Genomic DNA, 57,671 nt, shown 5'->3' with positions numbered 1-57,671 from the left:
ATTCAAAGGCTTTGGTAAATTCTTTCTGATTGGTATAAATTTCCCCTAATGTAAGCATGGCATCAGGATCTTTTGTTGCACTGGTCTCAAATAATTTAATCGCTTGAGCGGTATCTTGTTTCACATAGTTGTTGCCGTTGAAATACATGACCGCCAAATTATTGATGGCTTTAATGCTGCCTCGCTCAGCAGCTTCGCTAAACCACCAATAAGCCAACTCTTTATTTTCATCCACTCCACGGCCTAAATTATAAAGCATTCCTAAATTGCTTTGTGCTTGTAAATTACCTTCCAAAGCTAAAGGATACATAATTTCAAAAACGGCTTTCCAATCTTGTTTCTCGGCCAGTTTTTGCGCCAGATCCATTTTTTGCTGTTCTGTCATTTGTGCTTTATCCACTAAATCAATGGTTTTCATCGCAAATGCTGAACTGCTGAAGGTAAGCGTGGTGAGGAGTAAAAGTTTGGCTAATGTCTTCATCTTATAATGTCGCTATCAATAAAATAATCAAAAAAATGGCGGATGTTCCGAATTCTATTAGACCGACTTGCTTAACCGAAAGTTTCTTGGTTGGTAAATAAATGGCACGAATTAACGCCGGCACAAAAGCAAGTGACAAGACATATTGCTGGGTAAACAAGCAGCCGAGCACACAAAGCACGTGGAAAATAATAGAGGCTTTGAGATAAAGCGGATTTTTACGTTCACGCATCATTGATTTGACGTAAAGCGTCGTACCAATAAAAAATAAGCTTGGATACAATGCTACCCACCAGATTTTTTCATCAAAAGTGCGGTCAGAAAAATAATAGGATCCCATGCCTGCAAGGGCAAAAATTGCAATACCCGCTAAATCATTGAGAAGATTGCGTTCATCTTTTTTCTTGGTGTAATAGATACTCACCAACACAAAAGGAAACATGGCCGCAATAAAGAAAAGAATTTGCCAGTTATAAAAAATGGCAGGAAGCGCAAATAAAAAAGCTGCGACACCATAGATGATTGTCCACTTTTTATATTCCGCCATATTTTTGCCTTTAAAGAGACTAAGCATTGGGTAACTCAGCAAATACATGGTGAACCAAGCTAACAGCAAAAAGAAATGCGCCCAAACAGGTGAAGCTAATAACATACCGTAAACAAAAGGCAATAATGCCATCACAATGGCGCCATATTGATTCGAAATCAGGAGTTTCATAGTTTCCTTTAGTTGATAAAAATTCTCAATTATTTTATCTCACAATTTCTTGATTTACAAAGTCTAAAACCACCTTTAGAATGGAATTATCTTCATCAAAAAGGAGCTATTATGTCGATTCAACGCATTCAACCAAGCAAACGCTTTTCTGAAGTCGTTATTCATAACAACACCGCCTATTTTGCTGGTCAAGTACCGGAAAAAACCGTTAAGCAAAATGCTTACGAACAAACCAAAGAAGTCCTTTCACTGATCGATAAATTATTGGCAGAAATTGGTTCTGAAAAAAGCAAAATTCTTACCACGCAAATCTTCCTTGCTGATATGGCAGATTATGCTCAACTCAACCAAGCATGGGATGAATGGGTCGATAGTCAAAATCCACCAAGCCGAGCAACAGTAGAAGCGAAACTTGCAGATCCTGATTGGAAAGTTGAAATCGTGATTATTGCAGCTGTGTAAACAATGCTTTTTCAAAATGTGATCAACCGCAAAGAAACCTTTTTGTTTTTCCTTTACACTAAACACTGAATTCAAAATAAGGAGTAATGTATGCAATCATGGATACCAGAAATATGGCAAGCCGCTGTGATTGGGCTTGTGGTTGGCGTAATCTTAGGCTATTTATTATTACGTTTAACGAAAGGCTCAGTTAAAAAACAAGTTCAGACAGAAACTGAGCTAAAAGAAGTGAAAACACAGTTAAGCGATCAACAAGCACAACTTGAAAAACATTTCGCGGAAAGTGCCGAATTATTTAAAACCTTAATTGGGGATTATCAAAAACTGTATCGTCATTACGCGGTTTCCTCTGAAGCTTTACTCGGTAACAAACCTGCCAATAAAGGTTTATTTACTCAACAGCTAGTGACAGCCTCATCAGAAAGTAAATCTGAAGAGCCTCCACGTGATTATTCCGAAGGTTCATCTGGCTTATTAAAAACAGATAAAGAAAACCAATAATGATTAATGGTTGAACAATAAAAAATCAGGGATTAAATACTTAATCCCTGATTTTTTTATTAATGATTACTCAATACTTGAGCCGGTTGTAACTTCGCGGCTCGACTGGCTGGATAAAGACTGGCGAGTAAACTCAATACCAATGCTGCCACGAGAACTAATACAACATCGAACCAATGTAATTCACTTGGTAAGAAATCAACGAAATAGATGCCATCTGATAACAGTTTTTTACCAAGTAATGTCTCGATGCCTTGAATAATCGGCGTGAGATTCAGTGCGAGTACGACACCTAACACGATACCAATCAAACACCCTTTCATTCCTGCAAGCAAGCCATACCAAATAAAGATTTGTTTAATAAATCCATTATTCGCCCCTAGGGTTCGCATAATCGCAATATCACCTTGCTTGTCCTTTACCGCCATAATTAAGGTTGAAACGATGTTAAAACACGCTACCCCAATTACAAGCACCATGGCGATATACATCACTGTACGAATAAGTTGAATATCACGATACATATAGCCAAATTTTGCCACCCAGTTTTGAATGTAAAGCAGTTGTGGATAATCATTTAGCATCGAATAATCCATTTCTTGTACCTTGAATGGATCATCAACTTTCAATTCAACACCGGTAATTTGATCTTCGCGATACCCCATTAATTCTTGTGCTTGAGGCAATGCCAGTAAGGCATAACTGTGGTCTAACTGACCATCTAAACGTAAAATAGCGGTCACTTGAACACGCTCACGATTAGGTTGAGCCATTTGATCTTCGCCATTCGGTTGAGAGATTAATAACGACACCCAATCGCCTGCTTTGACATCTAACGCTTTGGCAATACCAGAGCCCAGCACCAATCCTCCTTCTTCTGCGAATTTTTGCCAGCCATCGCCTTCCACAAACTTACTAAGAGAACTCACTTGATCTTCAGCTTGTTTATCGACCCCTTTCACTTGTACAACTTTAAGTTTATTGCCATTTTCAACTAAGGCAGTAAAACTCACAAAAGGTGAAAGTGCGGTAATTTTTTTGTTCGTTTTTAGACGTTCGGCTAACTTCTGCCAATGATTTAATGTGGGGTCATTACCCTGTGGATTTACTGTAATTTCTACATGCGGCACGACAGCCAAAATGCGCGAGTTTAATTCACGCTCAAACCCATTCATGGCACTTAACCCCACAATCAACACTGCTACACCAAGGGCGATACCAATTGCAGAGAATTTTGAAATTAACGCAACTAAAGGATTTTTCTGCTTACCACGTTGATAACGCCAGCTAATAAAAAATGGCGTATTCATTATACACCTTCCTTCAAAATACCATCTTGCATGACTAAACGACGTGATAATTTTTCAGCAAGCCCCATGTCGTGAGTGACTAATAAAAAAGCGATATTTTGCTCTTGGTTAAGTTGTTGAATGAGTTCAAAAATGCTTTCTGTAGTCTTGTGATCGAGATTCCCTGTGGGCTCATCCGCTAAAACTAACGATGGATTATTCACTAAAGCACGGGCAATCGCGACACGTTGACGTTCACCACCCGAAAGTGCTGATGGACGGTGAGTAATGCGATGACTTAATCCCACCGCACTTAGCATTTTTTCGGCACGATCTTTCGCTTCTGTTTTATTTTGATGACCAATCAACATCGGCATCATCACATTTTCAAGTGCGGTAAAATCCGCCATTAAATGATGGAATTGATACACAAATCCTAAATAACGATTACGCAAAGCAGATAATTCATTAGCCGATGTTTTTTGTAAGGATTGTCCATTAATAAACACTTCCCCGCTACTTGGCTGATCAAGTCCCCCTAAAGTATGCAATAAAGTACTTTTCCCTGAACCTGAGCTTCCTACAATCGCAACCAACTCTGCGGGTTCCATAGAAAAAGAAACACCTTTTAACACTTGCGTTTGATTTTCACCTTCTTGATAAAATTTATTGATGTTTTCGCATTTTAATAAATAGTTATTCATTTTTTACTCTTTTTAACCGCACTTTAGCAGCAAATCATCTCATTAAAAACTTGCGCGAGTCTATCACACTTTTTCCTGAGCTTAAATTTCAATACGCTCAAAGCATTCAAATCCCGTCTCAGGAAAATATTTTTTAAGATAACCCTTTAAATAACCTTGCGTCTCTTGACTAATGATAGAATCGTATTCTGGATAACCGTTATACATTACGCTTAGCACTGGCACACCATGAGAACGACAGGCCTCTAAACTTAATAATGTGTGGTTAATACTACCTAATTTTCCCGATGTCACTAAAATCAACGGGTAATTGTTTGACTGGATATAATGTAACGTCGTCGCCTCGTCACAATAAGGCACCATTAATCCACCAGCCCCCTCCAGCAGCACATAATCATATTTCTCTGCCAGAAGTGCGGTGGATTTTTCAATAATTTTTTCATTAATTTCTCGCCCCTCGAGCTTTGCAGCTAAATGAGGAGAACAAGGGTATTCAAAAAGATAAGGACAGGTGTCGCCTTGTAAATCTTCTGCTGTCAAATCAATCCCTTGAATCTTTCGATGTACAAGCAAATCATCAGCGATATTTTTACAGCCTGTTTGAATCATTTTTTGTGTAATAACGGAAAAGCCTTGTTCCATCAACTTTTTAGCATAAATGCCTGTTGCAACCGTTTTACCTACATCGGTATCAATGCCCGATACAAAAATAACCTTGCCCATAAATACGCCTTACTAATTTCCAGCATGAGAATAACGTGCGATAAAAAACAATGGATGATAAGTTAAGCCCACTTTACCCGATGGCAAACTAAAAGCCTGTAAGTAATCATCAACAAATTTGTTGAGATTTTTTCTTGTCCAATTTTTCTGGTTAGTCGCTGTTACACCTGTATATTTCAGATGTTTGAGTACATCCAATGGCGTATCAAAGTCTAGTATTACATTAAAATCGTCACACCATAAAAGCTCAAAATCATTGGCTAACCAATTTTGCCATTGAGATAAATTCGGATAACTTAACCCCACATTCGTCATTTGGCGAATCTCTTTTAAATTATCTTCACCAAAGCTCGTCATCGCCAATAAACCATTAGGTTTCAATCCTGTTTTACAATGGGAAATAAAATTGTCAGGATGATGGAACCACTGTACAGCTGATGCACTTGCAATCAAGTCAAATCGTCGTTGAAAAGGAAAGTTCTCTGCATCACTACAATAAAAATCAAAGGGTTGAATTAGTTTTTCAGCGAGTAGAGAATGCACATCGCACAAATCATTAAATAACCAATAATTGGCTGAAATCTGTTTTTGCAACAACGTACTCAACATACCAGAACCGCAACCGAGTTCCAAAACGCTATCTAGTGACCCATTTGGTAAATAGTCTTGCAAATGCATCATTAACTTAATATTCATTTTTTGTTGAATTAATGCATGTTCATCATAGCTATTTAAGGCTTTTTGGAAGGCGTGTTTAATGCGCGATTTATCTACGGAAGTTAATGATTCCATAATGCCGACCAGTGGGTAAATCTTGAAAACACATAATGCTCACCTTCTATTTCCTGAACCGCACAACGCGATGCCCAATATTGGTGCTGATTAGCTGGTATAAAAATTTTATCGCGAGAACTAATCCATGTATTTGTCCAGTGAATAAGATCTGTGCGTTTATCTTGCTGAATCATCGCAAAAAGTGCGGTGAGTTCTTGATGAATTTCGTTAAATGGTCGTGCAGAAAATTGTTGATAACGTTCAAAAGATACTTTATCACCACAGATTCTACGTTCAAACTTTGAACGAGTATTTTCTTCGAGATTCTCTAGCGTACCTTTAAAAATAGCGTAAGGAATACCGAAGCTATCATCACAAGGTAAACCTGTACCATTCACTGCTGTTGCAGATTGTAAGGTAATTCCTTGTAATACTCGCTCTGCCACCCAAACCCCCATTGACCATGCAACTACACGAATTTGCTGATAAGCAGAAAAATCAAAATCTAACGTCAAATCTTGATAATCGTAGCAAATTAATAAATTGTGATTTGTTGGCAAAATCAAATGAGCCACAGCATCAAGAGGTGTCCCCCAACCAGCAAAATAAACTATTAAATGCTCACCTTGATGATCATAAAATTTCGTTTTCACATTATTTCCTTATAAGCATGCCACAAACTGTTTTACTTCATCCATTGTCATATCTGCCGTCAAAGATAATCGTATTCTGGATGTACCTTTTGGTACTGTCGGTGGTCTAATCGGCAAGCAATAATAACCTTGCTCTTGCAGAGCTTTCGCCTTAGCGAGGGTTGCTTCGTTCTCACCTAAAATATAGGGAACGATGCAAGTTTGGCTTGGCATTATTTGCGTTCTATGCTCCACTTCTTGGCGTAAAAATGCACTTAACTGCTCAAGATGCGTTCTTTCTTTTGAAAGTTGTGGTAATCGTTCAAAAATAAAATGAGTCCAAGCCACGTTAAACGGCGGAAGTGCGGTTGAAAAAATCAATGGACGCATTTGATTAATCAAACATTCTTTTAATATTTGATCACAGACGACATAAGCGCCCATTGAAGCTAAGGCTTTACCAAAAGTGCCAACCAATAAATCTATATCAGCTATCACATTAGCTCGTTCGGCAATACCTAATCCGTTTTTACCGTAAACACCTATTGCATGGGCTTCATCCACATAAAGATAAGTATTTGGAAACTGTTTTTTTAATTGAACAAGATAGTTCAAATCAACTACATCGCCATCCATACTAAAAACCGATTCCGTTACAATAAAAGTGCGGTCAAATTTTCCGGCATTTTTTTCGAGCAGATTCTTTAGATGTTCATAATCATTATGACGATAACGAAAGAACTCACATTGGCTTAAACGAATACCATCAATCATACTGGCATGCACTAATTTATCTGCCAAAATTAAACTTTTTGTTGTCGTCAACGCCGGTAAAATACCAAGATTGGCGTGATAGCCACTGTTAAATAATAAAACGCTTTCTCGTTGGAAACGTTGAGCAATAAGCTGCTCAAGATCGGTATAAACAGGAAAATTTCCCGTTAATAAACGAGACGAAGAACTGGTAAAAGAAGGAAAATTATCGCCATATTGCTGTAAAAAAGACTGGCGCAAGTTTTCATTCGATGCCAAACCTAAATAATCATTCGATGACATATTCAACATTTTGCAATTTTCTCGCATAATATATCGTCCTTGATGAACTAAATCTGGAATTGAACGATATTGATTTTGTGCGCTAAGCTGTTCCAGTTGCTGTTTGAAAGCATCCATTTTTTATCCTAATGTTCATATTCCTGAGTTAAAGCCAGAATCATGCCTTCCGTTAATTTCTGAAGTTCATCATCTTTAATCACAAATGGAGGCATCACATAAACCAATTTTCCGAAAGGTCGAATCCAAACACCTTGTTCCACAAAACGTGGGACTAAAGTTTTCATATTTACCGCACTTTTCATTTCAACCACCCCAATCGCCCCTAATACGCGAACTTCTTTGACATAATCTTTTTTAGCTAAAGGCAAAAGTTGTTGTTTTAAGGAAGACTCAATTCGCTGAATATTTTGCTGCCAAGGGCTTTCCAATAATAAACGGATAGATTCTGCCGCAATTGCACAGGCCAACGGGTTTGCCATAAAAGTGGGTCCGTGCATAAAGCATTTAGCCTCACCGCCACAAATAGTTTTCGCGATTTCAGTGGTCGTAATGGTTGCAGATAAAGTTAAATAACCACCTGTTAAGGCTTTACCGATACACATAATATCTGGCGAAATTCCAGCATGCTCGGCAGCAAATAATTTCCCTGTACGGCCAAAACCCGTGGCAATTTCATCAAAAATTAGCAATACACCATATTGTTTACAAAGCGCTTGTGCTTTCACTAAATAAGTTGGCGAATAAAAATACATACCGCCCGCGCCTTGCACCACAGGCTCTAAAATAAGTGCGGCAATTTCGCTACCTTTTTTCTTAAGTAAATCAGCTAAAGGTTCAATCGCACTATCATTCCAAGATTCATTAAATGGAATATTGGGTTGAGGAAGAAAATATTGTATGGGCAGACTATGATGAAATAAATGATGCATCCCTGTGGTTGGATCACACACTGACATCGCATTCCAAGTATCACCATGATAACCAGAACGGATGGTAGCGAATTTTTGCCGTTGTACTTCCCCTTTAGCGTGCTGATATTGAATAGCCATTTTCATCGCCACTTCCACAGCAACAGAACCACTATCAGCAAAAAAGATCTTATCTAAGCTATTTGGCAAAATTTTTACCAATAATTGAGCTAATTCCACCGCAGGTTCGTGGGTAAATCCTCCAAACATAATATGGCTCATTTTTGCCAACTGATTCTGTGCAGCCGCATTTAAACGAGGGTGATTATAACCATGTAACGCCGCCCACCAAGAAGACATGCCATCAATCAAACGACGACCATCTTTTAAGGTTATCATCACGCCATCTGCACGTTCTACCGCATAAAGAGGCATATCAGAAGAAACTGAAGAATAAGGATGCCAAATATGTTGTGTATCAAGCGCTAAAAGTGATTGTTCATCCATCATTTATTTACCATTAAAACTTATTCGTATCTCAAGGCGGCGGCAGGTTCTACTTTTGCCGCACGATAAGCTGGATAAATGGTTGATAATAAAGATAACAATAAAGAAAAGGCAATCACAATAATGACTTGCACAGGCTCAATGGATGTTGGCAAGAAAACACCGTTCGGATTGACCGCACTTAAAATTGCCCCAAGATTTAAGGTAATTAATACGCCCAGTACAGCACCAATCAATGTGCCCACTAGTCCAACCAATAAACCTTGATAAATAAAGATAGAACGTACTTGTGATTTAGTAACACCTTGTGTTTGCAAAATAGCGATTTCTCCTTGTTTATCCACCACCATTAAACTTAATGAGGTGACGATATTGGAAATCGCCACAACAATAATTAAGCTAATCAACAAGCCCATCATATTTTTTTCCATACGAACTGCTTGGAAAAACTCCCCTTTTTGGACACGCCAATCGCTGATATGACTCTCTTTGAAATAGGTTGGCAATTCTGTGATTTGGAAAGGATCATCCAGGAATAAACGATAGCCTTGCGCCTCACCTGGCTGAATACGCATTAGGCGACCAATATCCGCTAAATTAGCAAAAACTTCATAACCTGATGCTTCGCCATAATCATAGTAAATTTCACTCACCGTAAATAAACGCTGCATCGGCACACGACCAAATGGCGTATATTGGCTATTTTCAGTAATCATTAAGCGAACTTTATCGCCCACTGCTAAACCTAATTTTTGAGCCAGATTATCACCAATGATCAACTTAAACTCACCTTGCGGTAAAAGTTGATTAAATTGGCTAGGATCGAAACCTTCCAGTAAAGGATCATCTGAAAAAGACTGAATACCAATTACTTGTCCTGCACTCACACCTTTTGCTGTTTGAAACACAACATTTGTCGTATTAATTGGCACGGCTTTTTGCACAAAGTGCGGTGTATTTTCAAGCGTTTTTTCTGCCGAAATAGGCGTATCTTGGCTCACAATCGCATGCGGAATTGTCGAAAGCACCTGTTGTTTTTGATAGCCTTCTAATCCATTCATGACAGAAAGCACAATAATCAATGCCATCACACCCAGTACGATGCCAAAGCTTGCCAAATTAGCAACAAGTCGCCCAAAACGATCGGCGCTTTTTGCACGCCAATATCGCAGGGCGACGTATAAAGAAATAGGTAAATTCATTATTTTTGATTTAATTGTTGAACGAAATCTTCGATATTTTGTGTCACTTTTTTCGTTAGCGTGGTTACCGCACTATCACTCGCCCAAGCAATATGAGGCGTGATAATTAAATTCGGCATCGTTTTCGCTAATTCAATCAGAGGATTGTTTTTCTCTGGTGGTTCTTTCACTAACACATCTAATGCGGCGCCACCTAATTGCCCTGATTTTAATGCGTCACAAACTGCTTGCTCGTCAATCAATGGACCACGACCAGTATTGATTAAATACGCACCTTTCTTACAAAGTGACAAGGTTTCTTGATTGATTAAATTTTTAGTTGTTTCAGTCAATGCACAATGCAATGTCAGAATATCTGCTTGTTTTAGCACCTCTTCAAAAGGTGTGTAACCTTCACGGCACGTTGTCGCATGTCGATGTTCAGCATAAAGCACTTTCATGCCTAAAAGCTCGGCTAAACGCCCTACTTCTGTACCTAAACAGCCTTTTCCAAACACACCTAACGTTGAACCTTTGACATCTGTAATGGGATAATCAAAGTAGCAGAACTGTTTACTCTCTGTCCATTTTCCCGTGATTTGATCGCGCTGCCAGCCAGCCAAGCTGTGTTTTAACACAAAAATCATGCCCAACACATGCTCTGGTACCGTCGTGGCAGAATAACCTGTCACATTTTTAACTGCCACACCCAATTCTTTTGCTGCGTCTAAATCCACGTTATTGGTGCCTGTTGCGGTGATAGCAATTAATTTTAATTTAGGTAATTGTTGCAACACCTCACGGCTTAAAATCACTTTACTGGTGATAATAATATCCGCGTCTTTGGCTCGCTCAATAGTTTGATCTGCGGAAGTATATTCATACTCTACCCAGTTATGCGGAAAGCTTGGACGAGGAATAGGAATATGTTTCGGAATTGCCGTGCTGTCTAAAAATACGATATTCATTGTTTTCTCCTTTTACAGAACAAAAGTGCGGTCAAAAACAACGCTATTTTCAACCGCACTTCTCTATTAGATAGATGTATCTAATTCAGGGAAAGACTTCACTAAATCATCAATGGCTTTCATCTGCGAGACAAAACCTTCTAATGCCGAAAGTGGCAATGCTGAAGGACCATCACATTTTGCTTGATTTGGATTTGGGTGCGCTTCTAAGAATAAGCCTGCAATGCCAATTGCTAAGCCAGAACGGGCTAATTCGGTCACTTGTTCACGACGACCACCTGAAGCGGCACCAAACGGATCACGGCATTGTAATGAATGGGTCACGTCAAAAATAACTGGGCTGCCTTTAGACACTTTTTTCATTACGCCGAAACCTAACATATCCACCACTAAATTATCGTAGCCAAAGTTTGAACCGCGATCACAAAGGATAATTTTATCGTTACCACATTCTTCAAACTTATCGACAATATTGCCCATTTGACCAGGGCTTAAGAATTGTGGTTTTTTCACGTTAATTACCGCACCCGTTTTTGCCATAGCTTCGACTAAATCAGTTTGACGAGCTAAAAATGCAGGTAACTGAATCACGTCCACCACATCAGCAACAGGCTGACATTGATAGATTTCGTGCACATCGGTAATCACTTTCACACCAAAGGTTTCTTTTATCTCTTGGAAAATTTTTAAACCTTCTTCCATACCTGGACCACGGTAAGAATGAATTGAAGAACGGTTAGCTTTATCGAAAGATGCCTTAAAAACATAAGGAACGCCCAACTTTTCAGTCACTTTCACGTAAGCTTCACAAACTTGCATTGCCATATCGCGACTTTCAAGCACGTTCATTCCGCCGAAAAGTACAAAAGGTTTGTCATTTGCGACATCAATATTGCCAATTTTTACAATTTTATTTTGCATAATATTTCCTTTTTAATGGATGGCATTGGCATCTTTCAATGCTTCGCCTTTCAGTTCTAAAAGTTGAGTTTTTAACAGAGAAGAAGTAGGATCATTCGGACATTGATCCACAAAATATTCCAAATCCTCAATGGCTGAAGGATAAGCGCCCATTTGCGCCAACACTAACCCACGATCGCGAATATCGTAAGGATCTTTTCTTCCCGCTAACAAGAATTGGATATAATTAAAAGCCAAATCGTTTTGTTCTTCACGAATTAAGGCATTTTTTGCGAGCTGACGGAAACGTGCGGTAAGCATCAGAATATCTGCTCGAGCTAAATCCTCAGGTTGAATTTGAGCCCCAAAACCAAAGGCGCCTTCATAGAGCTTTTTCAATTCATCCACAGAAATATATTTTCCGCTCCAAGGATCAATAAACGCTACTTCACCATCGACTTCTGCACGTAAAATCAGTTGGGTCGGGAAATTCACGGGATAAATCGGCAATTTTAAACTTGCTGCCAAATAAAGTATTAAGGCGCCAAGGCTCACTGGCATGCCTTCACGCTCTTCTAGAATATACGGAAGGTATAAATTTCGGGCATAGAAATAATTATCCGCATCGCAATGAAAGCTCCAATCGCCATAAAATAGCTGCAAGAATTGATGAATTTTAGCTTTATCATCCCATTCTTCTGGAATAGCTTGGCGAGCTTTACGCACCAAGCTTCCAACAAGCCCTCTTATACGAGGCTCATCAAGTTGCTCTTTCTCACAAATGCTCAAATAAAAATGAGTCAGTTCAGCATACAAGGCTTTTTGATCGTATTTCATTACCGCTTCCAATATCCCAACGTTACGCGCTCATTGTCGCCATAATCCCGTATAGTTGCAACCCCTTGCCAATGATTTTGCCAGAAAATTGACCGCACTTCTTCACCCTGCTTCCAGCCGTGCTCTAACAATAAATAGCCGTTATCTTTTAAATGTCCTGGTGCATACTCAATAAGATGACGTAAATCAGCTAAACCGTTTTCGCCCGCCACCAACGCCGAACGAGGCTCGAAACGCACATCACCTTGGAAAAGATGCTCATCGGCTTCATCGATATAAGGTGGATTACTGACGATAATATCAAACTGCCCTTCAACATTTTCGAACCAACGACTCTGTAAAAATTGTACCTTGAGCTGATTTTTTTCTGCATTGGATTGCGCTAATTTGACGACTTCTGGCATTAAATCAACACCAATAACATCCAATTGAATATGCTTTTTTTGACAAATAGGAGAAAGCTCAGAAGCCAACGCCAACGCAATAGCGCCAGTGCCGGTACCTAGATCGAGAATACGAAAGTGCGGTGGATTTTCTTCCAGTTTTTCTAACGCAATGTGCAATGCTTTTTCTACGAGAATTTCAGTATCGGGACGAGGAATTAATGTTCCTTCAGACACATTTAAAGGCAAGGACCAGAATTCTTTTTCGCCGAGGATATAAGCGATAGGTTCGCCTTTTAAACGACGATCTAAAAGTGCGGTCAATTTTAACCGCACTTTTTCATCAATTTCCGTTTCATCGAAAGCTAAAATTTGTGTTCTCGATTTACCCGTTGCGTGTTGCAATAGCACTAACGCATCAACTTTACCATCCTCTGTCGGATTTACCTGATTTAAGGCTTGCGCAGCATCGGCAAGCCATTGTTGATAGGTCATTAATTATTCTCAGATAACGCTGCTAATTGATCGGCTTGATATTCAGTAATAATCGGCTGAATAAGCTCATCAATTTTGCCGTTCATCACTTCATCTAAGCGATAGAGCGTTAAGTTGATACGGTGATCGGTTACACGACCTTGTGGGTAGTTATAAGTACGAATTTTATCAGAGCGATCGCCTGAACCGAGCAAGTTACGGCGAGTATCCGCTTGCTCTGCCGCTTGACGCTCTTGCTCGGCTTGAACAATACGTGAAGCCAATACAGACATTGCTTTGGCTTTGTTTTTATGTTGTGAACGCTCATCCTGACATTCCACCACAATACCTGTTGGAATGTGGGTAATACGTACCGCAGAGTCTGTTGTATTAACGTGCTGACCACCCGCACCAGATGAACGGTAGGTATCAATACGTAAATCTGCAGGATTGATTTCCGGCATTTCTGATTCTGGTAATTCTGGCATCACCGCAACAGTACAAGCAGAAGTATGAATACGACCTTGGCTTTCTGTTTTTGGTACGCGTTGTACACGGTGACCACCGGATTCAAATTTTAACTGGCCGTACACGCCATCACCGCTTACTTTAACGATCACTTCTTTATAACCGCCCTGCTCGCTTTCATTTGCGCTGAGCATTTCAACACGCCAGCGTTTACTTTCAGCATAACGGCTGTACATACGGAATAAATCGCCGGCAAAGATACCTGCTTCATCCCCTCCTGTACCTGCGCGAATTTCTAAATAGCAGTTATATTCATCATTTGGATCTTTCGGTAATAAAAGAATTTGAAGTTGTTGCTCCACTTCTTCAATTTCGGCTTTGGATTCTTCAATTTCCATTTCTGCCATTTCTTTCATTTCAGGATCATCTAACATCAATTCTGCTTCAGCAATGTTAGAATTAAGCTGATTCCAACGATTAAAACATTTCACCACATCTTCAAGTTGTGAATATTCTTTAGAATACGCGCGGAATTTATCCTGATCCGAAATCACCGATGCATCGCCTAGCAATGCCTCTAATTCTTCATAACGTTCTTTTAAACTTTCAAGTTTTGCAATAATAGAATCTTTCATATTTTTATAAAGTTAAAGCCAAAAATAAAATCGGCCTATTTTAGCCGATTTTAAGGAAAATTGACAGACGCAAAATCTGCCTAAAAATGACCGCACTTTAGATGCGAGTCACATCAAACTTCGTTAAATCAATTCGATCTTCTGTGCCATAAAATTGAGCCAACGCATGACGCAAGGTTTCTGCGCGTTTTGGTAAGCCTTTTTCTGCATAGGTTTTTACTTGTTCATATACCGCTTGCTTAAATGGTTGCGTATCTCCCGGATTGCCATTCAAATTATCCGCACTGGCAAAATAACGAAATCCCGCCGCAGTGGCTAAAATCCATTCCAATGCTTGAGGCTTCACTTCGACCTTTTCAAAATCACGCTGACGATCTTCTGAACGGCCATCCGGCTCATACCAATAGCCAAAATCTTCTAATTTACGGCGCTCTTTCCCCGCCACTAACCAATGGGCGATTTCATGTAATGCGCTACTGTAAAAGCCTCTCGCAAAATAAATCGCATTATAAGGCACCTCATCATTTGCAGGAATGTAAATCGGCTCATCCCCACCTTTAACTAATCGCGTATTATATTCTTCTTCAAAACATTGATTAAAAATCGCAATGATGTCCTCAAGTTTATGTTCCATGCTTTCTCCAAATATTTTTATAAATAAAGCCTTTTAAAGGTTTGAGAATTATCTCATTTTTAATGTCTTTCACAAACTCTTGGAGAAATAAAAACCGTCTGAATGATCGTTTCAGACGGTTTTTTATTGAGCCTAATCTCTTTGAGCAGACTAAAGTTCCTATAGATGCGATAAAGACCAGTTTTTGTAAATACTTTCCAATAATTCTTTTTGTCGATTTTTTACAATCTCTGGTGTCCACTCATTTTCTTTTAATACTTGGCTAGTCAGAGCATAGGAAGAAACGCTATCATTCCCTGAAAAATATTTTTCTTTCTTTGTTTTAAATTCCCAATTTGAAGCAGCAGAATTGCGTCTCTTATTCAATGGAACTAAATTTGCCAATCGGTGCAACCAAGTTTGGTGTAGGGTATCGTTCCCATCTTTGTCTACCCACCACTGTTTCCATTGACTGCCTTCATCTATTGTTTGTGGCAACACATGCTCAATTGTTAATAATCCAGACTCATTATTATAATTAGCTGCACCATCGGAAATCATAGCATCCAATCTTAAAATCAAATAATTTCTTCTAATTGATGTAAGCTTATTATAAATATTGCCATCCAATAGTTCTTTAAAAGATTGTTTTTCCTCGTCGTTTAAGAATAAGTTTGAGCTACATTGTCTCGGATTATTCTGCAAATCCTTTAAGATTAAGGCATAACGTTCAATGCGTTTATTTACATCTTTTGCAGATAGATGCAAATAAGAAGTTAATACCTCTAAATATTTAAAGAACTCAATCGATTGATTACTATCTGGTTTTTGATGTAAGAACAATATCGCTACGGGTAACCATTCAGAAAAGCCTACTCGATTTAACCAATAAATATATTGGTTTATTTCAAATTCATTGCTATCTGCTCGGTACTTACTATTTTTTAATGCGCTAAATGCTGAAGCATAACTAGAAAGTTCATTATCAATAAAGTCTGAAATAGAAGTAATTTTAGGTAAAACTAACTCTTGTAATTCTTCTAAAATACTTCTTTGTGCTTTATTTTTTAACTCTATCATACGGATATGGGTAAATAGTTCATTAAAACGGTTTCGTCCTAGCTCTTGCTCTAAATCTTCCCATTTTTGAGTATATTCATCTTGATTAGTCTGTATTTTTCCTATCAAGTCTGCTTTTAAAATATCAGTTGGCAATAAATCCAAACCACGATTATTCATAACGGAAAAAATACGAAATGCTGATTTTTGATTAGGTGTAGATACAACGACCAAGCAACATTTTTGAATTAGAAACTTGAAAAAATCAAAAACTTCTTCTTCGTTTTTTAGCTTTTCGGGGATTGCTTTTAATAATACCAAAGCATTTCTAACTATATTTTTCTGAGCATCATTTTTGCAATCATGTTCTATGGTCAATGCTTCGATTTTATTTACTTCCAAATCTTGAATGTATTTTTTAAAGAAATCTTTATCGCGTTTGCGCAGAATTAGTCTTGGTTGAGCAGGAATACTCTCTGCAAGATCTTCAGGTTGTTGGAGATACTTGGCAATACTTTCTTTATATTTTCCATTCAAAGAATTTGCTAATGTTGCAAATAAAATTGTCAAGCTAGTTAAACGTTGCTGACCATCAACCACATCGGCTTGTGGTTGATGGTCTTTTTTTATAACTACAATACTGCCTAAAAAATAGCTTTCGTCTGTTTTCCGTTGATAAAACTCATATAAGTCATCGAATAATTGTTTGATATGTTCTTCTTCCCAAGAATATGGACGTTGATAATCAGGAATGGAATACTGAAACATTGAACTGAATACATCTTTTAAATAAAATGCTTCGCCTTTGATAGCATAATCTTGAATACTCATAATTTATTCCCTAATAACAGTAAGTTAAGACATAAATATTGTACACTAATTATATGTAATAATCCTATACAACAGTATATTTATCATTCAATCCTATCCACGATAATCCACTATTGAAAACCACAATTTCTGTTCAGATGTAAACTGTTCTACGTAAACTTTTAAACTCTTCGTCTTCACTCTGGATGAGAGCTTATCTGCATTGTTAGATGAAATATTCATTCTCCCTTTCTATAAGGAAGTTTGATGTGCAAACTAACTTTTTTAGATAAAGTATTAGATACAATAATACGTTATTTAAGCCAACATATTCCTTTTTACTGCCCATGTTACTAAAAATTGGCTTTAAGATGTATTGAAAATCGAATAAAAAAGGTGAGCAAAAATGCTCACCTTCTAAACGAATATTTCTCAATTAACCGAACACTTTTTCTAAATGTGCTTGGTAGTCAGCTAAGTATTGTTCTACTTGTGGATTTTTAATCACATCGTTACATAAGAATGTCGGCAGACGGGTCAGGCCGATGAACTCGTTGAGTTTGTGGAAATGCATGTATAACACATCCACGCCTTTTCCTTCGAAGAAGTCGCCTTCGCGGGTAAACGCTTCAATCGGCGCATTCCAAGTAAGTGAAAGCATGTGTTTTTTGCCTTGTAACAAACCGCCTGTGCCGTAGCCTTCAGTCGAATTGACACGATGACGACCATCACTTTGATAAAGCTTGCCGTGTCCAGTGGTGAATACTTCGTCTATGTATTTTTTCACTGTCCAAGGCTCGTGCATCCACCAGCCTGGCATTTGCCAAATTACGGCATCCATCCACAAGAATTTTTCGATTTCTGCTTCAACATCATAGCCGGTATCAATCACGGTTTCTTTTACATTGTGTCCAAGTGCGGTCAACACTTCTTTCGCTTTTTTGTGAAGTGTATGATTTAACTCACCATGTGAATGTCCGAAATCTTTACCGCCGTCTAATAATAAAATATTCATTTTTTCTCCTTTAGCTGATAATTTACCGATTACTAAGCGCTTTAATAATGCAACAATCTAACCAATCAATAAGCTCCAACTATTAAATGTACTACTCAAATTCGAGAGTTTGATAAAAGTTAAAAGCGCAATAAAAAAGCCTTGAAGTCATTATTTTCAAGGCTTTAAAGTCTTTCATAGGACTTGATAGGTTTATTTTGTGGTGGAGCTGGCGGGAGTTGAACCCGCGTCCGAAATTACTCTACCTTCAGTACTACACGTTTAGTCTCGTCTTTAATTTCACTTAAGCATGCGGACAGACACGCTAAACTTAAGCTAGTTTGATTCAATTTAGTGCTTCGATCCTCAAACAGCGGCTTCCACACGATCTCGTTTTGATTTGACTCCGCTTTATCCCCGTCTTACGAGCGGAAGCTGGGGAGCGAAGGCTATGAGCAGGTTATTAAGCTGCTAAAGCGTATTGTTCGTCGTTTGCGACTATTTTTTTGCGGTTTATTTACGAGGCCTACCGCACCTCGACGTGCACCTTGGGCTTCGCTAATCCCGTCGAATCCAGAATCAGCCCCAAAATCGTTCGACAGTTTATCAAAAAATCTAAGAAAGCAAAAGAAGCTATTTATTAACCTGGGAAGTTAGGGTAAAATTTTGCCACTTTTTTATAAGGAATCGAATAATGAAAACATTAAAATCTCTGGCCGCACTTTCATTAGGTGCATTATGTTTAGCGTTTAACACGCAAGTTATTGCAAAAGAAGCAGCACCTGCAAAAACAGCACAAGCAACTCAACAAGTGGCAAAAGCGAGTGATAACATCGACAAATATCTTGCCATCAATATTGGTAATCGTGAAATGGTAGTTGATGAAAATGGCCAAGCATTAAGTGCATTCAAACATGAGATCACTAACATTGGTCAAAAACCAATCAAAAATATTCAATGGGTGGGCGTCTATGTGAATAACCGCAAAGTGATTTATAGCCAAGATATGCAAATCAATTTAGAAACCCCATTACAACCGGGCAAATCCATCAGTATTAATTTACAAATTCCGTTTGTTCAATTAGCTGAAGATGCACGTAAAGTCTTTATGAACCAACAAGAAAAAATTGATGTTTATCCTATTGAACGCGTTATACTGTTTGGTGATAAAACCGTTCTTTCTGATCGTTAATTCTCTTATCTAGCCCACGTAATGTGGGCTTTTTAATAACTGTATACTTGAACAGTTATTTTCTTTTCGATATACTAAAAACACGCCTAATTTTGACCGCACTTACCGCATGAGTTCCACCCGAAAAATCATTCACATTGACATGGATTGCTTTTATGCCTCTGTTGAAATCCGTGAAAATCCAACGCTACAGGGCAAACCTGTTGCTGTGGGGGGGAGTTCTCGACAACGTGGTGTACTCACTACCTGTAATTACGAAGCTCGAAAATTTGGTTTACACAGTGCTATGCCGACAGCACAAGCTATCAAAAAATGCCCAAATTTGATTTTAGTACCAGTTAATATGCCGCTTTATAAACAGGTATCTGCACAAATTCATCAGATCTTTCAGCGTTACACTTCTATCATTGAGCCACTTTCCTTAGATGAAGCTTATTTAGATGTCACGGATTGTACACAATGTTCAGGATCCGCCACTTGGATCGCACAAGAAATTCGCCAAGCGATTTTTGATGAGTTAAAACTGACAGCCTCTGCTGGCGTCGCACCGCTTAAATTTCTCGCCAAAATTGCTTCCGATATGAATAAACCGAATGGGCAATTTGTGATTCAACCTCATGAAGTTGAACAGTTTGTAAAAACACTGCCATTGAAAAAAATCCCTGGCGTGGGCAAAGTTACCTCTGAACGTTTATTGAAAATGGGATTAGAAACTTGCGAAGATGTGCAAAAACTCGATCAATCTATTTTGTTAAATATCTTCGGTAAAATGGGTAAGCGAATTTGGGATTTTAGCCATGGCATTGATGATCGTGAAATTCAAGCATATCGAGAACGAAAATCTATTGGGGTGGAACGCACTTTATCCAAAAATATTCGTCATCTTGAACAAGGTATAGCGCTGCTAGATAATCTCTATGCTGAGCTTATTCGCCGTATTGAACGAAGTGCGCCGAATGTCCCCTTAACGGTTTTTCGCAAAATTGGGGTGAAATTAAAATTTGAAGATTTTCAAGTGACAACCTTAGAAAAAACAGGTTTGCCTTTATCACTAAAAAGCTTTCAGCAATTACTGGAACAAATTTGGCAACGTAGCCAGGGGAAATCCATTCGTCTCGTGGGGTTACACGTGACGTTACCGGAAGAAAGCCATTTAGAACAAATGAGTTTATGGTAAAACACAAAAGAAAATGACCGCACTTTTATTCATTCTATCTCAATGAGAATTGAAAAAACAAAAGTGTGGTCATTTTTTGATGAATTTGTTGAGTTGGTCGATAAGCCGAGTTCTGTCGTGGACAATCATTCCTCTAGGCGACAAATTACTCTGCCGCTCAAGCAACCTACCCGAACTCTGGACGGGCCATCCATTGAGTTCCTATTTGGTCTTGCTACGAGTGGAGTTTACCTTGCTGCACGTTGTTACCAACGGCACGGTGTGCTCTTACCACACCCTTTCACCCTTACCGTTTTCACGGCGGTCTGCTCTCTGTTGCACTGGTCGTCGGCTCACGCCGCCCGGACGTTATCCGGCACTCTGCCCTTTGTAGCTCGGACTTTCCTCTCGTTTACTTGTCCCACTAGGTCGTGCGAACACGGTTAAGGGCTTCAATAAACCAGCGATTGTCTAACCAACTCGCGGCGTAGTATAGGGGGAATTCAAAGGGCGGTCAAATTTTCATTCTTATTTTTAATAACTTCCGTTAGAATAGCCCTGCAAAACACGGTTATTTTCAACCGCACTTTTATCATAAGGATTTCCTATGAATTATTTACAAATCGCACGAGAAACCCTTTCTGTCGAAAGCCAAGCGCTTGCACAACTAAGCCAACGCTTGGATGATGAGTTTTCTCAAGTTGTGGATCTTATCCTTGCTTGCGAAGGTCGTTTAGTCATTGGTGGTATTGGTAAATCAGGGCTAATTGGCAAAAAAATGGTGGCGACTTTTGCCTCAACAGGAACCCCAAGTTTCTTCCTGCACCCGACTGAAGCCTTTCATGGCGATTTAGGTATGTTAAAACCGATCGATATCGTGATGCTGATTTCTTATAGCGGTGAAACCGATGATGTAAATAAACTCATTCCAAGTTTGAAAAACTTTGGTAATAAAATTATTGCCCTAACCAGCAATAAAAACTCAACGCTTGCTCGCCATGCGGATTATGTTTTAGATATCACCGTAGAGCGTGAAGTCTGTCCAAACAACCTCGCACCAACCACTTCGGCATTAGTCACTTTAGCCTTAGGCGATGCCCTTGCGGTTTCATTGATTACTGCTCGCCATTTCCAACCAGCTGATTTTGCGAAATTCCATCCAGGCGGTAGCCTTGGTCGTCGATTGTTATGCAAAGTAAAAGATCAAATGCAAACTCGCCTACCAATTACGACACCAGATACCAGCTTCACTGATTGCTTAAGCATTATGAATGAAGGTCGCATGGGTGTGGCATTAGTGATGGAAAACCAACAACTTAAAGGCATTATTACCGATGGTGATGTGCGCCGAGCATTAACAGCTAATGGTGCTGATACCCTTAACAAGACCGCTAAAGAATTGATGACCTCTTCACCAAAAACCATTCATGAAAATGAATTCTTGGCGAAAGCGGAAGACTTGATGAAAGAGAAGAAAATTCACTCACTGGTTGTGGTCAATGACGAAAATAATGTTGTGGGCTTAGTGGAGTTCTCAAGCTAATGATTAACGAAAAATTAAAGAAAATTAAATTGGTCATCACCGATGTCGATGGTGTATTAACTGACGGACTACTCCATTACGATGCGAATGGTGAAGCCATTAAAAGTTTCCATGTACGCGATGGACTTGGTGTCAAAATGTTGATGGATGCAGGTATTCAAGTCGCCGTATTATCGGGCAGAGATTCTGCGATTCTACGTAAGCGAATTAGTGATCTCGGAATTAAATTGTTCTTTTTAGGCAAGCTTGAGAAAGAAAGTGCTTGTTTGGAACTCATGAAACAAGCAGGAGTTACCGCAGAACAAACTGCCTATATTGGTGATGACAGCGTCGATCTCCCTGCTTTTGCAACCTGTGGCCTTTCTTTTGCTGTGGCAGACTCTGCACCTTATGTGCAAAATGCCGTAGATTATGTGCTTGCACTTGGAGGCGGTAAAGGCGCTTTCCGAGAAATGTCCGATATGATTTTACATGCTCAGGGAAAAGATGAAGTCTATACTTCAGCCAAAGGCTTTTTAAAATCAGTCAAAAATATGGGACAATAACACCTATAACACTATTCAAAATACCTAAAAAATAACCGCACTTTGATGATTCAAAAGTGCGGTTATTTCTTTTTATGTTTTATTGATTTGCCGGTAAAGCACCAGAATTCCAAGTTGGTGCTTCAGCTGGTTTCTTCACTTGCAACATAAAGCGCTGATTTGCCGTTGCTTGCGGTTGAACGATCGTACCCGATGGAGTCGAGAACGAAATCCCCCCTTTCAACAATTGCTGTATACTACCGGTATTAAATTCAGCCCCTTTCCAACCAAGGTTGAAATCATAACCTGATGAAACCCAGAACTCTGAATTTTTACGTACTAAATGTTGATACTTCGGCGTAATCGCAATATGTACCAACACACGATCACCTAAAGAATTCAATTCAAACTTACGCACGGTTCCCACTTCAACGCCTCGATAAAGCACAGGTGATCCTTCTGTTAAATTCATCGCATCACTAGTTTCCAAAATAAATGGCACGCCATTGCTGTATTTATTTCGAGGCTGTGCGGTTTGCGCTAAATTAAACTGTGTTTTTGATGGACCTTTGCCTAACTCAATATCAATGTAAGGCTGTAAAAGGCTATCTAAGTTTTCAATTCCACCTGCTGAGATTTGTGGGGAAATCACTTTAAATACAGTCCCCTCTTTCGCAATCATGCCCATATAACTTGGGTTAATTAATGCTTTTGCTGTGATACGATTTGTTTTTTGATCAAGGGAAATCTGTTCGACTTCACCCACATTCATACCAAGATAACGCAAGCTCATTCCTTTACTTAAAGCGGTTGCATCATCTGTTATTAACGTAATCACTTGCCCCGCTGATTTAGCTCGAAGTTCACTTGGATAAAGCGTTTTATTTTTGCCTGACCCCGTATTATCAAAACTAATCGCACCTTTTAATGATCGCGCAACCGGTGAAGCCTGGATACTAATTCCTTTCGGCGTAATATCAATCTGTGCCGCACTTTCAACCCAGAATACACTTTTATCTGTCAGAAGATCTTGATAAGCCGGATAAATATACACATCAATATCAAAATTATTGGCTTTCGGTCTTACGTTAATAATTTTACCCACTTCAAACTGACGATAAAGCACGACAGAACCTTTGCTAATACTTGGCAAATTAGTGGAATGTAACACAATCGTTGGATTCACCAAGTTGCCTGTAACACCTGTTTCTGCACTGCTAATATCTTTATAAAGTGGATAGGTAGAATGCGGTTCTCCACTTCCTTTTTTCGCTAATACACGCACGCCACCTTGCAACCATTTTGATGGTGTCGCCGATTCAAAACGTAAGCCATCAATACCCAAACTCACATCAAAATTAGAGGCTGCGACAAACTGGGTGTTTTCATGAATAAGATTGCGATACTCTGACGCAATCGCCACTTCAAATTTTACCCCATCTACATTTAAGTGCTGCTTCACAATTTGACCGATAGCAATATTGTTATAAAACACGGATTGCCCTTCCGCGATACCGTAAGTCTCTGGCGCCGTTAAGGTCAAAACCAAGGTATTTGGTGCTTTGAGTAATAACTCATTTTCTCGAATGACTTCGAATTGCGTCTTGCTTTCTCCACTTCCTGGAATAATTTCGAAATAATCACCACGAAAGAATTTCTGTGGGTTGGCAATATCACCTAAATCTAACTTGCGACTTTTCAGCACAATGTGCGTATTGGTTTTTAAGAGATTAGCCTGGCTTGGCTCAATCAATAATGTCCCTTGTAAAATATCTTCATTGTTTTCGACGGTTCTTAAAGACGAAAGCAAACCAACTTGCTCATCACCATAATAAACTGAAGTTTGCCCTGCTTGTAAGCCTGCTGAAACTGGCAGTGTTACCTCAACTTCAATCCCTCGTTTAGCCGCTTGTAAATTAGAATAAAGAATATAGTTGCTGTTACTTGCAGCTTGCGGGCTATCAGATGGCGAATCGAATGATACGGCGCCTTGCACCACTGCATTTAAACTGTCTACTGCCACATTCACGCCTGATGCATTAATGCTGGCATTAATACCACTGATATTCCAGAAACGCGAATCTTTCTTCACAAAATGTGCAAAGGCTTTATCAATTACCACATCAATTTCAACTTTATTCTCTTTATTGAATCGATAATCATAAATTTTCCCGACTGGCATTTTTTTGAAATACACAGAAGCACCGATCGAAATTGAACCTAAATCATCTGAAATTAAATGAATTAATAAATCCCCAGGATTGACTTGTGCAATAGGGCCTTGCTCTTCAGCAATAAATTCATCTTCGGAGTCACCATCACCTGGCTGGAGCGTAATATAATTTCCTGAAACCAAAGAATCTAAGCCTGAAATACCTGCAAGAGACACACTCGGCTGAACAAGCCAGAACTTAGTATTTTCTTTTAACACCTCAGTCGCTTCAGAATAAATATTTGCCTCAACTTTCACTTTTTGCATATTGTCGGTAAAGTTAACCTTCTTCACGACACCAATTTGCAAACCTTGATAGCGAATAGGGGTTTTATCTGCAACGAGCCCTGCCCCATTAGAGAACGTGATCGTAATGGTCTTTCCTCGTTCTTGTACAATTTGGAAAAATAAAATGGCACCAATACATAATGCGATAAAAGGTAACAACCAAAACGGTGAGATGCGTTTATTCTTACGTAATAACGCTTCTACATTGTTAGATTGCTCATCAATAGATTGAGATTCTGGTTTATTGTTTTCTGTCATAAATTTTCCAAATTAATCGACTATCAAACTGAGAAGTTGAAATCATAGTTAAAAACACTGCTGCACCGAAATAAAATGCCGCAGGGCCTACGGTAAAATTAATAATCTGTCCACGTGTTACTAAAGACATCATTAAGGCGAGCACAAAAAGATCCAGCATTGACCAGCGTCCCACAAAGTGAACGATATGTAATAGCCGCATTTGCCATTTAATTGAATGTCTCCATTTAAAATGCACGCTTGCCAGTAAATACAACATAATCAGGATTTTGCTTACGGGCACAAAAATACTGGCGAAGAATACCACGAAAGCAACAAAATAGCTGCCCATGCTTATAAATGACATTACACCCGACATCAAGGTATCTTGTGACAAACTTCCTGTCAAATAAACGCCAGATATTGGGAGCAAGTTTGCAGGGAAAAGCATGATAATCCCCGCCACTAATGTCGCCCAAACTCGTTGTAATTTTACACTCTCTGGTATTTCAATAAGCGATGCACAACGTGGGCAAATGGCTCGATGACGGTGATCGTATTGTTGATCTTCTTTTAAAAAAGTGTAATCGCAAGCGGTACAAAGCTCTAACGGTTTATCACTTTTGGTAACCGGTTTCTGATCGGGATAAAAATCATGCCATAAATCATCTAAATTAATTTTAATGAATAATAAAGTGGTTAAAAGTGCAGTAAAAACAAAAGCAATTAAATACACATCCACTTCTAATGTGGCATATTCACGCACTTTAAACATGGTGACAGCCAGTGCAACTAAATAGACGTCGAACATCACCCAAGGCTTAATATAACCCACAAATAATAAGACATTACGAGGCTTAATTTTGAGTAATTTAGAAATCTGCAACATAATGACTAAAATTGCAAAAGAGACAGGCATTAAAACAGCACAGATGAAAATCATAAATGCAGTATAGGAATATCCCTCTACTGCCATTTTCCATATCCCTTTCCAAACAGAAGCATCAATTTTGGTACCTAGTAAATCTAAGCTCAATAAAGGATAGCCTAAAGCAAATGGCATTAAAATTAAGATAGAAAGGGCGATTAATGAACAACGTTTAAGTGACCAACGACTTCCCGATTGCAATTTATGATGGCAACGCGGACATTGCGCGTATTCCCCTTCTTGAGGACGACAAACAGACACCGTTGCATCGCATCCTATGCAACGCACTAGTTTATAAGTAGCATGAGTAAAATCAGGTGTTTTTGTCATTGTTTCATCAAAAATTTAAAAAGTGAACTATTTTAGCCTTAATTAAGGGGATTTGTGAAGTTATACATCTGTACTAAAAACGGAATTATTCCGCCCAACCATTGTCAATCCTTATAAAAGTGCGGTAAACTGTGCAAGTTTTTATTTTTATCCTAGGAAAACGCAGAAATGACAGATTCTCAAGTTGAAGCCCAAGCTGAAAATAATGCTGAAGGCGTTCAAAAATTAACTGATACAAAAGCGATTATTGCATATCTTGTGGAAAAATTCCCGCTTTGCTTTATTGCAGAAGGTGAAGCAAAACCATTAAAAATTGGTCTTTTCCAAGATCTTGCTGAAGCATTAAAAGATGATGAACGTGTCAGCAAAACTCAATTACGTCAGGCTTTACGTCAATACACTTCTAACTGGCGCTATTTACACGGCTGCCGTGAAGGAGCTGAGCGTGTAGATTTATACGGCAACCCTGCTGGTGTATTAGACGCAGAACACGTTTCTCATGCGGCGCAACAATTAGCTGAAGCAAAAGCTAAATTTGCAGAAAAACGCAAAGCAGAATTAGCAGCGAAAAAAGCACAACAAAAACGACCTGCTCGTAAACCAAATGCAAATCAAGCAACTCGCAAACCAAAAGCCCCACAAGTAAAACTAAGTGCGGTTGATTTCACAACACTTTCTGCAGGGAGCAAAGTGAAAGTAAAAGTGGCTGAACAAGCGAAAAATGCGACCGTATTAAATGTGGAAAAAGATGGCGCACGCGTAGAACTTGAAAATGGTTTAGTGATGACAGTCACCGCAGATCGTTTATTTGCCTAATAATTTATTTCTTATCGGGAAAGGTTAAATGAAATTACATACAACCAAAAGTCTTATTGCGACAGCAATTTTAGGTGCGTTATTTCTTCATTCGTCTGACACATTTGCCGTGCAGCCGAAATTAAAGCAAAGTGATATTACGATTCCTTCGGCAACTGATGCCAATCAGTTAGCAACGAAGCGTGCAACGACACGTTTAACCCAATCACATTATCGTAAATTTCAGCTTGATGACGCCTTTTCCGAAAAGATTTTTGATCGTTATATTAAAAGTTTAGATTATAGCCATAACACCTTTTTAAAATCAGATATTGATGATTTACGTGCTAAATATGGCTCAAAATTAGATGACCAACTTAATGAGGGCGATCTTTCAGCGGCATTTGCCATTTACGATCTGATGATGAAACGTCGTTATGAGCGTTATGCTTATGCTCTATCTCTATTGGATAAAGAACCTGATTTAAAAGGTAATGATCAAATTGAGATCGATCGTGAAAAAGCCGCTTTCCCAGCAACGGAAGAAGAAGCGAATAAGCTTTGGGAAGAACGCGTCAAAAATGATGTAATCAGCCTGAAATTAAAAGATAAAAAATGGCCTGAAATTAAGGAAAAACTCACTAAACGTTATAATTTAGCGATTCGTCGATTAACTCAAACCAAAGCAGATGATATTGTTCAAATTTATATTAATGCTTTTGCTCGAGAAATTGACCCACATACAAGCTACCTTGCGCCACGTACTGCAAAAAGCTTTAATGAAAGCATGAACCTTTCTTTAGAAGGGATTGGTGCAACATTACAATCTGAAGATGACGAAACCAGTATTAAATCTTTAGTACCAGGTGCGCCGGCTGAACGCAGTAAAAAATTACAAGCAGGTGATAAAATCATTGGTGTGGGCCAAGAAAAAGGCGAAATCGAAGATATTATCGGCTGGCGTTTAGAAGATATCGTTGACAAAATCAAAGGTAAAAAAGGAACAAAAGTTCGTCTTGAAATTGAACCTGCAAAAGGTGGAAAAAGCCGTATTGTTACCTTAGTTCGCGATAAAGTCCGTATTGAAGACCAAGCTGCAAAACTCACTGTTTCTAAAGTAGAGGGTGAAACCATTGGCGTCATTAAAATTCCAAGTTTCTATATTGGCTTAACTGATGATGTAAAAAAATTATTAGTAGATGCTGAGAAGAAAAAAATTGGCGCTTTAATTGTGGATCTTCGTGAAAATGGCGGTGGCGCATTAACAGAAGCCGTGGCATTAAGTGGTTTATTCATCACTGATGGTCCAGTGGTACAAGTACGAGATGCGTATCAACGTATTCGTGTACACGAAGATGATGATAATGCTCAGCAATATAAAGGACCATTGTTGGTAATGATTAATCGTTTCAGTGCATCAGCCTCTGAAATTTTTGCTGCGGCAATGCAAGATTACAATCGCGGTATCATCATTGGACAAAATACCTTTGGTAAAGGTACGGTACAACAAAGTCGTTCATTAAACTTTGTTTATGATTTAGACCAAACACCACTTGGTGTGTTGCAATATACTATCCAAAAATTCTATCGAATTAATGGTGGTTCAACCCAATTAAAAGGTGTCTCAGCAGATATTAATTTTCCTGAAATTATTGATGCCAAAGAAATTGGTGAAGAAAAAGAAGATAACGCATTACCTTGGGATAAAATTCCACCAGCGACTTATTCTGAAACCAATAAAGCACGTAAAGATGTTGAAGCATTAAATGAAAAACATCTTGAACGTATTGCAAAAGATCCTGAATTTATTGCTTTAAATGAAGATCTTAAGATTCGTGATGAACGTCGTGAGCGCAAATTCTTATCATTAAATTTCCAAGAACGCAAAGCGGAAAATGATAAGGATGATGCGAGACGTTTAAAAGATCTCAATGATCGTTTTAAACGTGAAGGTAAAAAAGCATTAAAAGACATTGATGATTTGCCAAAAGACTATGAAGCACCAGATTTCTTCTTAAAAGAAGCGGAAAAAATGGCTGCTGATTTAGTTAAACTTAATGCTAATCAACAAAAAGTGGATGCTGAAATAAAACAAGAAGCGGCAAAAGCAACAAAATAACGATTATTTTGACCGCACTTTAGCAGATAAAGAAACTGAGTGCGGTTATTTTTTATGAATATTTTTAAAGGTACAGCAATGTTAAAAGGAACAATGAAATTAAGCGCATTAGTCTTATCATTATCAATGATGACATCAGGTTGTGCGTTAGCTGAATGGGCAAAAACAGTTGGACAACCTCAACAAGCCGAAAATAAAGGTGTTGATATGTCTAAATTAAGCCCTGAAGAGCGAGCAAAACTTGAAGCAGAAATCAAAGAAGATCAAGCTCGTCTCGCAGCTGAAAAGCAAGCAATGCTAGAGATGTCATTAACTCATGAAATTGGCGAACAAAATCTACAGTTCAAACCAATTTTGGCCAAATTATATGCTGATAATAAATATGACTTAATGTGGAAAGACAAGGCGGCAGAGAAACAATTCCTACGTGAATATGCGGCTATGGTTGCATCAGGCATTTCTAAACGTTCTGCTCAATCATTAGTTAATTTACATAACGCTGAAAAAACGGGCGGGCTCACCTATGATGTATTGTTAAGTGATGCTTTCCTTGATTACTTGTATTACAGCAAAAATGTAAATCAACAAGCACAACGTTGGTTATACGCAACGAATGCTTATAAACCAGAATTACCAAATCAAGAAATTATTGACGAATGGCAAAGTGCGGTTAAAAACAATAATGTTTCGGGCTTTGTAAATGGATTATCTAACCATAATCGTTTATACCGTGAAACGGTACAATCACTACCGTCAATGATTTCAGCTTCAGGTATTTCTGAAATGGGTAAAAAACTTGCCCTTAATGCACAACGTTTACGTGTTATTCCTGATTTTGAAAATGGAATTTTTGTTAATATTCCCAGCTATCAATTGAAATATTATCGTGATGGCAAAGCAATTTTAGAATCGCGCGTTATCGTGGGGAAAAATGAACGCCGTACACCGGTAATGTACAGCCGTTTGAGCAATGTGGTTGTTAATCCACCTTGGAATGCCCCAACACGTTTAATCAATGAAGATATTTTACCGAAATTAAAACGTGACCCAGGCTACGCAGCAGCACACAACTACTCTATTTTGGATAGCAAAGGTAACACTATCGATCCTTACTCTATTAATTGGAGTAGTATTGGTGATAGATTCCCGTACCGTATCCGCCAAGCAGCTGGTGATAGTGCATTAGGTAACTATAAATTTAATATGCCAAGCTCTGATGCAATTTATCTTCATGATACCCCAAATCATAACTTATTTAGTAAGAAAGACCGCGCGTTAAGTTCTGGTTGCGTGCGTGTAGAAAAATCCGATCAACTTGCCTCTATCCTATTGCAAGAAGCTGGCTGGTCAGAAGATAGAAAACGTAATGTCCTAGCAAGCAAAAAAACTACTTCTGCGAACATTCGTACAAATGATCCTGTATTCTTATATTATGTGACTGCATGGGTTGAAAACGGTCAAACACAAGTTTTACCAGATATTTATAAATACGATGATGCAGCAAGTTTTAATGGTATCGACTGGGCTGTTGTGAAAAAATATCTTTAAAAAAATGTTCACACTAGAACTTTTTAAGGAAAAATGTGTCTAGAGTGAAGAATGAATAATAAAAGAGACTAAAAAATGGGTAACATTGACAAAAATCGTCGTAAATGGCTTTCATTAGGCGGCATCGTTTTGGGCGCAAGCATGATGCCGAGTACGGTGTTAGCGATGGTCTCTACCCCTAAACCTCGCATTCTTAGCTTCTATAATGTCAATACCAATGAACGATTAAGCGGTGAGTTCTCTGCAACGACTGGATTTAATCGTTCAATGCTTGGCAAGCTTGATTACTTTATGAGGGATCGCCGTACAGATCAAGTACATCGAATGGATCCTAGCCTTTTCATGAAATTTTATCAGTTACAAAGTGATTTAGGTTTACGCACTGCACAAATTGATGTGATTTGTGGCTATCGTAGTGCAGCAACAAATGCCATGCGCCGTAGACAAAGTCGTGATGTAGCAAGCAACAGTTATCATATTAAAGGCCAAGCGATTGATTTTAAAATCCCTGGTGTACCTTTAGCAAGATTACGCCAAGCGGCTGAAAATCTTGATAGCGGTGGTGTAGGATATTATCCGTATAGTAATTTTATTCACGTGGATACTGGCCCTGTAAGAACATGGCGTGGTGCATAAAAAACAGTTTTATTTTAGACCGCACTTTAGTGCGGTTTTTTGTTATCAACGATAAGGAAAAAAGATGAATATTGAAATTATTCCAGTTACAGCCTTTCAGCAAAATTGCTCACTTATTTGGGATGATGAAAAAAATGCGGCAATTATCGATCCTGGTGGTAATGCGGAAAAGCTTATTCAACGTATTGAGGAATTAGAATTAAACCTAAAAGCAGTCTTATTAACGCATGGTCATCTTGATCATGTAGGGGCAGCTGAAGTGATTCGCGATCATTTTAACATTGAAATCTGGGGCTCACAGGAAGAAGATCGTTTCCTATTTGAAAGTCTACCACAACAATCTCAGCAGTTTGGCTTACCTTATATTTCCGCGTTTACGCCCGATCGCTGGTTTAATCAAGAAGGGGAAAAAATTCAAATTGGCACATTTACCTTTGAAATTCTTCACCTTCCTGGTCATACACCTGGCCATGTTGGTTTTATTGAACACGAAAAAAATATCGCCTTTACCGGTGATGTCCTTTTCCAAAACAGTATTGGTCGTACAGACTTCCCTCGTGGGAATTTCGACACATTGATCTCATCAATAAAAAATAAATTATTTATATTAAATGATGATATGGTTGTCATTGCGGGACATGGCCCCTACACAACCATTGGACAAGAAAAACGAAGCAATCCGTTTTTGAAGTAAAAATCGGAATTTGGGGTAAAAAAAAGCTCCTAATTTCTTAGGAGCACCAAAAAGGAATTTATGAATAAAATCTCTAAAGTTTAGCTTTATCAAAGGAATCTCGATAAAACGCTAACGATTATATTGACATATTATGACAAATGCAAGCTTTTTCTTTACACTAATTTACAAATCTTTACAGTTTGCTATTTTTATAACCACTTCGACGGCTTTTTCCATCCCTTCAAGGGTCACTAATTCATGTTTGCTATGGAAATTATAGCCACCAGTAAAGATATTTGGACAAGCTAAGCCTTTTTCCGCTAAAAATGCCCCGTCGGTTCCACCCCGTATTGGTTTGTGATTTGGTGTTATACCACAAGCTTTCATTGCCGCATCCGCGAGCTTAATCGCCTGTGGGACATTTTTGACTGTGTCATACATATTTTTATAACTGTCTTCAATCACACATTCCACAGGGTCTTTTAGGCTTTTCTCTCTATTAAATTTTTCCACCAGTTGATAAATAAACGCCTTGCGTTGCTCAAAATTAGCTTGGTCAAAATCTCGAATCAGATAATGTAATTCAACTTTCTCAATATCCCCTTTAAAATCATCTAAATGGAAAAAACCTTCTTTTCCTGATGTTTTTTCGGGAACATCATCTTTTGGAAAGCCTTGTTGAAACTCACAAGCTAAGGTAAGCGCATTCACTAATTTGTTTTTCGCATAACCAGGGTGGATACTCTGACCTTTAAAGGTGATTTTTGCCGTTGCGGCATTAAAATTCTCATACTCGAGCTCACCCACTTCCCCACCATCAATGGTATATGCCCAATCACAAGGGAAATCATCCAATGGGAAATAATGCATTCCCAAACCAATTTCTTCGTCAGGCGTAAATGCCACTCGAATATTACAATGTGGTATATTTCCCCGTTGCAAGACAGAAAGTGCGGTCATAATTTCTGCGATTCCGGCCTTATTATCTGCACCAAGTAAAGTGGTTCCATCTGTCACAATCAAAGTTTTGCCAATAAGCTGATGTAAAAATGGATAATACACGGGGCTAATAAACTCTTCCCCTAAACCTAATGCGATATCTCCCCCCCGATAGTTTTCGATCACTTCTGGTTGAACATTTTTACCACTGCATTGTGGTGAGGTATCTAAGTGGGAAATAAAACCTATGGTTTGTGTTAAATTAGGATGATTTGAGGGTAAATAAGCCGTTACGACGGCATGCTTAGTCACATTGACATCTTGTAAACCAAGTTCAATTAATTCTTGCTGCAAATGCAAAGCTAATTTCATTTGTCCTGGCGAACTGGGTGAATGTTTTGCAGATGATTTAGATTGCGTATCAAATGCGACATAAGTTAAAAATCGCTGTAATAATTCATTGTTATTATGTTCTTCCATTTTAAAATTCTCCTTTATATCGGCACTAGTCTAATCCCAAAATTCGTTACAGTTCTTGATATATAACAATAAAGTAGAGAGTTATAAGATTTTCTGAAAAAAGTGCGGTCAAATTTTCGATAATTTTTTTCCTAAAAACACGATTAAATCCTTTTCATCATTAACAATTCGCTATATCATATCTGCTCAATTTTATGTCGCCCCTGCATCATTTTTTGCAGGTTTATTTCTACTCAGTACCAATCAAATTGGTGAAATTAGGGAGAAAACCAAAGCTAGTGGAAAATCTGGTTCAAAACAAGCCTATTATTGAGCTTCGTTCTATCAAAAAATCCTATGGTTCCAACACAATCATTAATGATTTCAATCTAACCATTAATAACGGTGAATTCGTCACAATTCTTGGCCCTTCAGGCTGTGGTAAAACTACAGTTTTGCGTTTATTAGCGGGTTTAGAAGAATTAGATGAAGGTCATATTATTTTGGACGGTGAGGACATTACTAATGTTCCGGCGGAAAAACGCCACATTAACACCGTATTCCAAAGTTATGCATTATTCCCGCATATGACCATTTTTGATAACGTGGCTTTTGGTTTGCGTATGCAAAAAGTGGCAGAAAGCGAGATTAAACCTCGTGTTCTGGATGCATTGCGTATGGTGCAATTAGAAGAAATGGCCGACCGTAAACCAACTCAACTTTCTGGTGGTCAGCAACAACGTATCGCGATTGCTCGTGCTGTTGTGAATAAGCCAAAAGTGTTGCTACTGGATGAATCGTTATCTGCGCTGGATTATAAGTTACGTAAACAAATGCAAAACGAACTTAAACAATTACAGCGTCAACTTGGTATCACCTTTATTTTCGTTACTCATGACCAAGAAGAAGCGATCACCATGTCTGACCGCATCGTCTTATTACGTAAAGGTAAAATTGCACAAGATGGTTCACCACGTGAAATCTATGAAGATCCAGCCAACTTATTCGTCGCTCGCTTCATCGGTGAAATCAACGTATTTGATGCCACTGTGATTGAACGTAAATCTGACGATGAGCTACTTGCTAACGTAGAAGGTCGTGTATGTGATATTCACACCAGTATCTCTGCTGAAAAAGGTCAAAAACTACAAGTATTATTACGCCCAGAAGATATTGTGATTGAAGAGCTTGACGAAAATGAGCACTCAAATGCAATTATTGGTCGCATCGTAGATCGCACCTATAAAGGGATGACTCTTGAGTCTACCGTAGAATTTGATCACAATGGTAAACGCGTATTAGTGAGCGAATTCTTTAACGAAGATGACCCACATATGGATCACAGCGTTGGTCAACGTGTAGGGATTACATGGCACGAAGGTTGGGAGGTTGTACTCAACGATGAAGATAATCAATAATAAATTCCAGAAAATTACTGTTGCAATTATCTTCAGTTGGTTAATCTTCTTTGTGCTAATTCCAAACTTATTGGTTTTAACCGTAAGTTTTTTAACCCGAGATGGTAGCGACTTTTATGCTTTGCCATTTACTTTAGATAACTACACTAACCTGTTTAATCCGCTTTATGCGCAGGTTGTGTGGAATTCATTGTATATGTCTGGCATTGCGACGATTATTTGCTTACTCATTGGCTATCCATTTGCTTTTATGGTCAGCAAAATTAATCCAAAATATCGTCCATTTTTGTTATTCCTCGTGGTATTACCATTCTGGACAAACTCACTTATCCGTATCTATGGAATGAAAGTATTCCTTGGTGTGAAAGGTGTGTTAAATACCATGTTAATGGATATGGGCATTTTGAGTGAGCCTATTCGTATTTTAAATACCGAAGTAGCTGTAATCATTGGTTTAGTGTATCTCCTTTTACCATTTATGATTCTTCCGCTCTACTCTGCTATTGAAAAATTAGATGGACGTTTATTAGAAGCGGCAAGAGATTTAGGCGCGAATGCGGTTCAACGTTTCTTCCGTGTAATTTTGCCATTAACCATGCCAGGTATCGTAGCGGGTTGTTTATTAGTATTACTACCTGCAATGGGTATGTTCTATGTAGCTGACTTACTGGGTGGTGCGAAAGTGTTATTAGTCGGTAACGTGATTAAGAGTGAATTCTTAATTTCCCGTAACTGGCCATTCGGTTCGGCAATCAGCATCGGTTTAACCATCTTAATGGCATTGTTGATTTTCGTTTACTATCGTGCAAATAAATTGTTGAATAAGAAAGTGGAGTTAGAATAATGAGTCGTTTACTACGTAATATTTTTATGTTTGTGGTATACGCTTATTTGTATATCCCAATTATTATCTTGGTGACTAACTCCTTCAACGAAGACCGTTATGGTTTAAGTTGGAAAGGTTTTAGTTGGAACTGGTATGAGCGTTTATTTAATAACGATACCCTAATCCAAGCTGCGTTCCACTCTGTCACGATTGCTTTCTTTGCAGCAACCTTAGCCACTATTGTGGGCGGTTTGACCGCAATTGCGCTTTATCGCTATCGTTTCCGTGGTAAACAAGCGGTAAGTGGTATGTTATTTATCGTCATGATGTCACCAGATATCGTAATGGCGGTTTCTCTACTTGCCTTATTCATGGTTGTAGGGATTTCGCTTGGTTTCTGGTCATTATTATTGGCACACGTAACATTCTGTTTACCTTATGTTACCGTGACGATTTTCTCGCGTTTAAATGGCTTTGATGCAAGAATGCTTGAAGCGGCGAAAGATTTAGGTGCAAGTGAGGTTACTATTTTGCGTAAAATTATCCTACCACTTGCCTTACCTGCAGTGGTATCAGGTTGGTTATTAAGCTTTACTATTTCATTAGATGATGTTGTTGTATCCTCTTTCGTGAGTGGTGTAAGCTATGAAATCCTACCGTTGCGTATCTTCTCTCTTGTTAAAACAGGGGTAACACCAGAAGTGAACGCATTAGCAACGATTATGATCGTGCTTTCATTAGGATTAGTAATTTTAAGTCAATTAGTTACACGCAAAAATAATCATTAAACATTGATATAAAAAGGTTTCACAAATCTTTTAAGATCAAATAAAATACGCCTTGACGCACAATCAAGGCGTATTTTTATACCTGCATGAATGCAGGTGGTTTTTTACCCCTCTTTTACGGAGAACAAAGAAAAATGAAAAAATTTGCAGGTTTGCTTACTGCCGGTTTAGTTGCCGCTACATTAACTGCTTGTAACGACAAAGAAGCCAAGTCTGATGCAACAAAAGCACAGGCTCCAGCAAATGATACTGTGTACTTATATACTTGGACTGAATATGTACCAGATGGTCTTTTAGATGACTTCACAAAAGAAACTGGTATCAAAGTTATCGTAGCAAGTCTTGAATCCAATGAGACCATGTATGCCAAAATGAAAACCCAAGGTGATGCAGGCGGTTATGATGTTATTGCGCCATCTAACTACTTCGTATCTAAAATGGCACGAGAAGGCATGCTACAAGAATTAGATCACAGTAAATTACCTGTTATCAAAGAATTAGACCCTGATTGGCTCAATAAACCTTATGACAAAGGCAATAAATACTCACTTCCTCAGTTGTTAGGTGCGCCAGGTATTGCATTTAATACCAATACCTATAAAGGTTCTGACTTCACTTCTTGGGGCGATTTCTGGAAACCTGAATATGCAAATAAAGTCCAATTATTGGATGATGCGCGTGAAGTATTCAACATTGCGTTATTAAAAATTGGTCAAGATCCAAACACCAAAGATCCAGCAATTATCAAGCAAGCTTATGAAGAGTTATTGAAATTACGTCCAAACGTACTTTCTTTCAATTCTGATAATCCTGCAAACTCTTTCATCTCTGGTGAAGTAGAATTAGGTCAGTTATGGAATGGTTCTGTACGTATCGCGAAAAAAGAACAAGCGCCATTAAATATGGTGTTCCCAAAAGAAGGTCCTGTTCTTTGGGTTGATACTTTAGCGATTCCTAAAACCTCTAAAAACCCAGATGGTGCACACAAGTTAATTAACTACTTATTAGGTGCAAAAGCAGCGGAAAAATTGACTTTAGCGATCGGTTACCCAACAGCTAACCTTGAAGCGAAAAAAGTCCTTCCGAAAGAAATCACAGAAGATCCATCTATTTATCCACCAGCAGAAATTCTTCAAAAAAGCTACTGGCAAGATGATGTAGGTGATGCGATTCAATATTATGAACAGTATTACCAAGAGTTAAAAGCAGCAAAATAATGCGCTTTTAAGTAATAATCAAAAGAGCGGTCAAATTGACTGCTCTTTTTTACATTTAATGTGTAAAAAAACTATTTATAGCGTTTCTTTACGGAGTTTTTATCTTGTTCATGTAAACGCTCAAGCTTTTCTTTAATTTGAATTTCCATCCCTCGATTAGTTGGGAAATAATACTGGGTATCTTTCAGTTCCGGTGGGAAGTAATTTTCCCCTGCAGCATAAGCATTTGGCTCATCATGTGCATAGCGATATTCAGCGCCATAGCCTAATTCTTTCATTAAAGCCGTTGGTGCATTACGTAAATGAGGTGGCACATCAAAATCAGGAAACGCTTTCGCATGCTGTTTGGCTGCATTAAATGCGTTGTAAACCGCATTACTCTTCGGTGCTACCGCTAAATAAATAATGGCTTGCGCAATGGCTCGCTCTCCTTCATAAGCGCCGACTCTCGTAAAACAATCCCAAGCTGCGAGAGCCACTTGCATTGCGCGAGGATCAGCATTACCCACATCTTCTGAGGCTATCGCTAATAAACGTCGTGCAACATAAAGAGGATCGCCTCCTGCAGTGATAATTCGTGCATACCAATAAAGTGCCGCATCGGCTGCTGAGCCTCGAATGGATTTATGCAAAGCGGAAATCAAATCATAGAAGCGATCACCTTGCTTATCAAAACGCGCTTGTCGTTCACCTAAGACTTCTTTCAACAAAGTGAGGTCTAATTTTTTACCGTTTTCTGTTTCAGGAGCCATATCCACCATCAATTCAAGGCAGTTTAAAGCCAGGCGCGCATCACCATTCACATATTCGGCTAATACCTGTAGTAAATTCTCTTCTAAAACTAACCGCTCTTTACCTAATCCTCGTTCAGGATCAGAAATCGCCTGTTGTAGAACTTGTTCGATTTCAGCAACGGTCAATGACTTAAGGAGATAAACTCTCGCACGAGAAAGTAAGGCATTATTTAATTCAAAGGACGGATTTTCTGTTGTCGCACCAATAAAAATAATCGTACCATCTTCAATATGTGGCAAAAATGCATCTTGTTGGCTTTTGTTAAAGCGATGCACTTCATCCACAAATAAAATCGTTTGGCGATCTGCAAGTCGATTTTGTTTCGCGCGCTCAATTGATTCTCGAATTTCTTTCACGCCGCTTGTTACTGCTGAAATTCGTTCAACTTCTGCATTGATGCGATGCGCAATAATTTCCGCCAGTGTCGTTTTACCTGTACCCGGCGGTCCCCACAGAATCATAGAATGAACATGTCCCGCTTGAATTGCTTTACGAAGCGGCTTTCCTTCCCCAATTAAATGTGTCTGCCCATAATATTGCTCCAAATTTGTTGGACGCATACGGGCAGCTAAAGGGCGAAAGTCATTTTCAGCAAAATCAAAATCCAGATTAGACATATTCTTTCCTTAATAAGCAAAAGGTGTGAAGATTATCATTCACACCTTATGGATTATTTTTTACCTTTGCGTTGGTCATCCAATTCCACGCCTTTCGGTACGCTAAATTGGAATAAGCTATCAGCTAAGGTTTGATTTGTAATGTTACGCAATACGTAAAGATTGGTTTGACCATCTTTTTCTGTGGTACTGAAATTTTTTAACACACCATTTGCATCGACACGAATATCAAATTGTTTAATATTGCTATTTTTCGCTTTTGGCTTTAACACAAAGGTATCCACATTCTGCGTCACTGAATACTGATTCCAGTGACTTTTATCGTTACTGGTTAAAAGCACGAAGGGGGTATTATTTACCGCATCCTTCACCCATTGAGCCGTCACTTGTTGTACAAATGGATCGTAATACCAAAGGGTTTTACCATCTGCAATAATTTGTGTTTCTTGTGGTGATTTGGTATCCATACGGAAAAGATTTGGACGTTTAATTTGAAGTTTTCCACTTCCTTGTTGAACGTTTTTACCGCCAGCAGAAGTCACGGTTTGAGAGAAATCAGCACTTAATACCGTTACTTGATTTAAGCGATTTTGCAGCTCATCTGCAGCATCAGCAAAAGCAAAGTTACTTGCACTTAAAAGTGCTGTAAGTGCGGTCATTTTTAATAATGTTTTTTTCATTCTACTTTCCTTTTTGTAAAGTGAAACTTAAGAGAATTAATATTCGGAACGTCGAGCTAAAATTTCTCGTTTTCCATTTTTCATTGGGCCTAAAATACCTTGTTCTTCAAGCTGATCCATAATTCGAGCCGCTCGGTTAAACCCAACACTAAATTTACGTTGAACATAAGAAGTAGAGGTATTGCCTGTGCTTAATACAAACTCAACGACGTCATCAAATAATGCATCAAGATCGCCACTGCTTGCTGTTGATTTCTCACCAGAGTCTTCATCATCTGCGCCATCTAAAATGCCATCAATATAATTTGGTTTACCACGTGCACGCCAATCATCTGCTACACGGGCCACCTCATCATCACTCATAAAGGCACCGTGTACTCGAACAAGATCCGAAGAGCCTTGTCCTGAATATAACATATCACCACGGCCTAATAAGGCTTCTGCACCACCTTGATCCAGAATCGTTCTAGAGTCAATTTTACTTGCTACAGTAAAGGCGATACGGCTTGGAATATTTGCCTTAATCAACCCGGTAATCACATCTACTGATGGGCGTTGTGTGGCTAAAATCAGGTGAATACCAATTGCACGAGCCTTTTGTGCTAAACGCGCAATTAACTCTTCAATTTGTTTACCTGCAACCATCATTAAGTCCGCAAACTCATCAACGATCACGACAATATAACTCAATTTTTCTAACGGAGGCGGCATCTTATCCATTGTATCGCCAGGCTTCCAAATTGGGTTTGGAATTGGCATATTGAGTTTTTCATATTCTTCAATTTTTTCGTTATACCCTTCAATGTTACGCACACGTAAAGCTGACAATAATTGATAGCGACGTTCCATTTCTTCAACGCACCAACGAAGTGCATTTGCCGCTTTTTTCATATCCGTCACCACTGGAGTAAGCAAGTGTGGAATATCGTTATAAATAGAAAGCTCAACCACTTTCGGGTCAATCATAATAAATTTAACTTGATCTGGTGTTACGCGGAAAAGTAAACTTAAAATCATAGTATTCACACCAACAGACTTACCAGAGCCTGTTGAACCTGCCACAAGCAAGTGAGGCATTTTAGCCAAATCAACCACAACAGGTTTTCCGCTAATATCTTTACCTAAAGCCATTGAAAGCAACGATGTTGATGAACGGAATTCATTGCTATCGAGCACATCACGCAATGGCACTATTTGACGGCGAGCATTCGGTGTTTCAATACCAATATAAGGTTTGCCAGGAATCACTTCTGCTACACGGATCGCGCGGAACATTAACGCTCGAGCTAAATCGGTATCAATGCTTGTGACTTTTGATGCTTTTACACCTGGTTGTAATTCAAGCTCATAACGAGTGACCACTGGACCAACTAACACATCTTGTACTGTCGCTTTGACATTAAAATTTTTTAATTGTTGTTCTATGCGTGCAGATGTGTCTAAAATTTCTTCACGCGTAATGTCTTGAGCCTGTGTAGGACGATGCTCAAGTAAATCTAAACTTGGTAATGGTGTCGTTGGTTTTTCACGTTTATTCGTTGGTTGTTGGAATGCAGGATGAATAAGCGTATCAGAATACGGCTTATAGGTTGTTTCAGTTGCATTCTCAATATGAATTTCACGTTCTTTAACTGGTGAAGCTGTCGGCTCATTCAAGATCACTTTTAATGCATCTTCAGCATTTGAGGCTTTTGCTCGCACTTCCATTTCTTGCATACGAGCTTGTTCTTGCGCAGCAAACTGACGCGCTAATTCATCTTCTAAACCATCATTTTCTGATTCTAAAGATTCATCATAAGTTGGATAAAGTGCAGTCGTATTTTCAGGTGTTTTTAGTGACACTTTGGGTATGACATTTTCTTCAAAAATATCATCTGAATCATCAGCACTTTGAGAATTCACTTGTGAGTTTTTCCATGTTGCTGAAAAATCTTCTTTTGTCGGTAATTCAACAGAAGAAGCCGCAGAAATAAATACATTCGGTAAATTGTCTGATTCAACTGTGAAACCTTTAAACTTATCTTCTAATTTTTCAACATCTGCAGGCTCTGAAGCACTCGGTGAGGATAGCCCACTGATATTAATTAGTTGCTCAGGCTTAACAAAGGCATTTCCAGGCTCGTCCTCTTTCTCATTTTCTGTAGATTCAGTTTCCAATTGAGAATCAGAGAAAGCAAGTTGTTGAGGTGCCTCAATCACAATTTGTTCAAGATCATCTACAGAAGTATGTTCTGCTTGCTCTTCTTCTGCCGGCTGATTTTTCATGGTTAGCCAATGATAGAATTTCACAATTAAACGAATTAATGATGCACCGGAACAGAAAATAAAGCCCACAACTGCACAGATAAAGCCCACTAAAATACAGCCAAACTTACCGAGCGTAGGGTATAAATTCACCACTAAACTCCCCCCAAACACGCCACCAGCTAGATAGTAGTTCGTATTTGAAAGTAACAATGTTGCCATCATGGTTAAGCCAACGATGAGAGCAATAAAGCCAAAGGAACGTAATGCAATGCGGGTGGCCGAGAGAGAATGAACCGCTTTGGTTTTCAGTAAATAAATCGGTACGATGAAAATAACAAACGGAATAAAATGACCTACATAGCCGAGAAAAACAAAAAACGCATCAATCAACCAAGCACCGAAAGCACCGGCTTTATTAATGGTTTCAGTTTGAAAGCTTGCCGTAGACCAAGAGTTGTCTAATGATGTATAGCTTGACCATGCCACAATTAAATATAAGCCTAAAAGTGCGGTCAATCCGAGTAATAATTCTGCTAAATATTGTTTTGGCGTAAATCGTTTTGTAATTCGTTTAATCATTTTTATTTCAGTACGAGATAATTAGTTTGTTTCACTTCTTCCATGACAACATAGGTTCGGGTGTCATTCACACCTGGTAAGCGTAATAAGGTGGTACCCAATAATTTTCGATATGCGGCCATATCTGCTACACGCGTTTTGAGTAAATAATCGAAATCGCCTGATACCAAATGACATTCAAGAATTTCATCAAGTGCTTGAATCGCGGCATTAAACTCTTCGAAAACATCTGGTTTACCGCGCACAAGCGTGATTTCAACAATAACCAATAAAGGGGCGTCCAATAACTCAGGATTTAATAAAGCACGGTAGCCCATAATCACACCTTGTTTTTCTAAGCGTTTTACCCTTTCTAAACAAGGCGTTGGCGACAACCCCACTTTCTTTGATAAATCGATATTAGAGATTTTACCGTTGCGTTGTAATTCATTTAAGATTTTGATATCAATGCTATCCAACGCTTTATTTAATTTCTTTTCCATAACCTTTCCTTATATACGGCGCATATTCTATCTAATTTATCAAAAACTTTCAGTAATCAGACAACAATAGGACAACGTTTTTTTAGAAATTATCCAAAATAGCAAGTGCATCAGAGAGCTTTTTCACTGTAAAAACTTCCATATTTTCGACCGCACTTTTCGGCTTATTGGCGAAAGGCACAATCGCCCGTTTAAATCCATGTTTTGCTGCTTCACTAATGCGTTCTTGACCACTGGTCACCGGGCGAATTTCACCTGCTAAACCTACTTCACCAAAGACAACTAAATCTTGTGGTAATGGTCGATTACGGAAACTCGAAATTAATGCAAGTAATAATGCAAGATCTGCTCCAGTTTCCCCGACTTTTACACCGCTAACGACATTCACAAAAACATCTTGATCCGACATTTGTAGTCCTCCATGACGATGTAATACCGCAAGCAATAAAGCTAAACGATTTTGCTCTAGCCCTACTGCCACACGGCGCGGATTTGCAAGCATGGAATGATCCACCAACGCTTGAATTTCAACTAAAAGCGGACGCGTACCTTCCCACAGTACCATCACGGAACTACCCGGTGTTTGTTCATCGCCTCGACTTAAGAAAATTGCTGATGGATTTTTCACCTCACGTAAGCCTTGTTCTGTCATACCAAATACCCCTAGCTCATTCACCGCACCAAACCGGTTTTTATGGCTACGTAGCGTACGGAAACGGGAATCTGCCTCCCCTTCCAGTAATAACGAACAGTCAATGGCATGTTCCAATACTTTCGGACCGGCAAGAGTGCCATCTTTCGTGACGTGTCCTACCATAATGATAGCGACCTGTCGAGTTTTCGCATAACGAGTCAGGAAAGAGGCACATTCACGCACTTGTGCCACACTTCCTGGAGAAGATTGAATATCCGAAAGATGCATAACCTGGATCGAGTCTACTACGATAATTTGAGGTTTCAGCTGATCCGCTAGATTACAAATTTGCTCGACAGAGGTTTCAGATAACATATTTAATTTATCTGTTGGTAGATTTAAGCGATTAGCTCGCATCGCCACTTGTTGAAGTGACTCTTCCCCCGTCACATAAAGTGCGGTCATATTTTTTGCTAATCCGCACATCACTTGAAGTAACAAGGTACTTTTACCTGCACCAGGATGCCCACCAATTAAAATGGCACTTCCTGGTACGATCCCGCCGCCTAATACGCGATCTAATTCTTTAAATCCACTGGTGAAACGCGGTGTTTCTTGTAAACTAATTTCAGAAAGCGTTTGGATTTTTGCGCGAGTTTCTCCTGCATAACCACTAAAACGATCATTTTTTGTGGAATTTGAGGCTGAAATTAACCGCACTTCACTAATCGTATTCCACGCTTTACAGGCAGAACATTGGCCTTGCCAGCGCGAAAATTCCGCGCCACAATCATTACATACATAAGCGGTTTTAGGAGCTTTTGCCATTTTTACTATCCTTTAGAGAACTCGTTTTACGCCATCAATATCATTAAACCAAGCATTCTTTCAAAATACGCTCGACTCTTTAGTAATGCTTTTAACTTTTCAATAGTTTGAACATTATCTTTTGTTTCACTATGAAAGGTAATCAAGCCTTTAATTTCATTTAGGAAAAATTGATTACTTGCTAATAACTCAGCTGATCGATTTTCTTCCAGTTTTTCAAACAAGGCTTTGTTGTCATCATAATAATGATAAAGATTGAAAAATGCGCCCACACGTTCAACGGTTTTCATAAAATCGAAAGCAAACACATCCGTTGGGAATGAAAGAGTTTCTTCAATTAATTGCTGTTCCATTTTCATGACAGCACTTAATTTCTGGCGAGAATCTACCGCACTTCCCTCTCTTTCCTCTTTTAAGAAATCACGCCATTTATTTAACCAATCAATTAAAAGAGGTTTGCTACCTAATTGATAGCCACGTTTTGCTTTGCTTGCTGAACTAAAATAAACATCCTGTTCAAAAGGTAAAAGTGAGACAAAATGGAAAAGATCTGATACGAGCCCTTCTTTTAATTCGAATTCAATTTCACAAATAGGCTGTGTTTTTTCCCCTGATAAAATTTTCCCTTGATCAAAGGCCACTTCGATTTTTGATGCACCAAACACAATCAACCAAAAAGTGCGGTTAAAATCTGTTGAGAAAATCGGTTGTAATGTAGCGGAAGGCAAATTTTCAAATGGATACAATGACATTAATTGCGCCGATGTAGGTACTGAATTATCTGGTATAGATAAGTTGTACTCTGGACGGCTATGCAATCCGCCAACGACTTTTCCGTCTGTTTTTAAGGTGAGGGTGAAATCACTATTTTCCCGACGGACACGCAATCCCATTTTTTGTTTAGCCAAAAAATGATCGGGATAATCGAAATAGGTATTTCCCAGAAAGACTGTATTTTGTTCTAAGATATTGAATTGATTGAGATGTGTTTTTAGGGTATCAAAAGCATCAGAGGTAACTGCAAGCTTTAATTCAACTTCATTACTCATTTTATTTTTCCTTATCACTTATAACTGTTTAAATATACAGATAAATTTATACAAATCAAGATCTTTTTCGTGTATTTCCTTATAAAATCAGGTAATATGCAACCGAAATTTTAACCTTTGTTATGGAGTAAAACACCTATGGCAATGAATAGTATTCTCGGATTATTTGCCCAGTCTCCTTTAAAACCACTGCAGAAACATTCTGATAAAGTGACTGAATGTTGTGATTTATTAATTCCATTCTTCCAACATACCTTTGTAAAACAATGGGATGATGCAGAAAAAACACGTCTAGATATTTCTCAATGTGAACGTGAAGCAGATAGTTTAAAACGCGAAATTCGTTTGAAACTGCCTCGCGGTTTATTTTTACCCATTGATCGTACCGATTTACTCGAATTAGTCACACAACAAGATAAATTAGCTAACTATGCAAAAGACATTGCAGGTCGTATGATTGGTCGCCAATTTGGAATTCCTGAAGAAATGCAGGAAGAATTTTTGCATTATGTACAACGTAGTTTGGATTCTATTCATCAAGCTCATTTAGTGATCGAAGAAATGGATAAACTACTTGAAACCGGTTTCAAAGGCCGTGAACTGAAATTAGTGAATACCATGATCCAAGAATTAGATTCTATCGAAGATGATACGGATCAAATGCAAATTAAATTACGCAAAATGCTATACACAATTGAAAGCCGTTATAACCCTATTGATGTGATGTTCTTATATAAAATCATCGAATGGGTAGGCGTATTAGCCGATCAAGCTCAACGTGTTGGATCTCGCATTGAATTAATGCTAGCCCGTTCCTAATTTTGACGACATTAACTACAACATAGGAAATCACTATGGAAATTATTAATGCATACGGCACGTGGTTAGTCTTAATTACCGCGGCATTCGGTTTTTTTATGGCATTTGGTATTGGTGCCAACGACGTATCAAACTCAATGGGCACCTCAGTTGGTTCGGGAACGATTACCGCCAAACAAGCAATCATTATTGCTCTCATCTTTGAATCTGCCGGGGCTTATTTGGCCGGCGGAGAAGTAACTGAAACCATCAAAAGTGGTGTAATCGATCCCACTCAATTTGTCGAGATGCCTGATGTATTGGCATTAGGGATGCTTTCTGCTCTCTTTGCATCGGGTGCTTGGTTGTTTATCGCCACCAAAATGGGTTGGCCTGTTTCGGGTACTCATACAATCATCGGTGCCTTAATTGGTTTCGCTTGTGTTACGATTGGTCCAAGTTCTGTTGACTGGTCCACCATCGGTGGGATCGTTGGAAGTTGGTTTATCACCCCCGTGATTGCTGGGCTTTTAGCCTATACCATCTTTGCAAGTATCCAGAAACTCATTTTCGATACAGAAGAACCGCTGAAAAACGCACAAAAATATGGCCCTTACTACATGGCGATTACTGTATTCGTACTTTGTATCGTTACCATGGCAAAAGGTTTAAAGCACGTTGGTTTAAATCTTTCCAATAATGAAACGCTCGTTATTTCATTGCTCATCAGTGTTGTTGGTATGATTTTCTGTCATTTCTACTTCCGTAGTAAAACCTTTACCGCAAAAGCAAGAAAAGGCTCATTCGGATCAGTAGAAAAGATTTTTAGTATCTTAATGCTTCTTACTGCTTGTGCTATGGCGTTCGCACATGGTTCTAATGACGTTGCTAATGCAATTGGTCCGCTTTCTTCCGTGGTATCAATCGTGCAAAATGGTGGGAAAATCATTAGCGGTGGAGATTTAGCTTGGTGGATTCTACCTTTAGGTGCATTAGGTATCGCTATTGGCCTTATCGCAATGGGGCAAAAAGTGATGGCAACCGTTGGATCAGGTATCACAGATTTAACCCCAAGTCGTGGTTTTGCTGCGCAATTTGCAACAGCGATGACCGTAGTAGTAGCATCTGGTACCGGTCTACCTATCTCCACGACACAAACTTTAGTGGGTGCAATCTTAGGTATCGGTTTCGCGCGTGGTATTGCAGCGCTTAACTTAACAGTTATCCGTAACATCATTAGTTCATGGGTTGTGACATTGCCAGCGGGTGCATTCTTCGCAATTATAATTTTCTACATTCTTCGCGCGATTTTCCATTAGTATAATTATTAAAAGTGCGGTTATTTTTCATTGTATTTTCTGACCGCACTTCCTTCATGAATCTAGGAAGTATTATGTCAAAAGTGAGCAAACTTTTATTTTCTTGTGTTTTACTGGGCTCAACCATTGGGACAGTACAAGCTGAAACGCAATATGTGACAGAAAATCTGAACACCTATTTACGCCGTGGTGCTGGTGACCAATTTAAGATCGCGGGTGCAATTCAATCTGGCGAAGCGGTAACCATCTTGGAACAACAAGGAAAATACACCCTGATTCGTGATAATAAAAATCGCGAGGCGTGGATTTTAACCTCTGAACTAAGTTCTACACCAAGTAGCCGTGAAGAAAATCCAAAATTAAAAGCACAGGTACAAGAATTAACGTTAAAGCTGAATCGTGTCGATTCAGATTGGCAACAACGCATAAACGAAATTCAACGCCGTAGCAAACAAGCTGAACAACAAAGCAGTGAATTGCTTGAACAAAATTCACAACTTAAACGTGAATTAGAAATGACGAAAAATAAAAATCGTGATTTAGAAGCCATGCTTGATGCCAATAAACGTGAAATTGCGATTCAATGGTTTATTTATGGCGGTTCTGTGTTGGGCGTAGGTTTGTTAATTGGTCTAGTATTACCTCACATTTTACCTAGACGTAAACGTCGTGATAGTTGGTAATGATTCATCATTGAGGTAGGCATTTGCCTACCTTTTCTTTATATATTGATGGGAGAGTAAAATGGAAATTTATCTTGTCGGTGGTGCTGTACGCGATCAACTTTTAGGTTTGCCAGTAAAAGATCGTGACTGGGTTGTCGTGGGCGCTACGCCAGAAATGTTGCTGTCTCAAGGTTACCAACAAGTTGGCAAAGACTTCCCTGTTTTTCTCAATCCTGAAAGCCATGAAGAATATGCACTTGCTCGTACAGAACGAAAATCAGGTAAAGGTTACACCGGATTTATTTGTGATTTTTCAGATGAGATTACGCTTGAACAAGATTTAATTCGCCGAGATCTTACTATCAATGCTATTGCCCAAGACAAAGATGGCAAGCTGCACGATCCTTATCATGGTGTAGAGGATATTCATCAACGTATTTTACGTCATATTTCACCTGCTTTTGCTGAAGATCCACTGCGTGTATTACGTGTTGCACGCTTTGCGGCTCGCTTTCATCATTTAGGTTTTTCTATTGCCGAAGAAACCCTTAAATTAATGACAGAACTCACTGAACAAGGTGAGCTTGCGCACTTAACGGCTGAGCGTGTTTGGATGGAAACGGAAAAAGCATTAAATGAGCCACATCCTGAAATTTATTTTGAAACACTGCATCAAGTGGGCGCCCTCAAAGTACTCTTCCCTGAGATTGCCGCCTTAGATGGAGTACCGAATCCAGCCAAATATCATCCTGAAATTGACAGTTTCATTCATACCATGCTCGTATTGCAACAAGCGGTTAAACTCACAGAAAATACCAATTTGAATAAAAGTGCGGTCCGTTTTGCCGCAATTTGTCACGATCTGGGTAAAGCCCTTACCCCCAAAGAGAATTGGCCAAGTCATCATGGTCACGAAAAAGCGGGGATTAAACCGACTCGTTTATTATGTAAACGCCTTAGAGTGCCTAATTATATTCAAGAATTATCCGAATTAACTTGTGAATATCACACGCATGTGCATAAAGCCTTAGAACTTCGCCCTGAAACAGTGGTGAAACTCTTTAATACGTTTGATGTTTGGCGTAAACCTCAGCGCTTCGAAGAATTTCTATTAGTATGTTTATCTGATACTCGCGGGCGAACGGGCTTTGAAAATAAAGAATATCCACAAATTGATTATCTCAAAGCGCTCTATCAAGCTGCCCTTGCTGTTGATGTACAGCAAGTCATTGCAGATGGTTTTGAAAAACAAGGTATTCGAGATGAATTAACGCGTCGAAGAATTGCCGCGGTGAAAGCGGAGAAAACACGCTTAAATGCTTAATCCAGCTTTACTAAAAGTAAACTACCCCTTACAATATGCGCAATTTTTTAGTAAATATTTTGTTATGAAATTATTAAAATCTCTTCTAGCACCTGTATTTGCAAGTGTGATCTTATCCGCTTGTACTCTTGATGCAGAGCGCCCAACCGATGTTCAACATATCGATAAAAACGATATTACGTGGCAACAGCACCTCAAAAAAATCAAACAAATTCAATCTTATAGTACCAAAGGACAAATTGGTTACATCAGTCCACAAGAGCGTTTTTCGAGCCGCTTTGAGTGGCAATATCAAAATCCGAAAGCCTATAAGTTAAAACTTTATTCTCTGATCAGCAAAACAACGCTAACTATGGAAATGCATCCAAACGGTATGACGATTTCAGATAATAAAGGCAATCAGCAATCAGATAAAAATGCCAAATTATTGTTACGTGAAATCATCGGAATGGATGTGCCATTAGAGCATTTATCTTATTGGTTAAAAGGTCAGCCAGCTGATAATGCAGATTACCAAGTTGGAACAAATCATCTTTTATCCGAATTTAGCTACCCACTTGATGGATCGATGTGGACAGCCGATTACTTAAGTTATCATGCAGATAATTCGATGCCTGAAAATATTCTGTTAAAGAACAAAAGTACATCGCAAACCCTAAAAATTCGTGTGGATGAATGGGCGTTCTAATGAAAACACATCACTTTTCAACCGCACTTTCAACTTCTCTTGGAAAGCCTAACCGCTTTCCAAGCCCCGCAAAACTCAATTTATTTCTCTACATAAACGGTAAACTGCCAAACGGTTACCACGAATTACAAACGCTTTTCCAATTTCTTGATTTCGGAGATTGGCTCACCATTGATATTCGCCAAGATAAACAAATCCACATCACACCAGAAATTCCTGGCTTACCTCTAGAGCAAAATTTAATCTATCGTGCAGCGACACTACTACAAGGAAAAACAGGCTGTACCCTCGGTGCCACAATTCATTTAGATAAAATTCTGCCAATGGGCGGTGGTATTGGTGGCGGTTCATCCAATGCAGCAACGACTCTCCTTGCTTTAAACTATTTATGGCAAACTAATTTATCTATTGATGAACTTGCCGAGATTGGGCTAAAACTCGGGGCTGATGTGCCTATCTTCGTTCATGGCCAAGCCGCTTTTGCAGAAGGTGTAGGTGAAAAAATTCAATACTGCGAACCACAAGAAAAATATTATGTGGTACTAAAACCTGAAACGGCAATTTCTACTGCAGTGGTCTTTAGTGATCCCGATTTGCCTCGCAATACAGAAAAAAGATCCCTTGCCGAACTTTTGAATCAACCGTTTGCAAACGATTGCGAAAAAGTCGTGCGAACTCAATATCCTGAAGTTGAAAAAGCCCTACTATGGTTGCTACAATATGCACCAGCCAGATTAACCGGAACCGGAGCTTGTGTTTTTGCTGAATTTAATGATGAAAAAGCAGCACAAGCTGTTTTCCAACAAAAACCGAAGGAATTTTTCGGCTTTGTTGCTAAAGGATTAAACGTTTCACCATTACATGTGATGTTGAAACAACTCTCGACCAACCAATCAATCTACACTCAACCTGAGGTTATATAAAATGCCAGACATTAAACTCTTTGCTGGAAATGCTACGCCTGAGCTAGCGAAAAAGATTTCTGAACGTCTTTACATTTCATTAGGCGATGCCACTGTTGGACGCTTTAGCGATGGTGAAATCCAAGTGCAAATTAATGAAAATGTGCGTGGTGCAGACGTGTTTATTATTCAATCTACTTGTGCACCAACGAATGACAACCTGATGGAATTGATTGTAATGGTTGATGCTTTACGTCGTGCATCTGCCGGCCGTATTACTGCCGTTGTTCCTTATTTTGGTTATGCTCGTCAAGATCGTCGTGTGCGTTCTGCTCGTGTTCCAATCACTGCAAAAGTGGTGGCAGATTTACTTTCAACTGTAGGGATTGACCGCTTATTAACTTGTGACTTACACGCAGAGCAAATCCAAGGTTTCTTTGATGTACCTGTTGATAACGTATTCGGTTCACCAGTTTTACTTGATGATATCTTGAAGAAAACGGATCTTGTCAATCCTATCGTTGTTTCTCCAGATATCGGTGGTGTTGTTCGTGCTCGTGCAGTAGCGAAATTATTAAATGATACAGAGATGGCGATTATCGATAAACGTCGTCCACGTGCAAACGTATCACAAGTTATGCATATTATCGGGGATGTCGCAGATCGTGATTGTATCCTTGTTGATGATATGATTGATACAGGTGGTACGCTATGTAAAGCGGCTGAAGCATTAAAAGAACGCGGTGCAAAACGCGTATTTGCTTACGCAACTCACGCCGTATTCTCTGGTGCAGCAGCACAACACTTAGCGAGCGATGCCATTGATGAAATCGTGGTAACGGATACTGTGCCACTTTCACCTGAAATGAAAGCGCTTGGTAAAGTACGCGTGCTGACTCTTTCAACTATGCTTGCTGAAGCAATTCGTCGTATCAGCAATGAAGAATCTATTTCAGCAATGTTTGAATAATTCTTTCGCTTAGCATTCATTTTAAAAGTGCGGTCAGAAAATCCAATGTTTTTTGACCGCACTTTTTTATGCTTCAACTAAAAATAAGGCAAAAAAAAGTGCCCCACTGGGGCACTACTCGGAAAGCAAAATAGATGTCGGCTATTTAAAAATAGCACTTGTTTTTAGTGATTTAAGAATACGGCAAAGTCCTTTATATTGCAAATAGCAATGTTCAAATTTGTGAGCTAAATCACGCTTTTTCTTAACTTTTTTATGTTTAATCGTTTTCCTATAAAAAAAGAGGAGCATACAGCTCCTCTTCTCTAGAAATAGAATTAAATTAACCGTTAATAAATTTTTCGCCTAATTCAATATCTGCACGCAATGTTGGTAACATTGCTTCTAAAGCGTCTTGTTCAAATTTGCTTAAGGTACCGATTGGTAAAATTTCTTCTACACCTTCTTTACCTAAACGTACTGGTTGAGCGAAGAAACGTGCATATTTACCATCACCTTCTACATAAGTACATTCAACCACAGTTTCGCCACTTAAGCCTTTCACTAATGAACGCGCAAAACGTGCTGCAGCTTGAGCCATAGAAAGTGTCGCAGAACCGCCACCTGCTTTTGCTTCAACCACTTCAGTACCTGCATTTTGGATACGTTTTGTTAATGGTGCAATTTCCTCTTCTTTCCACTCAGCATATTGAACTTGTGAAAGTAATGGAAGAATAGTTACACCTGAGTGTCCACCAATAACTGGTACGCTTGTACGAGAAACATTTAAGCCTTTTAATTCAGATACGAATGTTTCAGAACGTAACACGTCTAAAGTGGTGACACCGAATAATTTACGTTTGTCATAAACACCCGCTTTTTTCAATACTTCTGCAGCAATCGCAACAGTCGTGTTCACAGGGTTGGTAATAATACCTACACAAGCTTTTGGACAAGTTTTTGCAATATGTTCAATTAAGTTACGCACGATACCCGCATTGATATTGAAAAGATCTGAACGATCCATACCCGGTTTACGTGCTACCCCTGCAGAAATTAAAACGACATCGGCACCTTTAAGTGCAGGTGTTGGATCTTCTCCTGCAAAACCTTCTACTTTCACCGCTGTTGGGATATGACTCACATCTTTAGCCACACCAGGTGTCACTGGTGCAATATCGTAAAGCGATAATTCACTTTCAGCGGGTAATTGTAATTTAAGTAATAAGGCTAATGCTTGACCAATACCGCCTGCTGCGCCTAATACTGCAACTTTCATAAAATACTCCTCATGTATTAATTAATCCTAACTAGGTAGAATTTTAAAGTCTTAGTCATTAAATTACAAACAAAGAAATTCAATTATGCGATCTAGCTCAAACTTTTCAAACGATAAGTTTATTTTAATTGCATAAAATGAATTTTTATGCAATTCTTATGCAAATACGCCTATATGAGAATAACTATGTCTGATCAATTAACAAAAGCATTTAAAGAACTTCTTAATCAAGAACGATTTGCGTCTCAAAGCGAAATTGTTGATGCCTTAAAAAACCAAGGATTTCAAACCATCAACCAATCTAAAGTTTCACGCATGCTAAGTAAATTTGGCGCGGTTCGTGCGAGAAACACAAAAATGGAAATGGTCTATTGCTTACCAAGCGAATTGAGTGTGCCCGCTACCAGCAGTCCATTAAAAAATCTGGTTTTAGATATCGATCACAATGATTTCGTCATCGTCATCAAAACCTCTCCAGGTGCGGCACAGTTGATTGCTCGCTTATTGGATTCCATTGGTAAACCAGAAGGCATTTTAGGTACGATTGCGGGAGATGACACCATTTTTGTTACACCAACAAAAGAGACAACAATCAAATCGCTTCTAGAGCAAATTCAAACGCTTTTTGAAAGCAGCCTATAATGAATATCTTAGTGACCGGTGGAACGGGATTTGTAGGAAAAGCATTAGTTGAATCACTACTTTCACGTGGCGATAGCGTTACTGTACTGACTCGCTCCATTGAAAAAGCCCAAGCTATTTTTTCTGAAAAAACACCGCAATTTTTGACCGCACTTTACACACTCAAAGACTTAAATACCTTTGATGCGGTTATTAATCTTGCCGGTGAACCCATCTTCGATAAAAAATGGACAGTTCAACAAAAAGAGAAACTACGTCATAGCCGCATTAATTTAACACAGCAGATTGTCCAACTTATTAACCAAAGTGAGCATCTCCCTGTCTTGATTTCAGGTTCAGCAACAGGAATTTATGGAGACCGTGGCGAATACGTGATCACCGAAGACACTCATCCAAGTAGTCAATTTACCGCACAACTTTGTATTGATTGGGAAAATGCAGCAAAACAAGCCAACACAAGAGTCTGTTTAGTGAGAACCGGATTAGTGCTTTCTCCAAAAGGTGGTGCTTTTGCAAAAATGCTCCCGCTCTATCGCTTCGGATTAGGTGGCAAATTAGGGAATGGCAAGCAATATTGGAGCTGGATCGCATTAGAGGATATGGTAAAAGGATTGATTTTTTTACTTGATCATAGCAATTGTGAAGGGGCATTTAATTTTACCGCGCCACATCCTGTTAAAAACAAGACATTCAACCAATTATTAGGTCAAGCATTACATCGTCCTTGTTTTGCTCAAGTGCCTCAATTCTTACTCACTTCTCTTCTCGGTGAACGCGCTTGCATTCTATTAGACAGTCAGAATGCCTATCCAAAACATTTGTTAGATTGCGGATTTACATTCCAATACTCAGAATTAAGTGATTACTTTCACAAAATACTTTAAAAACAAAAAGGCTGGTCAAAACCAGCCTTTATTATTTTTCATTATGCTAAATATTCCAAAAACTCTCCCACTGTGTGGAAAGATCCAAATACCAGCACAATGTCATTTTTATCGGCATTTTTAACCGCACTTTGCACACCTTCAGCTACAGAATCTTCAGAAACACTTTTTGCTGATGGGCAAACGGTTGTTAATTTTGCATTTAGGTCATCGCCAGATTGACCACGGTAACCGCCTAATGTTACACAATGCCATTGGTCAATAACGGAAGTCAGTTGGGAAAACACCGACTCCGCATCTTTATCTTTTAACATACCGCAAACCGCAATGATGCGCCCTGAAATTTGTGTTTTAAGTGCGATCAATTTTTCAGCTAAATATTTTGCTGCATGAGGATTATGCCCCACATCAATGATCACTTTTGGCAACTGTGAATAAGGTACATTCAAGCGATCTGCCAATTTTTCTAGCAGATAACCTTTCAATTGTTGGAAACGACCTACTAATTCTACTTCAATTAATGAACGTTTAATGGTGTCTACAGAAATATCAAAAGGCCATTGCTCAACGGCCGCCAAAGCGGTTGCTGCATTAGCTAATGGAATTTGGCAAAACGGTAGATTTTCTAACCGCACTTTGTTGCTCTGCCACATCCAAGTTTGCTCATTGGCTTTAAACGACCAATTAACATCTCGGCGTGAAACATGGCAATGTAATTTCTCCGCTTGTTCTAACATAGGTCGAGGGACATTTGGTTCGCCAATCACAACCGGTTTATTCGCACGGAAAATGCCTGCTTTTTCAAAGCTAATTTCTTCACGCGTTGAACCTAGAAAATCCGTATGATCAATATCAATACTGGTGATGACCGCCAGATCATTATCGACAATATTCGTTGCGTCCAAACGTCCACCAAGCCCCACTTCTAAAATCACAACATCAAGCTTCGCCTGTTTAAATAAATGCAAAGCCGACAACGTGCTAAATTCAAAATAAGTGAGCGACTGCGTTTTATGTTTTTCGATAAAATCAAAAGAAGCAGTATGCATTTCATCTGGCAAGTCTTGATTTTGAATACGAACCCGCTCGTTATAACGCAATAAATGCGGTGAAGAATACACGCCAACACGCAAACCGTAATTTAACAAAATCGTTTCAAGCAAACGACAAGTCGTGCCTTTGCCATTTGTCCCCCCCACCGTAATTACATAAGGTGCGGGATTCAACAGATCTAGTTCTTCTGCCACTGATTTAATACGCTCTAGCTCTAAATCAATCGCTTTAAAATGACTGTTTTCCAAATAAGAAAGCCACTCTGCGAGTGGCGAAGTGGCTTTTAAATTCATTGTATTAGGCATTTTCAACAACTTCTACTTCAACAAAAGGTGAAGGTTGATTGGTGAGTTTGCTTAAAAGGTTTCCAAGGGTTGAACGCATTTCTGAACGTTTCACGATCATATCAATCGCCCCTTTCTCAAGTAAGAATTCACTACGTTGGAAGCCTTCTGGTAATTTCTCACGTACGGTTTGTTCGATAACACGTGGGCCTGCGAAACCGATTAATGCTTTTGGCTCAGCGATGTTTACATCACCTAACATCGCAAAACTTGCAGATACCCCACCTAGTGTTGGATCCGTTAATACCGAAATAAACGGCACGCCTTTTTCACGCATTTTTGCCAAAACCGCACTAGTTTTCGCCATTTGCATTAAGGAGAAAAGTGCTTCTTGCATACGTGCGCCACCACTTGCAGAGAAACAAACAAACGGACAATTTAATTCCATTGCTTTTTCTGCTGCTTTCATAAATTTTGCACCCACAACCGATCCCATTGAGCCGCCCATGAAACTAAAGTTTGAAGCCGCAACAACAATCGGCATATTGTAAAGTGTACCGGTCATGGTGATTAATGCATCTTTTTCACCGGTTTCTTTTTGTGCAGCAGTAATACGATCTTTATATTTTTTTAAATCTTTAAATTTAAGAATATCTTTAGGTTCTAAATCAGCCGATAATTCTTGGCTTGAACCTTCATCTAACAAGGCTAAAAGGCGCTCACGAGCATCAATACGCATATGATGACCGCATTTTGGACAAACATATAAATTACGTTTTACTTCTTCACCATAAAGCACTTGTTCACAAGAGGTACATTTTGTCCAAACCCCTTCTGGTACGTTAGCTTTACGTGATGCAGAGGAAGAGGTTCCTTTGCTAAAAATTCTATCAATCCAGCTCATTTTTTACCTTTTTTATTAACTAGAAAAGTTTGCGTATTTAATCATAATTTAGCGAAATTTGCTAGTCAGATGAGATTATCTTCTAAAAACAAGGGCCCTAAATTTTTCTGTGGAATCGCAAATTTTTCAGGGTAAATCACATTGACTAAATACAGACCTTC

Annotated in this window: 55 protein-coding genes and 2 other RNA genes (2 of these 57 only partly in view); 24 read left to right on the top strand and 33 right to left on the bottom strand. The window is 38.9% G+C overall.

The window, feature by feature from the left end; translation table 11 throughout:
* Positions 1-481: the 5' portion of a tetratricopeptide repeat protein gene (locus RDV53_RS08180; RefSeq protein WP_005695875.1), read on the bottom strand. Its footprint begins 194 nt before the window's first position; only the first 481 of its 675 coding nucleotides appear in the window; it begins with the start codon at positions 479-481; its stop codon lies off the left edge, out of view.
* Between the two features lies 1 nt (position 482).
* Entirely contained in the window at positions 483-1,199 is a 717-nt protein-coding gene (locus RDV53_RS08175; RefSeq protein ID WP_005695874.1) for a YwiC-like family protein, read from the bottom strand.
* Positions 1,200-1,310: 111 nt separating this feature from the next.
* Here RDV53_RS08175 and RDV53_RS08170 point away from each other — a divergent pair, with 111 nt between their 5' ends.
* Entirely contained in the window at positions 1,311-1,661 is a 351-nt protein-coding gene (locus RDV53_RS08170; protein WP_005698531.1) for a RidA family protein, read from the top strand.
* 90 nt (positions 1,662-1,751) lie between these two features.
* Positions 1,752-2,162, top strand: coding sequence for a Z-ring associated ZapG family protein (locus RDV53_RS08165; protein ID WP_005695872.1), 411 nt, complete (start codon positions 1,752-1,754; stop codon positions 2,160-2,162).
* 59 nt (positions 2,163-2,221) lie between these two features.
* Here RDV53_RS08165 and lolE read toward each other — a convergent pair whose 3' ends face one another.
* From lolE to ssrA, 17 genes are all read right to left on the bottom strand, one after another.
* Positions 2,222-3,472 (bottom strand): lipoprotein-releasing ABC transporter permease subunit LolE, encoded by a 1,251-nt coding sequence (gene lolE / locus RDV53_RS08160; protein WP_005695870.1) that lies wholly within the window; start codon positions 3,470-3,472, stop codon positions 2,222-2,224.
* Positions 3,472-4,155 (bottom strand): lipoprotein-releasing ABC transporter ATP-binding protein LolD, encoded by a 684-nt coding sequence (gene lolD / locus RDV53_RS08155; protein ID WP_005695869.1) that lies wholly within the window; start codon positions 4,153-4,155, stop codon positions 3,472-3,474. The genes lolE and lolD overlap by 1 nt, the downstream gene beginning before the upstream one ends.
* An 81-nt stretch (positions 4,156-4,236) precedes the next feature.
* On the bottom strand, positions 4,237-4,878 hold the full coding sequence (gene bioD, locus RDV53_RS08150; RefSeq protein WP_005695868.1) for a dethiobiotin synthase: 642 nt from the start codon (positions 4,876-4,878) through the stop codon (positions 4,237-4,239).
* A gap of 12 nt (positions 4,879-4,890) precedes the next feature.
* On the bottom strand, positions 4,891-5,670 hold the full coding sequence (gene bioC, locus RDV53_RS08145; RefSeq protein WP_005695867.1) for a malonyl-ACP O-methyltransferase BioC: 780 nt from the start codon (positions 5,668-5,670) through the stop codon (positions 4,891-4,893).
* On the bottom strand, positions 5,658-6,305 hold the full coding sequence (locus RDV53_RS08140; RefSeq protein ID WP_005695866.1) for a DUF452 family protein: 648 nt from the start codon (positions 6,303-6,305) through the stop codon (positions 5,658-5,660). Before RDV53_RS08140 ends, bioC begins: the two co-directional genes overlap by 13 nt.
* Before the next feature lie 9 nt (positions 6,306-6,314).
* Positions 6,315-7,457 carry an 8-amino-7-oxononanoate synthase gene (gene bioF, locus RDV53_RS08135; protein WP_005695865.1) on the bottom strand — a complete coding sequence of 381 codons (1,143 nt, stop codon included), beginning with the start codon at positions 7,455-7,457 and terminating at the stop codon, positions 6,315-6,317.
* Positions 7,458-7,465: 8 nt separating this feature from the next.
* Positions 7,466-8,755, bottom strand: a complete 1,290-nt coding sequence (gene bioA / locus RDV53_RS08130) for an adenosylmethionine--8-amino-7-oxononanoate transaminase (protein ID WP_032822767.1) — start codon at positions 8,753-8,755, stop codon at positions 7,466-7,468.
* 20 nt (positions 8,756-8,775) lie between these two features.
* A complete protein-coding gene (locus RDV53_RS08125; protein WP_005695861.1) occupies positions 8,776-9,957 on the bottom strand; it encodes a lipoprotein-releasing ABC transporter permease subunit in 1,182 nt (393 codons plus the stop codon).
* Positions 9,957-10,904, bottom strand: a complete 948-nt coding sequence (locus RDV53_RS08120; protein ID WP_005695860.1) for a 2-hydroxyacid dehydrogenase — start codon at positions 10,902-10,904, stop codon at positions 9,957-9,959. The genes RDV53_RS08125 and RDV53_RS08120 overlap by 1 nt, the downstream gene beginning before the upstream one ends.
* Before the next feature lie 66 nt (positions 10,905-10,970).
* The gene (gene kdsA, locus RDV53_RS08115; RefSeq protein WP_005695859.1) at positions 10,971-11,825 is read right to left on the bottom strand and encodes a 3-deoxy-8-phosphooctulonate synthase; all 855 of its coding nucleotides are present in this window, start codon (positions 11,823-11,825) and stop codon (positions 10,971-10,973) included.
* A gap of 12 nt (positions 11,826-11,837) precedes the next feature.
* The gene (locus RDV53_RS08110; protein WP_005695858.1) at positions 11,838-12,641 is read right to left on the bottom strand and encodes a SirB1 family protein; all 804 of its coding nucleotides are present in this window, start codon (positions 12,639-12,641) and stop codon (positions 11,838-11,840) included.
* The gene (gene prmC, locus RDV53_RS08105; RefSeq protein WP_005695857.1) at positions 12,641-13,519 is read right to left on the bottom strand and encodes a peptide chain release factor N(5)-glutamine methyltransferase; all 879 of its coding nucleotides are present in this window, start codon (positions 13,517-13,519) and stop codon (positions 12,641-12,643) included. The genes RDV53_RS08110 and prmC overlap by 1 nt, the downstream gene beginning before the upstream one ends.
* Positions 13,519-14,601, bottom strand: a complete 1,083-nt coding sequence (prfA, locus tag RDV53_RS08100) for a peptide chain release factor 1 (protein ID WP_005695856.1) — start codon at positions 14,599-14,601, stop codon at positions 13,519-13,521. Before prfA ends, prmC begins: the two co-directional genes overlap by 1 nt.
* A gap of 97 nt (positions 14,602-14,698) precedes the next feature.
* Positions 14,699-15,235, bottom strand: a complete 537-nt coding sequence (locus tag RDV53_RS08095; protein ID WP_005695854.1) for an elongation factor P hydroxylase — start codon at positions 15,233-15,235, stop codon at positions 14,699-14,701.
* A 159-nt stretch (positions 15,236-15,394) separates the two neighbouring features.
* On the bottom strand, positions 15,395-17,104 hold the full coding sequence (locus tag RDV53_RS08090; RefSeq protein WP_005695852.1) for a DUF262 domain-containing protein: 1,710 nt from the start codon (positions 17,102-17,104) through the stop codon (positions 15,395-15,397).
* 415 nt (positions 17,105-17,519) lie between these two features.
* Positions 17,520-18,098: an NAD(P)H-dependent oxidoreductase gene (locus tag RDV53_RS08085; RefSeq protein WP_005695850.1), complete on the bottom strand. Its 579-nt coding sequence runs from the start codon at positions 18,096-18,098 to the stop codon at positions 17,520-17,522.
* Between the two features lie 200 nt (positions 18,099-18,298).
* Positions 18,299-18,664, bottom strand: a transfer-messenger RNA (tmRNA) gene (gene ssrA, locus RDV53_RS08080).
* A gap of 107 nt (positions 18,665-18,771) precedes the next feature.
* Here ssrA and RDV53_RS08075 point away from each other — a divergent pair.
* Positions 18,772-19,269 carry a hypothetical protein gene (locus RDV53_RS08075; protein ID WP_005695848.1) on the top strand — a complete coding sequence of 166 codons (498 nt, stop codon included), beginning with the start codon at positions 18,772-18,774 and terminating at the stop codon, positions 19,267-19,269.
* A gap of 109 nt (positions 19,270-19,378) precedes the next feature.
* Complete coding sequence (gene dinB / locus RDV53_RS08070) at positions 19,379-20,446, top strand: DNA polymerase IV (protein ID WP_032822726.1); 1,068 nt, start codon at positions 19,379-19,381, stop codon at positions 20,444-20,446.
* An 85-nt stretch (positions 20,447-20,531) separates the two neighbouring features.
* Here the strand turns inward: dinB and rnpB are convergent.
* An RNA gene (gene rnpB, locus RDV53_RS08065) (RNase P RNA component class A) lies at positions 20,532-20,908 on the bottom strand.
* 124 nt (positions 20,909-21,032) lie between these two features.
* On the opposite strand from rnpB, the gene RDV53_RS08060 reads away from it, so the two are divergent.
* Positions 21,033-21,968, top strand: coding sequence for a KpsF/GutQ family sugar isomerase (locus RDV53_RS08060; RefSeq protein WP_005695846.1), 936 nt, complete (start codon positions 21,033-21,035; stop codon positions 21,966-21,968).
* Complete coding sequence (locus RDV53_RS08055) at positions 21,968-22,513, top strand: KdsC family phosphatase (RefSeq protein WP_005695845.1); 546 nt, start codon at positions 21,968-21,970, stop codon at positions 22,511-22,513. The genes RDV53_RS08060 and RDV53_RS08055 overlap by 1 nt, the downstream gene beginning before the upstream one ends.
* Before the next feature lie 79 nt (positions 22,514-22,592).
* Here the strand turns inward: RDV53_RS08055 and RDV53_RS08050 are convergent, their stop codons facing one another.
* Together RDV53_RS08050 and RDV53_RS08045 are read right to left on the bottom strand one after the other, a co-directional pair.
* Positions 22,593-25,250 (bottom strand): PqiB family protein, encoded by a 2,658-nt coding sequence (locus RDV53_RS08050; protein ID WP_005695844.1) that lies wholly within the window; start codon positions 25,248-25,250, stop codon positions 22,593-22,595.
* The gene (locus tag RDV53_RS08045) at positions 25,234-26,487 is read right to left on the bottom strand and encodes a paraquat-inducible protein A (protein WP_032822728.1); all 1,254 of its coding nucleotides are present in this window, start codon (positions 26,485-26,487) and stop codon (positions 25,234-25,236) included. The genes RDV53_RS08050 and RDV53_RS08045 overlap by 17 nt, the downstream gene beginning before the upstream one ends.
* A 168-nt stretch (positions 26,488-26,655) precedes the next feature.
* Here RDV53_RS08045 and proQ point away from each other — a divergent pair, with 168 nt between their 5' ends.
* The 5 genes from proQ to RDV53_RS08020 all read left to right on the top strand — a co-directional run bounded on the left by proQ (position 26,656) and on the right by RDV53_RS08020 (position 32,279).
* Positions 26,656-27,303: an RNA chaperone ProQ gene (gene proQ, locus RDV53_RS08040; RefSeq protein ID WP_005695842.1), complete on the top strand. Its 648-nt coding sequence runs from the start codon at positions 26,656-26,658 to the stop codon at positions 27,301-27,303.
* A gap of 28 nt (positions 27,304-27,331) precedes the next feature.
* Positions 27,332-29,401: a carboxy terminal-processing peptidase gene (prc, locus tag RDV53_RS08035; RefSeq protein ID WP_005695841.1), complete on the top strand. Its 2,070-nt coding sequence runs from the start codon at positions 27,332-27,334 to the stop codon at positions 29,399-29,401.
* A 78-nt stretch (positions 29,402-29,479) separates the two neighbouring features.
* Positions 29,480-30,949, top strand: coding sequence for a L,D-transpeptidase family protein (locus RDV53_RS08030; RefSeq protein ID WP_032822730.1), 1,470 nt, complete (start codon positions 29,480-29,482; stop codon positions 30,947-30,949).
* 75 nt (positions 30,950-31,024) lie between these two features.
* Entirely contained in the window at positions 31,025-31,585 is a 561-nt protein-coding gene (gene mepK / locus RDV53_RS08025) for a peptidoglycan L,D-endopeptidase MepK (RefSeq protein ID WP_005695838.1), read from the top strand.
* Between the two features lie 64 nt (positions 31,586-31,649).
* Positions 31,650-32,279, top strand: coding sequence for an MBL fold metallo-hydrolase (locus RDV53_RS08020; protein WP_005695836.1), 630 nt, complete (start codon positions 31,650-31,652; stop codon positions 32,277-32,279).
* Positions 32,280-32,444: 165 nt separating this feature from the next.
* On the opposite strand, the gene pepT is transcribed toward RDV53_RS08020, so the two are convergent.
* The gene (gene pepT / locus RDV53_RS08015; RefSeq protein ID WP_005695835.1) at positions 32,445-33,680 is read right to left on the bottom strand and encodes a peptidase T; all 1,236 of its coding nucleotides are present in this window, start codon (positions 33,678-33,680) and stop codon (positions 32,445-32,447) included.
* A 278-nt stretch (positions 33,681-33,958) separates the two neighbouring features.
* On the opposite strand from pepT, the gene potA reads away from it, so the two are divergent.
* The 4 genes from potA (at position 33,959) to RDV53_RS07995 (ending at position 37,908) form a co-directional block, all read left to right on the top strand.
* On the top strand, positions 33,959-35,077 hold the full coding sequence (gene potA, locus RDV53_RS08010; RefSeq protein ID WP_032822732.1) for a spermidine/putrescine ABC transporter ATP-binding protein PotA: 1,119 nt from the start codon (positions 33,959-33,961) through the stop codon (positions 35,075-35,077).
* Positions 35,061-35,921 carry a spermidine/putrescine ABC transporter permease PotB gene (gene potB, locus RDV53_RS08005; RefSeq protein WP_005695833.1) on the top strand — a complete coding sequence of 287 codons (861 nt, stop codon included), beginning with the start codon at positions 35,061-35,063 and terminating at the stop codon, positions 35,919-35,921. The genes potA and potB overlap by 17 nt, the downstream gene beginning before the upstream one ends.
* On the top strand, positions 35,921-36,691 hold the full coding sequence (gene potC / locus RDV53_RS08000) for a spermidine/putrescine ABC transporter permease PotC (protein ID WP_005695832.1): 771 nt from the start codon (positions 35,921-35,923) through the stop codon (positions 36,689-36,691). The genes potB and potC overlap by 1 nt, the downstream gene beginning before the upstream one ends.
* A 134-nt stretch (positions 36,692-36,825) precedes the next feature.
* Positions 36,826-37,908 carry an extracellular solute-binding protein gene (locus RDV53_RS07995; protein WP_032822770.1) on the top strand — a complete coding sequence of 361 codons (1,083 nt, stop codon included), beginning with the start codon at positions 36,826-36,828 and terminating at the stop codon, positions 37,906-37,908.
* Positions 37,909-37,979: 71 nt separating this feature from the next.
* Here RDV53_RS07995 and RDV53_RS07990 read toward each other — a convergent pair whose 3' ends face one another.
* From RDV53_RS07990 to RDV53_RS07965, 6 genes are all read right to left on the bottom strand, one after another.
* The gene (locus tag RDV53_RS07990) at positions 37,980-39,320 is read right to left on the bottom strand and encodes a replication-associated recombination protein A (protein WP_005695830.1); all 1,341 of its coding nucleotides are present in this window, start codon (positions 39,318-39,320) and stop codon (positions 37,980-37,982) included.
* 53 nt (positions 39,321-39,373) lie between these two features.
* Positions 39,374-40,000, bottom strand: a complete 627-nt coding sequence (gene lolA / locus RDV53_RS07985) for an outer membrane lipoprotein periplasmic chaperone LolA (RefSeq protein WP_005695829.1) — start codon at positions 39,998-40,000, stop codon at positions 39,374-39,376.
* A 36-nt stretch (positions 40,001-40,036) separates the two neighbouring features.
* Positions 40,037-42,826 carry a DNA translocase FtsK gene (locus RDV53_RS07980; RefSeq protein ID WP_005695828.1) on the bottom strand — a complete coding sequence of 930 codons (2,790 nt, stop codon included), beginning with the start codon at positions 42,824-42,826 and terminating at the stop codon, positions 40,037-40,039.
* A gap of 2 nt (positions 42,827-42,828) precedes the next feature.
* Positions 42,829-43,308, bottom strand: coding sequence for a leucine-responsive transcriptional regulator Lrp (lrp, locus tag RDV53_RS07975; protein WP_005695827.1), 480 nt, complete (start codon positions 43,306-43,308; stop codon positions 42,829-42,831).
* An 82-nt stretch (positions 43,309-43,390) separates the two neighbouring features.
* The gene (gene radA, locus RDV53_RS07970) at positions 43,391-44,770 is read right to left on the bottom strand and encodes a DNA repair protein RadA (RefSeq protein ID WP_005695826.1); all 1,380 of its coding nucleotides are present in this window, start codon (positions 44,768-44,770) and stop codon (positions 43,391-43,393) included.
* A 26-nt stretch (positions 44,771-44,796) separates the two neighbouring features.
* Positions 44,797-45,819: a CYTH domain-containing protein gene (locus RDV53_RS07965; RefSeq protein ID WP_005695825.1), complete on the bottom strand. Its 1,023-nt coding sequence runs from the start codon at positions 45,817-45,819 to the stop codon at positions 44,797-44,799.
* Between the two features lie 138 nt (positions 45,820-45,957).
* On the opposite strand from RDV53_RS07965, the gene RDV53_RS07960 reads away from it, so the two are divergent.
* From RDV53_RS07960 to RDV53_RS07930, 7 genes are all read left to right on the top strand, one after another.
* Positions 45,958-46,638 (top strand): TIGR00153 family protein, encoded by a 681-nt coding sequence (locus RDV53_RS07960; protein WP_005695824.1) that lies wholly within the window; start codon positions 45,958-45,960, stop codon positions 46,636-46,638.
* A 35-nt stretch (positions 46,639-46,673) separates the two neighbouring features.
* The gene (locus RDV53_RS07955) at positions 46,674-47,936 is read left to right on the top strand and encodes an inorganic phosphate transporter (RefSeq protein WP_005695822.1); all 1,263 of its coding nucleotides are present in this window, start codon (positions 46,674-46,676) and stop codon (positions 47,934-47,936) included.
* Between the two features lie 74 nt (positions 47,937-48,010).
* Positions 48,011-48,619, top strand: coding sequence for a TIGR04211 family SH3 domain-containing protein (locus RDV53_RS07950; protein ID WP_032822734.1), 609 nt, complete (start codon positions 48,011-48,013; stop codon positions 48,617-48,619).
* 61 nt (positions 48,620-48,680) lie between these two features.
* Positions 48,681-49,925, top strand: a complete 1,245-nt coding sequence (locus tag RDV53_RS07945; RefSeq protein WP_005695820.1) for a multifunctional CCA addition/repair protein — start codon at positions 48,681-48,683, stop codon at positions 49,923-49,925.
* Positions 49,926-49,989: 64 nt separating this feature from the next.
* Positions 49,990-50,613 carry a lipoprotein insertase outer membrane protein LolB gene (gene lolB, locus RDV53_RS07940; RefSeq protein ID WP_005698818.1) on the top strand — a complete coding sequence of 208 codons (624 nt, stop codon included), beginning with the start codon at positions 49,990-49,992 and terminating at the stop codon, positions 50,611-50,613.
* Complete coding sequence (gene ispE / locus RDV53_RS07935; protein WP_032822738.1) at positions 50,613-51,536, top strand: 4-(cytidine 5'-diphospho)-2-C-methyl-D-erythritol kinase; 924 nt, start codon at positions 50,613-50,615, stop codon at positions 51,534-51,536. Before lolB ends, ispE begins: the two co-directional genes overlap by 1 nt.
* Position 51,537: 1 nt before the next feature.
* Positions 51,538-52,485 carry a ribose-phosphate pyrophosphokinase gene (locus RDV53_RS07930; RefSeq protein WP_005695817.1) on the top strand — a complete coding sequence of 316 codons (948 nt, stop codon included), beginning with the start codon at positions 51,538-51,540 and terminating at the stop codon, positions 52,483-52,485.
* A gap of 322 nt (positions 52,486-52,807) precedes the next feature.
* On the opposite strand, the gene mdh is transcribed toward RDV53_RS07930, so the two are convergent.
* Entirely contained in the window at positions 52,808-53,743 is a 936-nt protein-coding gene (gene mdh, locus RDV53_RS07925) for a malate dehydrogenase (RefSeq protein WP_005695814.1), read from the bottom strand.
* Between the two features lie 186 nt (positions 53,744-53,929).
* Between mdh and argR the strand changes: the two genes are divergently transcribed.
* Together argR and RDV53_RS07915 are read left to right on the top strand one after the other, a co-directional pair.
* Positions 53,930-54,385, top strand: coding sequence for a transcriptional regulator ArgR (argR, locus tag RDV53_RS07920; protein ID WP_032822741.1), 456 nt, complete (start codon positions 53,930-53,932; stop codon positions 54,383-54,385).
* Positions 54,385-55,269: a TIGR01777 family oxidoreductase gene (locus RDV53_RS07915; protein WP_005695812.1), complete on the top strand. Its 885-nt coding sequence runs from the start codon at positions 54,385-54,387 to the stop codon at positions 55,267-55,269. Before argR ends, RDV53_RS07915 begins: the two co-directional genes overlap by 1 nt.
* A gap of 41 nt (positions 55,270-55,310) precedes the next feature.
* On the opposite strand, the gene folC is transcribed toward RDV53_RS07915, so the two are convergent.
* From folC to truA, 3 genes are all read right to left on the bottom strand, one after another.
* Positions 55,311-56,615 (bottom strand): bifunctional tetrahydrofolate synthase/dihydrofolate synthase, encoded by a 1,305-nt coding sequence (folC, locus tag RDV53_RS07910; protein WP_032822772.1) that lies wholly within the window; start codon positions 56,613-56,615, stop codon positions 55,311-55,313.
* A gap of 4 nt (positions 56,616-56,619) precedes the next feature.
* Complete coding sequence (gene accD / locus RDV53_RS07905; RefSeq protein ID WP_005695810.1) at positions 56,620-57,510, bottom strand: acetyl-CoA carboxylase, carboxyltransferase subunit beta; 891 nt, start codon at positions 57,508-57,510, stop codon at positions 56,620-56,622.
* Between the two features lie 65 nt (positions 57,511-57,575).
* A protein-coding gene (truA, locus tag RDV53_RS07900) for a tRNA pseudouridine(38-40) synthase TruA (RefSeq protein WP_005695809.1) crosses the window boundary here: on the bottom strand, positions 57,576-57,671 show its end. The gene runs 699 nt beyond the window's last position; the window shows 96 of its 795 coding nt (coding positions 700-795); the start codon falls outside the window, past its right edge; its stop codon occupies positions 57,576-57,578.

Origin of the sequence: Haemophilus parainfluenzae ATCC 33392 (genome assembly GCF_031191205.1) — a bacterium.
GTDB lineage: Bacteria > Pseudomonadota > Gammaproteobacteria > Enterobacterales > Pasteurellaceae > Haemophilus_D > Haemophilus_D parainfluenzae.
Note: the sequence above shows the minus strand (reverse complement) of the source record. Positions and strands in the feature narration are given on the sequence as shown.

Coding starts and splice junctions, on each gene's coding strand:
- bioF (WP_005695865.1), bottom strand. CDS start 7,457: ATGGATGCTTTCAAACAGCAACTGGAACAGCTTAGCGCACAAAATCAA.
- RDV53_RS08055 (WP_005695845.1), top strand. CDS start 21,968: ATGATTAACGAAAAATTAAAGAAAATTAAATTGGTCATCACCGATGTC.
- lrp (WP_005695827.1), bottom strand. CDS start 43,308: ATGGAAAAGAAATTAAATAAAGCGTTGGATAGCATTGATATCAAAATC.
- RDV53_RS07960 (WP_005695824.1), top strand. CDS start 45,958: ATGGCAATGAATAGTATTCTCGGATTATTTGCCCAGTCTCCTTTAAAA.
- RDV53_RS08165 (WP_005695872.1), top strand. CDS start 1,752: ATGCAATCATGGATACCAGAAATATGGCAAGCCGCTGTGATTGGGCTT.
- folC (WP_032822772.1), bottom strand. CDS start 56,615: ATGAATTTAAAAGCCACTTCGCCACTCGCAGAGTGGCTTTCTTATTTG.
- RDV53_RS07930 (WP_005695817.1), top strand. CDS start 51,538: ATGCCAGACATTAAACTCTTTGCTGGAAATGCTACGCCTGAGCTAGCG.
- bioC (WP_005695867.1), bottom strand. CDS start 5,670: ATGGAATCATTAACTTCCGTAGATAAATCGCGCATTAAACACGCCTTC.
- RDV53_RS08030 (WP_032822730.1), top strand. CDS start 29,480: ATGTTAAAAGGAACAATGAAATTAAGCGCATTAGTCTTATCATTATCA.
- RDV53_RS08075 (WP_005695848.1), top strand. CDS start 18,772: ATGAAAACATTAAAATCTCTGGCCGCACTTTCATTAGGTGCATTATGT.
- RDV53_RS08095 (WP_005695854.1), bottom strand. CDS start 15,235: ATGGAACATAAACTTGAGGACATCATTGCGATTTTTAATCAATGTTTT.
- kdsA (WP_005695859.1), bottom strand. CDS start 11,825: ATGCAAAATAAAATTGTAAAAATTGGCAATATTGATGTCGCAAATGAC.
- RDV53_RS07950 (WP_032822734.1), top strand. CDS start 48,011: ATGTCAAAAGTGAGCAAACTTTTATTTTCTTGTGTTTTACTGGGCTCA.
- prfA (WP_005695856.1), bottom strand. CDS start 14,601: ATGAAAGATTCTATTATTGCAAAACTTGAAAGTTTAAAAGAACGTTAT.
- potB (WP_005695833.1), top strand. CDS start 35,061: ATGAAGATAATCAATAATAAATTCCAGAAAATTACTGTTGCAATTATC.
- lolD (WP_005695869.1), bottom strand. CDS start 4,155: ATGAATAACTATTTATTAAAATGCGAAAACATCAATAAATTTTATCAA.
- argR (WP_032822741.1), top strand. CDS start 53,930: ATGTCTGATCAATTAACAAAAGCATTTAAAGAACTTCTTAATCAAGAA.
- RDV53_RS07995 (WP_032822770.1), top strand. CDS start 36,826: ATGAAAAAATTTGCAGGTTTGCTTACTGCCGGTTTAGTTGCCGCTACA.
- RDV53_RS08175 (WP_005695874.1), bottom strand. CDS start 1,199: ATGAAACTCCTGATTTCGAATCAATATGGCGCCATTGTGATGGCATTA.
- RDV53_RS07990 (WP_005695830.1), bottom strand. CDS start 39,320: ATGTCTAATCTGGATTTTGATTTTGCTGAAAATGACTTTCGCCCTTTA.
- bioD (WP_005695868.1), bottom strand. CDS start 4,878: ATGGGCAAGGTTATTTTTGTATCGGGCATTGATACCGATGTAGGTAAA.
- RDV53_RS08085 (WP_005695850.1), bottom strand. CDS start 18,098: ATGAATATTTTATTATTAGACGGCGGTAAAGATTTCGGACATTCACAT.
- RDV53_RS07945 (WP_005695820.1), top strand. CDS start 48,681: ATGGAAATTTATCTTGTCGGTGGTGCTGTACGCGATCAACTTTTAGGT.
- RDV53_RS08125 (WP_005695861.1), bottom strand. CDS start 9,957: ATGAATTTACCTATTTCTTTATACGTCGCCCTGCGATATTGGCGTGCA.
- dinB (WP_032822726.1), top strand. CDS start 19,379: ATGAGTTCCACCCGAAAAATCATTCACATTGACATGGATTGCTTTTAT.
- lolA (WP_005695829.1), bottom strand. CDS start 40,000: ATGAAAAAAACATTATTAAAAATGACCGCACTTACAGCACTTTTAAGT.
- pepT (WP_005695835.1), bottom strand. CDS start 33,680: ATGGAAGAACATAATAACAATGAATTATTACAGCGATTTTTAACTTAT.
- lolB (WP_005698818.1), top strand. CDS start 49,990: ATGAAATTATTAAAATCTCTTCTAGCACCTGTATTTGCAAGTGTGATC.
- RDV53_RS08090 (WP_005695852.1), bottom strand. CDS start 17,104: ATGAGTATTCAAGATTATGCTATCAAAGGCGAAGCATTTTATTTAAAA.
- mdh (WP_005695814.1), bottom strand. CDS start 53,743: ATGAAAGTTGCAGTATTAGGCGCAGCAGGCGGTATTGGTCAAGCATTA.
- potC (WP_005695832.1), top strand. CDS start 35,921: ATGAGTCGTTTACTACGTAATATTTTTATGTTTGTGGTATACGCTTAT.
- accD (WP_005695810.1), bottom strand. CDS start 57,510: ATGAGCTGGATTGATAGAATTTTTAGCAAAGGAACCTCTTCCTCTGCA.
- RDV53_RS07955 (WP_005695822.1), top strand. CDS start 46,674: ATGGAAATTATTAATGCATACGGCACGTGGTTAGTCTTAATTACCGCG.
- RDV53_RS08110 (WP_005695858.1), bottom strand. CDS start 12,641: ATGAAATACGATCAAAAAGCCTTGTATGCTGAACTGACTCATTTTTAT.
- RDV53_RS08170 (WP_005698531.1), top strand. CDS start 1,311: ATGTCGATTCAACGCATTCAACCAAGCAAACGCTTTTCTGAAGTCGTT.
- prc (WP_005695841.1), top strand. CDS start 27,332: ATGAAATTACATACAACCAAAAGTCTTATTGCGACAGCAATTTTAGGT.
- ispE (WP_032822738.1), top strand. CDS start 50,613: ATGAAAACACATCACTTTTCAACCGCACTTTCAACTTCTCTTGGAAAG.
- bioA (WP_032822767.1), bottom strand. CDS start 8,755: ATGGATGAACAATCACTTTTAGCGCTTGATACACAACATATTTGGCAT.
- RDV53_RS07980 (WP_005695828.1), bottom strand. CDS start 42,826: ATGATTAAACGAATTACAAAACGATTTACGCCAAAACAATATTTAGCA.
- RDV53_RS08045 (WP_032822728.1), bottom strand. CDS start 26,487: ATGACAAAAACACCTGATTTTACTCATGCTACTTATAAACTAGTGCGT.
- RDV53_RS07915 (WP_005695812.1), top strand. CDS start 54,385: ATGAATATCTTAGTGACCGGTGGAACGGGATTTGTAGGAAAAGCATTA.
- proQ (WP_005695842.1), top strand. CDS start 26,656: ATGACAGATTCTCAAGTTGAAGCCCAAGCTGAAAATAATGCTGAAGGC.
- RDV53_RS08060 (WP_005695846.1), top strand. CDS start 21,033: ATGAATTATTTACAAATCGCACGAGAAACCCTTTCTGTCGAAAGCCAA.
- prmC (WP_005695857.1), bottom strand. CDS start 13,519: ATGACCTATCAACAATGGCTTGCCGATGCTGCGCAAGCCTTAAATCAG.
- RDV53_RS08020 (WP_005695836.1), top strand. CDS start 31,650: ATGAATATTGAAATTATTCCAGTTACAGCCTTTCAGCAAAATTGCTCA.
- lolE (WP_005695870.1), bottom strand. CDS start 3,472: ATGAATACGCCATTTTTTATTAGCTGGCGTTATCAACGTGGTAAGCAG.
- RDV53_RS08120 (WP_005695860.1), bottom strand. CDS start 10,904: ATGAATATCGTATTTTTAGACAGCACGGCAATTCCGAAACATATTCCT.
- RDV53_RS08050 (WP_005695844.1), bottom strand. CDS start 25,250: ATGACAGAAAACAATAAACCAGAATCTCAATCTATTGATGAGCAATCT.
- radA (WP_005695826.1), bottom strand. CDS start 44,770: ATGGCAAAAGCTCCTAAAACCGCTTATGTATGTAATGATTGTGGCGCG.
- RDV53_RS07965 (WP_005695825.1), bottom strand. CDS start 45,819: ATGAGTAATGAAGTTGAATTAAAGCTTGCAGTTACCTCTGATGCTTTT.
- mepK (WP_005695838.1), top strand. CDS start 31,025: ATGGGTAACATTGACAAAAATCGTCGTAAATGGCTTTCATTAGGCGGC.